This is a genomic window from Anaeromassilibacillus sp. An200 (assembly GCF_002160025.1).
GTDB lineage: Bacteria > Bacillota > Clostridia > Oscillospirales > Acutalibacteraceae > Caccousia > Caccousia stercoris.
This window is the reverse complement of the sequence record NZ_NFJU01000006.1, coordinates 57,672-115,342: the sequence shown is the minus strand read 5'-3', so window position 1 is coordinate 115,342 and position 57,671 is coordinate 57,672. Positions and strand designations below refer to the sequence as shown.

Below are 57,671 nucleotides of genomic sequence, written 5' to 3'. Positions count from 1 at the left end.
ACAGCCGGATGGTCTATTGCTATGACTTGGTTCTCGTCTGCAATTTTCTTTGTCAGCTTGTGGTGAAACTCCTTATTCCGATAATAGATACGTTCCCGCAGACGAACAAGTTCCCGCCAGGTCTTTTGTGCACGAATGGAACCCAGCTTCTTTCGTCTCAGAGTGCGTGTCTTTCGGATCAACCGCTGATTCTCCTTTTTCGCCCCTTGCCGTACATATTGATTCCCGGCTGTATCCACAACAAATCCAGAATAGGAAAGCGCCAAACCAATCTCTCCGGATACAACAGAATTCGGCATGGACCGCGGCGCCTGCTCCGATACGAAAACAACGGACGCATAATATTTTCCTGCGGCCGTTTTTGAAATCTTTACCTCCACCGGATTTCCCGGCAGCACCGGGCGCTTTCGGCAGCGGACCCGCCCAATACACGGGATCTGCACATAAGATTCTGTCACATGGATCGATTTGGCCGTGGTGAAGTCCTGCCGGGGAGACTTCTTACTCCTGAACAAGGCATGTGGATCCCTCTGCTGCCGCTTTGCAAAACGACGAGCTGCGAACAGATTCGCTATGGCCTTTTGCAAAGCGGTAATACCAATCTCATCCAGCCAGAGAAACCATTCCTTTCGCATTTTTGTCAAAATTCGATTGCACTCATATGTGGAAAGCGCTTCCCCTCTCCGTTCCAGGGCCTTTTCTGTTCGTTCCAGAAAATAGTTCCACACGAAGCGCGTCCCGCCAAAGGTCTTTTCGATCTCTGCCTTCTGCTCGCTGGTGGGATACAAGCGGAATTTTTGCCCGCGATACGTTTTTTCCATCTTCTCTTCCCTCCTTTCCGAAGCTCTTCTTTCAGGATGTAAGATACTCTTCGATAGAAAGGGTTTGCTTCCTTTTTTCATTTTATGTACTTTAGGTTATGGTTATGAAGTTGCAGCAGAACAGAAAGCACGCACCACTTACGATAACATTCTCCGGTTCTGCGACGATCCCGACGTACGGGATCCCATCCGCTTCCTGCGTGCGCGCGAAGTCGTACACTACCAGCGTTTCGGCGAGGGCCTGCGCCTGACGACCGACAAGCTGGACTCCAAAAATTTCTATGCTTTCAACCCTGAGTTTGACCGGAAACGCTGAAAAGGAAGATTTTCCCTTGAGAAATCCGCCCAAATACGATATAATATAGATTAATAAAGATCATTTTCAGCTTCACGCAGAAAGGGTGGCGGATATGTTTGGAGTAAGTTCCGCAGGGGCCTATCGTGCTTATGCGTACTCCTCCTATGGCTCTCTCTACACGCAGGGTTCTTCCAATGGAACAGAGGCAATCAGCAGGGTGTCTCCTGCTCAGACCACGCCCGTTCCCCCCGTTTCCAAAACGGAACCGGTACAGCGCGGGGTTTCACAACCCGCGGCGCAGGATGACGGACCGCTTTCGTTTGTGCGGGAAGGCGCGGATTTTACTGCAATGGCAGTAAGAGGCCGCATCCAGTATGCCCAGGACGACACCGCGCAGGGCAATACACCCACGGAAAGCGCACCGGCGGAAGAAACGAAGTCCGCGCAGGAGGTCATGGAGGAAGGCGAATGCCAGACCTGCAAGGAACGGAAATATCAGGATGGCTCCAACGATCCCGGCGTTTCCTTCAAGACCCCTTCCAAAATTGCGCCTGAACAGGCCGCTGCCGTTGTGCGGGGACATGAACAGGAGCATGTTGTGCGCGAACAGGCACAGGCCAGACGGGAAAACCGTGAAGTTGTCAGCCAGTCGGTGACCTTGCACACCGCAATCTGCCCTGAGTGCGGAAAAACGTACGTCTCGGGCGGCACTACACGCACCACAACCCGCGCAGACTCCATCTCCAAACTGTTTGAACAGCAGCAGGAACAGCCCTCTTTCTTCCAATCCATTGCGTAATACGCCGCATGAACAGCCGATCCCAATGGGGTCGGCTGTTTTTTAATGCAGATATTCCATTTATTTCATAAAATGGAATAATATAAAAATCAAGTAGATGGAATTTTTTTATATAACAAAATTCAACCCAAAATTTTTACACTCTTTTGTACAGTTTTTCTTTTGAAATTATAGCCTTTTACGTTATTTTGTGCTATTATAATTTCCAACAGAAGGAAATTTATCTGAAATAATCAAATTTTTCTAATAGGCTCGATTTCCTCCTTTGGAGCCATACAGCATTTTTTCCAAACTCTGTGCAGCCCATATGAGACTGCTTTGAAACCTTTGATTGTTGATTTCTTTTGCTCAGGGATGAAACCGGGATTCCTTCTGGGAATGAGATATGGTGTAAACAAAAGGCATTTTGAAAAGAGAAAACAGAGGTGTCCCGCAGAGGAAAGAGTCCACAGGGAAAACACCGAAAGCTTAACCGCTTTCCGTGGTGAGCTCTGACCATACAGGGAAAAGTGCTGTTTTTCTTTTTGTGTGCCTTTTCAGATCTCATAGGAGGGAAAGCATATGCAAAAGAAAGAAAGCCCAAATGGTCCGCAAAATGGAAGAGTAAAGTTTGGCATACTTCCCAAACTGCTGCTCGGAATCCTGGTTCCCCTGTTTGTCGTGCTGGGAGTGATGGGAATTTTCCTGGGACTGCAGGGAGCCAGCACGGTTGACGAAATTATGAGCGCGGATCTTGATTCCGAAACAAAAGCGGCCGCCAATGAGGTCGAAAGCTTTTTTTCGCACTATTACGGCGTAACAGAAGCACTTGCGGAAACACAGCTGCTTCAGGATGTTGTGACTCAGCAGCAGGATGGCGGTCTCAAAGCCAGCCCGCTGTATACGGATCTGTTGGAAACGCTGCAGGCTGTTCAGCAGAAAAATCAGGAGGGCATTTCTTACATTTGGGTTTCCGATTTCCAATCCGGAGATCTTCTGCAAAGCGATAACCAGTTGTTCACGCAGGACGAGCTGGACTACACCACCCGGGCCTGGTACAAGCTTGTTATGGAGAAAAAAGACTCTGTTGCAACAGAAGCCTATGAAAGCGCAACCAGCGACGGATTGATCGTCACGCTCGCCTCCCCGATCATGGTCAACGGAGAGATCCGCGGCATCGTCGGCATGGACGTTGGAATGAGCAATCTGGAAAAGACGCTTGCCAGCATCAAAATCGGAGACACGGGCTACATCACCCTGTATGATTCCACCGGACAGATTCTGTACCATCCGGACAGCTCTCTGATCAACACAAACGCGGCGGATGCAAACTATTCATCCAATATCCTTGCGGCTATCCAGAACAAAGAAACCATGAGCGCCACACTGTATACCCGCAGCGGTATCAATTACTATGGCAGCACCAGAGGGATTCCCTCGATTGATTATTCCGTTTTGGGCATCATGCCTCAGGCGGAATATGATAACCATATATATGCTATTTTGAGGATTCTGATCATCGGCGTTCTCGTCTGCGGCATTCTGCTGGCATGTATCTGCACCTTTATCGCTCTTTCCATCACACGCCCGCTCAAGAAGCTTGACGTTGTGGTGGGTAAGCTTGCCGACGGCGAGCTGAATGTAGCGGTGGATACCCACAGCAGCGACGAGATCGGCAAGGTCGGCTTCAATGTGGAGCGAATTGTGGATCGCCTCAAAGAATATATCCTTTACATTGATGAACTGTCCGATGTTCTGCGGCAAATCGGAAACGGAAATCTCGTCTTTACCCTCAAGCATGCGTATGTCGGAGACTTTGCCAAGCTGAAGGATGCCCTGCTGCACATTCAGGGAACCTTGACAAATACCCTCGGAACCATCGCGCTCTCCGCCGACCAGGTCAACGCCGGCGCGGATCAAATCGCCAGCGGCGCGCAAGCGCTCGCACAGGGAGCCACACAGCAGGCCTCCTCCGTGGAGGAGCTGTCCTCCGCTGTGCAGGAGCTCTCCGGCCAGGCAACGGACGAAGCAAACAAAGCTGTCGATGCAGGCAAATTCCTCGAAAAGATCAAGGATGAAGTCGAAAAGAGCAACCAGCAGATGGCGATGATGCGCAAGGCAATGGATGACATCAGCACGCAATCCGGCGCCATCCGCAACATCATCAAGGCGATCGACGACATTGCATTCCAGACCAACATCCTCGCACTCAACGCGGCTGTGGAAGCGGCCCGTGCCGGAGTTGTCGGAAAGGGCTTCTCCGTTGTGGCAGAGGAAGTCCGCAACCTCGCCGGCAAGAGTGCCGATGCCGCCAAGGAAACCAATCAGCTCATTGAGAACTCCGTGCGCGCTGTGAAAAACGGAGAGGAAATCACACAGGCTACCGCGGAATCCCTGCATCTTGTGGAGGATGGAACAAAACAGATTGTGGAAACGATCAACGATATTGCAACCACCTATCACGCGCAGGCCGGCAAGCTCTCTGAAATCGCCCGAGGGGTGGATCAGATTTCCAGCGTAATTCAAACGAATTCTGCCACAGCTCAGGAGAGCGCCGCTGCCAGCGAGGAGCTTTCGGGACAGGCCAGTATGATGCGCGAGCAGCTTTCTCACTTCAAGGTCGCAGAAAGCCGGCAGGATTCCTACGACATCAGTTCCTCTTCGGAAGATGATCTCAGTGGTTTTGCGGAGCCTGGCTCTAAATATTGATCTTTCCCGGCACAGAAAGAACATCTGATACGTCCCCGGCCGTCCTTTGGACAGCCGGGGATTTTTTGCCGCATGCAAATTTTTAAAATATTCTTATCTGTAGAAATATGCGAACGGATGGAGTATAATAAGCACATCCACAGCCTTATCTGCAAGGCTGCCAAATCTGAGATGGAAGAGGATGCTTTGATGGAAATCAGACCTGCAGTCTATGAAGATATTCCTGCTCTGCTGCCGCTTTACCGCTGCCTGTTCTCTGAATCGGCTCAGCTTCAGCCCTATAACTTCCGCGCCGCTGATCAGGCAGAGGATTTTTTAAAAAAGACGATTGACGGCCCCGGCAGCACCATTTTGACCGCTGTGCGGGACGGTGAAATTGCGGGATTTGCCGTACTCTTTGAACAGCAAACGCCTTCCTACAACTGCCTGGTCCCGCACCGTTATGCGTATCTGATGGATCTGATTGTACAGCCGGAGCTGCGTGAAATCGGAATCGGCTCCGGCCTGATCGACGCCGCGAAAGACTGGGCACGTGAGCGAAAGCTGGATCATCTGGAGCTGAATGTGCTTCCGGAAAACAAAACGGCAGCCCATCTCTATGAGCGAAACGGCTTTGAGCCCTCTCTGTGCCGGATGCAGTATCGATTCTGACATGGCAGATCGGATCATTCTGCACTGCGACTGCAATGCTTTTTATGCTTCCGTGGAATGTCTGCTGCATCCGGAATACCGCGATGTTCCCATGGCGGTGTGTGGAGATCCCAACAGCCGTCACGGGGTTGTACTGGCCAAAAATGAAGCCGCCAAACGGTATGGGGTTCAGACAGCGGAAACCATCTGGCAGGCCAGACGGAAATGTCCGGGGCTTGTGCTCGCCCCTCCCCACCGCGAGGAATATGTACGCTATTCCCGTCTGGTGAATGAAATCTACCTGCGGTACACCGATCAGGTGGAGCCGTTCAGCATTGACGAAAGCTGGCTGGACGTCACGGGAAGCGGCCTTCTGTTTGGCTCCGGACCGGAGATTGCGGACGAGCTGCGCCGTGTGGTGGAAGAGGAGACAGGCCTGACCATCTCCGTAGGCGTATCGTTCAACAAAACCTTTGCCAAGCTGGGAAGCGACTACAAAAAGCCCAATGCCACCACAGTTCTGTCACGCGAAACCTGGCAGTCCCTGCTGTATCCCCTGCCTGTAGAGCGTTTTCTGTTTGTGGGGGAAAGCGCCGCTCAAAAGCTGCGGCAGACCGGGATCCACACCATCGGGGATCTGGCAAATGCCAGACGGGAACGGCTGGTATCCCTGTTCGGCAAAAACGGCGGGGAGCTCTGGGATATGGCAAACGGGCTTGACGAAGCCCCTGTACGGCACTTTGGAGAAGCACGCGAGGTCAAATCCGTCGGAAACGGGATGACCTTCCGCCGGGATCTTGCCGGAGCAGAGGATATCTCCCTGGCTGTCTCGGTACTCGCGGACTCCACCGCCGCACGGATGCGCCGCCACCATATCAAATGCACTACAGTGCAGGTGACAATCCGCAGCCCGAACTTTCACACCATCACGCGGCAAAAGCGCCTTCCTCTCCCCACCTTTCTTGCCGCCGACATCCGGGCAGCCGCTCTGGATTTAATCCGCGCGTCCTGGAACGAACGCGCCCCCATCCGGATGCTGACGGTAACCGGCTCCGGCATTGTGCCGGAGGATGCAACCGGCGAGCAGCTCAGCCTGTTTGAAACGGGGTCGGCTGCCAAACGCGAAAAACAGGAGCATTTGGAAGCCGCGCTCAACCAGATCCGGGACAAATTTGGACGGGATTCGCTCTCCATCGGTTCTGTCCTGCACAACGATCTGGGAATTGGAAAATACGGAAATCAAAAAAATGAGTAAATATAACAGGAGGTAATTAAAATGGTCAAACACATTGTATGCTGGAAACTGAACGAGGCGGGAAAAGCACATCAGGAGGCGCTGTACGCCGACCTCTCCGCCCGCTTTCATGCTCTGCTGGGCGTGGTGGACGGACTGACCGCGATTGAGGTCGGCCAGAACTATAACGGCGGGGAATTCGATCTCGTGCTGCTGTGTGAATTTACCACCCGTGAAGCGGAAAAGGCCTATCAGTCTCATCCGGCTCATCTGGCTATCAAAGAGATTGTCCATCAGAATGTCTGCGGCCGTGCGGCTGTGGACTATGAGCTGTGAAGGAGAAGCGGCGATGTCTGTTTTATTCTATCACTTTCAAAGCGAATATCTCAGAGGAAACGAGCAAATTACCGTAATCCTGCCGGACAAGCGGGAGGATATCAGCCCGGCTCAGTTTTATCAGAGCGGCAAGCGCTACAAGGTGCTCTGGCTGCTGCACGGCACCTTCAATGACGCGACGGACTGGATCCGCAGAACCAACATTGAACGATACGCCTGTGAAAAGGATCTTGTGGTCGTGATGCCCTCTGCGCTGAATTCCAATTACTCCAACTGGAACGGCTTTATGATGGGCTTCCAAATGTATGATTTTCTCACGGAGGAGCTGATGCCGCTCATCTACGGCTGGTTCCCCGTTTCCGATCGGCGGGAGGACAACTTTATTGCCGGGCTGAGCATGGGCGGGAGAGGCGCCATCAAATACGCTGTCAATCACCCGGACCGCTTTGCCGCGGCCGCTGTTCTTTCCGCCGCTCCGCTGGATTTTTCCGCCATCCGTCCCGGCCATCCCTGCCCTCTGCTCAACAGCGAGGAGCCCCGTCTGGCGGCTACCATCCGGAATGCGGGCGGTCTCGAGGCTTACCGGGCTTCCAACGAAAATGTATGGGAGATTCTCGATCGCCTGGCTCCTGCGGGAACGCTGCCGCGCCTGATGTTCGCCTGCGGTACGGAGGACGATCTGTTTTACGAACAGTTCCGCGTTTTCCGCGCACATGCGGAGGAAATTGGATTGAAAGCCCACTGGTTTGAGCGGGAAGGTTACTGTCATGAGTGGTCTTTCTGGGATCTGGCTATCCAGGAGGCGCTTTCCTTCTTTGAGCTGGATGAATAAAAGAGCAAGCCCGCTTGAAAAAGGCTTGACCGAAAACTTCATGGCAACGCCGCTGCTTTCATGCAGCGGCGTTGTTTTGATCCTGTGCTTTCTGTTCCGCAGGGGCAAAAACATACCCTTCCGCTTATTATAGGGTAGACCCACTGAACAACAACGCGGGGCTGCTTGTCCCGCTTTTCGGAAGGAGTTTTCGCCATGAACCAACCTGTTCCCCTGTCCTCCCTGGAGGAAGGCCAGGAAGCCCTTGTCGGGACGCTCTGCGCCGCCGGATCCATCCGAAGGCGGCTGCGGGATCTCGGCCTGACGGACGGCGCGCGCGTCGTCTGCCTGCAAAAAAGCCCCTGCGGAGATCCGACTGCCTACCTCATCCGCGGTGCTGTCATCGCCCTGCGCCGTCAGGACGCTTCCACGATTCTGATGAAAGGGGTGAAAGCCCATGGGGCTGACGATGCAATCCACAGGAACAGCCGCGCTTGACGCCGGTCTGCACATCGATCGCACCGACCCTGCCATGCGCGTCATCGCTGTGGGCGGTAACCCAAACGTCGGAAAAAGCACCGTGGTCAACGCGCTGACAGGACTGCGCCAGCACACCGGGAACTGGCCCGGCAAAACCGTTTCCACCGCACAGGGAAGCTGCTGTTTTGAAGGGAAGCCATATACTCTGGTGGATATTCCGGGGACATATTCCCTTTTCGCAAATTCCGCCGAGGAGGAGGCCGCCCGCGATTTCCTGTGTTTTGGCGGGGCGGATGCCGCTATCATCGTCTGTGACGCCACCTGTCTGGAACGAAACCTGAACCTTGTCTTGCAGGCGATCGAAATCCTGCCGCGTACCGCCGTATGCGTCAACCTGATGGATGAAGCGGAGCGCAAAGGGATCCGTGTTGACCTGCACCGTCTCCAGGAAGCTCTCGGCGTCCCTGTCACGGCGGCCAGCGCGCGCACACGACGCGGCCTGAAATCCCTGATGCGGGCTGTGAGCCGCGTTTCACGCGAAGAAGCCCCCACCCCTCCCACTGTCACCTACAGCCCTTCCATTGAGCGTGCGGCATCCCGTCTGCTCCCCCTTCTCTGTGATCTTCCCTCTCCCGGCCCCTCCGCACGCTGGCTGAGCCTGCGTCTGCTGGAGCCGGAGGAAAGCTGGAACACTGCCTTTTACAACTACTGCGCCGCCCTTCCCCAATGGGAAACCATACGCGCGGTAGCCGCGGAATGCCGTGACCAACTGACAAGCGAGGGAGTTTCCCCCTCCCTGCTTCAGGATCTCATCGCCTCACGCCTGATTGCACGGGCGGAACAGATTGCACAAAGCGCCGTTACCGCGCCGCCGGGAGGCGGTTTCGCCCGTGATCGCAAGCTGGATCGGCTTTTCACAAGCCGCTGGACGGGAATCCCTGTGATGCTTCTTTTGCTTGCCCTCATTTTCTGGATCACCATCACAGGAGCCAACGTTCCCTCCGAGCTGCTTTCCTCCCTCGGTACAGCCGCGGAGGATGGGCTGGCCCGCCTGTTTGAAACCTGCGGCGCTCCGGACTGGCTGACGGGAGCTGTCGTGCACGGCATGTTCCGTGTACTGTGCTGGGTCGTTTCCGTCATGCTGCCGCCGATGGCTATTTTCTTCCCGCTTTTCACTATTTTAGAGGATTTCGGGTATCTGCCGCGCGTCGCCTTCAACCTGGACCACGCCTTTCAGAAGGCTCATGCCTGCGGCAAACAGGCGCTCACCATGTGCATGGGCTTCGGATGCAACGCGGCGGGCGTTGTGGGCTGCCGGATCATTGACTCCCCGCGCGAACGCCTGATCGCCACCGTGACCAACAGCTTTGTGCCGTGCAACGGGAAATTCCCCACACTGATCACCATTCTGACCATCTTCTTTGCCGCCGGAAGCGCCGGAGGGCTTGTCCCCGCGCTCCTGCTTACAGGGATCATCCTGCTCGGCATCCTGATGACCTTTCTTGTGTCACGCCTGCTCTCTGCCACCATTCTGCGCGGCGTTCCCTCCTCTTTCACGCTGGAGCTTCCCCCCTACCGCCGCCCGCAGATTGGACAGATTCTGGTGCGCTCCGTCTTGGATCGGACGCTCTTTGTGCTGGCCCGTGCCGCCGCCGTGGCAGCTCCGGCAGGCCTGCTGCTGTGGATTCTCGCCAACGTGGACGCGGGCGGCATGAGCCTGCTGGCCCACTGTGCACAGGCTCTGGATCCGATCGGGAGGGTTCTTGGGCTGGATGGAGCCATTCTTCTGGCCTTCCTTCTGGGAATCCCGGCCAATGAGATTGTTGTGCCAATTCTCATCATGACCTACATGGCGGGAGGGAGCCTGACGGAACTTTCCCTGCCGCAGCTGCAAACGCTTCTGCTCGCCAACGGCTGGACCTGGCGCACCGCTGTCTGTATGGTGGTGTTTTCCCTGCTCCACTGGCCGTGCGCTACTACGCTCGCCACCATTTACCGCGAAACAAAAAGCTTGAAATGGACCGCCGCCTCCTTCCTCGTTCCCACTCTCTGCGGCGCGGCCCTCTGCGCTTTGATCGCGTTGATTCCGGTGTAAGCAAGTAGGCTTTTCTCTGCAAAACAGCACGCCGCAATCCATCACCTGGATCGCGGCGTGCTGTTTTGCCTTTCCCTTATTCTGCCTGTGTCCGGAACAGAAAATCGGGACGGCGTGCAAAATCAAATTGCACCGGCTCCGTTCGATGGAGCAGATGATGGAGATCCGCGCACTGAACGCGCTGATTTTCGTAGGTGGTCCAATAAACGCAGAGCGATTCGGCGCAATAGATCGCGGTGTAGATGGTATAGTCAAAGGGAAGAATGTCCGCGTCAAGGGCGGTCGGCTCCCCCGGCTCGCTGACGCGCACCGCGCCGAGCGGGAAAGCGGCGCTCTCGAACAGGTGCAGCATCCGGGTGACGGCTTCCTCCTCGCTCTTTGCCTGGACGGCGTGTTTCCGAAGGAAAGCAAGGCGCACAAAGCGGGAAGGAGAGCTCCAGTCGCCCGGCAGACCCTGCGCGCCGCTGCCGGAGAAGCACTGCTCCTGCCGGTCGCCCGCGTACTCCACCGTATCATAATCCAGATCCCGCAGGCCCGCATAGGCCAGCAGGTTGGTGCGGTGCCAGGAATAGCCGGGGCTGTTCGTCATCACACCGATGGTGTTACGGTAGAGATGCAGACCATCCGCGTCCGATTCAATCACGATGGTCTCCCCCGTCCGATCGCTGAACGACCAATGCAGCGGCGGCACCGCCCCTAATAGCGGGACGGAAACCAGTGTGCTCTCCTCCTGCACCAGCTTGACCACCTCTTCGACGCTCGCGCACTGGGCCAGACAATGGGACACCAGAAACGGCGGCTGAAGGGGCAGCGTGCCGGGACGGGGTTCAGCTTCGTAATGTGCGAAACCGCGGAAATAAAGCTGTCCGCCCATCAGGCCTTTCTCGTTTACGCCCTCGTAAAGGACAGGAACGGCGGGCGGGAACAGAAGGCCCGTTCCGATGGCGGCATAGCGGGCATCATGCTTGGTCTCCGGCCTTGCGCTGTGCTCCATCTCACAGCCGCAGGTATAATACGGCGTTCCGCGCGGTACAAAGGTAATCTGTGTCCCTTCCGCCAGACGGTTAAAGTCCATATTGCGGCCCCACAGATGCTTCCCGTCCTCCGATTCCCAACTCAGTGCGCTGCACCCTGCTTGGGCGGCCAGGGTCTCTCGCGCGCTGTCCATTGTTTGCAGCTTCATGGTGAAACTCCTCCCTGCGTCACCGCATAAATTTGAGTTACTTTTATAGTATCCCAAACACAAAAAGAAATAAATACTTTTCTGTGAAAAAAGCCCCTGTGCGGCATAAACCGCACAGGGGTCAGCAATTCTCTTAAATGGAAAATACCCGTTTCATCCTAGAAGAAGCGGAAAAAGAAGAGATAAAGCACCAGCAGAAAAACCGCAATGACAAGAAGAAGCGCCGGGATAAAAACAATCAGAGCCGCCAGAATCATCGCGGGACGATCCTTTTTTTCAAGCGGAAGCTTTTCCCGATCCTCCGCAAACCGTTTTTCCGCCTTTTCCACATCAATGATGCGCTTGATCTTCTTTCCGAAAAACATGGATGCTTATCCTTTCTTTCCGTGAAGCGGGAAATGGCAGGCAACATAGTGATTGTTGCCGACATCGATCCACTCCGGCACCTCGTCCTTGCACTTCTGCTGGCAGTAGCGGCAGCGAGTGTGGAATTTACAGCCGGACGGCGGGCTGACAGGGCTGGGAATATCGCCTTCCAGCAGAATGCGCTCCCGCTTGTCCTCCTCGTCCACCACGGGAATGGCAGAGAGCAGCGCTTCCGTGTACGGATGCATGGTGTTGTTAAAGAGCTCCTCTGTCGGAGCAAGCTCCACCATGTTGCCCAGGTACATTACGCCGATACGGTCGCTGATATACTTCACCACGCTCAGATCGTGCGTGATGAACAGGTAGGTCAGCTTCTGCTTCTCCTTCAGATCGGAGAGCAGGTTCAGAATCTGCGACTGGATGGACACGTCAAGCGCCGACACCGCCTCGTCGCAGACCACAAAGCGAGGCTTGAGCGCCAGGCTGCGGGCAATGCCGATTCTCTGACGCTGGCCGCCGGAAAACTGGTGGGGATAACGGCCGAACATGTAAGTCGCCAGGCCGCAGTCCTCCATCACCTTGAAGATATAGTCGCGCATGGCCGGATCGCCGCGCTTGTAGATCCCATGGGAGGTCAGGCCCTCGCCGATGATCTGGCCCACCGTCATACGGGGGTTCAGAGAGGAATAGGGATCCTGGAAAATCAGCTGCAAATCCTTGCGCAGGACGCGGATCTCCTCCTTGGACTGTGCCTTGAGATCGATCGTCTGGCCGTCCTTATGATAGAGCACCTCGCCGTGCGTCTGAGGATACAGCTGGAGCAGCGTGCGTCCGAAGGTCGACTTGCCGCAGCCGGACTCACCCACCAGGCCGAGCGTCTCACCCTCGTAAATGTCAATCGTGATGCCGTCGTTCGCGCGGACATAGCGCTGCTTTTCACGAAGCTTCGTCTTTTTTACGGGAAAGTACTGCTTGAGGTCGCGCACCTCCAACAGGACTTCGCGATTCTCATTTTGCATGTTCATTCCTCACCGCCTTCTCCGCATAGAAACACCGGACGAGATGATTGGGCGCAACCTCCTGCAGAGGAGGCTCGGCCTCTTTGCACTTCTGCGTGCAATATTTGCAGCGCGGGGCAAATTTGCAGCCCTGCGGCAGATACAGCGGGTTCGGCACCGCGCCGGGAATTGCTTCCAGGCGCTGGCCCTTCGGTGTGTTCAGGCGCGGGATCGAAATCATCAGGCCCTCGGTGTACGGGTGGGAATACACGCCGTTGTGGAAGATCGTCTTGGCGTCGGCCTTCTCCACAATCTGTCCGCAATACATCACAGCCACCTCATCCGCCATCTCATGGATAACACCGAGGTCATGGGTGATGAAGAGGATCGAGGTGCCGGTCTGCTGCTTGAGCTCATTCATCAGCTTGAGGATCTGCGCCTGGATCGTCACATCGAGAGCCGTGGTCGGCTCGTCCGCAATCAGAAGCTTCGGACGGCAGGCAAGCGCCATGGCGATCATGACGCGCTGCCGCATACCGCCGGAAAGCTGGAAGGGATATTGCTTCGCCACACGCTCCGGATTCGGGATCTTTACGTCGGAAAGCAGGCTCGCCACCTTGGCGCGCGCTTGTTTTTTGCTGAGCTTCTGGTGGATTTGCAAAACCTCGCCGATCTGGCGCTCCACGGTGAACACGGGGTTCAGGGAGGTCATCGGCTCCTGGAAAATGACGGAAATCTCATTGCCGCGGATATGATACATATCCTTGCTGGTAGCCTTGAGAATATCCCGGCCATTGAAGGTGATCTCGCCGCTCTCGATATAGCCGTTGCCATCGAGCAGCTTGATGATGCTCATGGCGGAAACGCTCTTGCCGGAGCCGGACTCGCCCACGATGCCGAGGGTCTTTCCCTCTTCCAGGCTGTACGTCACATCGTTGACCGCCTTGACGATACCCTTTTTGGTATTGAAATAGGTGTGCAGGTTTTTGACTTCAAGCAAACTCATGGCGCGGCTCACCTCTCTTTCGACTTCGGATCGATGGCGTCACGCAGGCCGTCGCCGATGCAGTTGATGCTGATGGTGCAGATGCCGAGCACGGAGGCCGGGAACACCCAGCGCCACCAGTAGTTTTCAATGACCTGTCCATTCTGCGCACCGGTCAGCATGTTGCCCCAGGTTGCGTTCGGCTCGTTGACGCCGAAGCCGATGAAGGACAGGGAGGACTCGGTAAGCATGCAGGTGGCGAAATCAAGCGTCGCGTTGACGATGATAACCGTGATGATGTTGGGAAGGATGTGGCGGAAAATGATGCCGAACTCCTTCACGCCCAGAGCGCGGGCCGCCGTGACGAACTCCTGCTCACGCTCTGCCAGAACGCTGCCGCGCACCAGACGGGCAATGCCCGGCCAGGACAGCAGACCCAGAATACACATGATTAGGATAATACGCTGCGTCTCACTGATACTGTTGCCCAGGATCGAGGAAAGGATGATACAGAAGGGCAGGAACGGGATGGAGGAGACAATTTCCGCCAGACGCATGAGCAGGTTGTCCACCTTGCCGCCCTTATAGCCGGAAATACCGCCGATGGTAATACCAATGATACTGGAGATGATAACGGCAATGGCGCCGACGGTCATCGTCATGCGGCCGCCGACCAGGAGACGGCGGAACACGTCGCGTCCAAAGGCGTCAGTACCCATGAGATAGCCCTTGAGGCCCCAGGCAACCACCTTGCCGCTCTCGGTGATGGCATAGTTGGCATAGTAGCCCGCGTCCACCTCAGAAATCGCTTCGCCGGCAGCCGGGGCACTGGACTGGCCGTGGGTATTGTCGCCCCAGCTCATTACCGTGCCATCCTTGAGGATCGCGGTGAAATGATAACGGCCGCCCGCAATGGAAGCCACCTGTCCCTGGATTTCCTCCGGGACATTCAAGGTTCCCTTAATGTTGTTGCCCCACACATACACCTGGCCGTCTTCGGTCACAGCAGCGGCACTTTCGTCCGTCAGGGCAATGTCCACAGCCTTCCCCTGCATCTCTTCGGGGACATTCGTATAAGCGGAGGTCTTGCTGGTCAGCGGAACTACCTCTCCGTCCTTCGTCAGAACCATAACAATGTTCGTGCTCGCTGCGAACTTGTCAATGTTTCCCTGGACGCCCTCGGGATAGGTAATGTTCAGCAGATAATCGCTGCCCCAGTTATACATCTCGCCCTCCTCTGTGAGTGCGAGGGAGATCTGGTAGCCCGCGAGAATCTGCTTGATGTTGTTGCCGCCGGTGCGCAGCTCCATCGGGATGGAGGCCAGACCCATACGGTCGTTGCCCCAGGTGAAGATCTGGCCGTCCTCGTTGGCAGCGACCACATGGTCAAGGCCGGCGGAGATCATCGTAAGCTTTCCGGTTTCGCTTGTGCTGGGAATATTTTTGAGCTTGTCCGTGGGGAAGGTGCCCCACTCGTACACGTTTCCGTCCCTGTCAAGACCGACGGAGAACGTGCTGCCGACAGAAAGCTGCTGAGCATTGCTGGAAAGCTTGGAAGGGACGCTGAGCATGCTGAAGCCGGGAGCGACGTTCGCCTGCGTTACGTCCTGATAATAGAGATCAATCGGGTAGAAGAAAGGAAAAATCACACAGCACAGAAAAATCACAACGAACAGGGTCAGGCCTGTCATCGCAATCTTGTCATGCAGGAAGGAGTGTAAGACCATCTGAAGGGGGCTCTGGAGAACCTCCTCTTCCTCCTGAGGAAGGCCGCCTATCACCATGCGCTGCGCGGCCTTGGAAGCCGTGGAGCGGCGCGGAGCTCTTTTCTCTTTTTTCGGCATACGTCTCCCCCCTTAATTTTCCAGGCGGACACGGGGGTCCACCAGTGTATAGGCAATATCCATGAGTACGTTTCCGGCAAGCGACAGGATAACGTAGAACATCTGCATCGTCAGCACGACGGAGAAATCGCGCTGCATCAGAGCGTCGATCAGCATCTTGCCGAGACCGGGAATCAGGAACACGGACTCAATAACAATCGATCCGCCGAACAGGCCGATGATCCACCAGGTTGTGATGGTCACAACCGGAATCAAAGCGTTGCGGAACGCATGGACATAAATGACCGTCTTTTCCCGCAGGCCCTTGGCGCGCGCCGTCCTGATGTAGTCCATCCGAAGCACATCAATCATGGAAGCGCGGACATAGCGCGTGATGCCGCCGATACCGGACACCGACATGACCATAACAGGCAGCACCATATGCCAGAGCTGATCCCCAAGCCCCGCGAGCCCCCCCGCGTCCATACCGGCTGTTCGCAGGCCGCTGATCGGGAAGATGGGGAACTTCACCGCAAACAGGAAAATCGAAAGCAGCGCGATGATAAAGCCCGGGATACTGTAGCCCACAATGGTCAGCACCTGGATCACCTTATCAAACACACCGTTTTTGCGCACGGCTGTGATGATACCGAGCGGAATCGAGATCAGGAACACCACGATCATCGCGCAGATGTTGAGCATGACGGTGTTCATCATCGGCGCGCTGATGATCTGGATGACTTCCTTTTTATACTGTGTGGAATAGCCGAAATTGCCGGTGAGCATGTTGCCCATCCAGGCAAAATACTGGATTGGCAGCGGCTGGTCCAGTCCCAAGCGCTGCCTGGTCTGTTCATACAGCGCTGCATAAGCATCCGGCTTCATGGTGGTTTTGCTGCTGCCCAGCATAATCTCCACCGCATCTCCGGGCATGGACTTATAAATTGCGAACATCAGGATCGATATGATAAAGAATACAAAAACGATATAGATGAATCGCTTGAGCAGATATCTTCCTTTTCCCATTCACCTTTCCCCCGTTTCAGATTTGCGGCAATGTGCCGGCTTTCGGAAAAAAAGACGGCGGAACCCGCAGTCGCGAGGTTCCGCCGGATACTGTTTATTCCTCTACCACCCAGGCATCAAGGACAGCTCTGGACCACTCCCAAACGGAGGAGGAGCTCCATCCCTTCAGTCTCGTCGAGTAGAAATCATAATATTCGTCGGAATACAGGGGGACGTCCGGCAGCTTTTCATTCCAGACCTTGATGAAATTCTGCCAGGCAGGCAGCCAGGCCTCATCATCGTCATAAGCGATCGGCTTGAGGGCATACGCGGCAGCCTCCAGATCCTTGTCGGCAATCCAGTTGCTGTTGTAGCCGCCCTGCATCCACACCGGATCGGTGGAATAGTAGTACCAGGGAGAGCTGGCCAGAGCGAAGCCGGTGGCCAGGTTATACATATTGTAAATCTTGTCGCCGGAATGGCTGATGCAGGCAGACAGCGTCGGGAAGTCCATGGTGGTGGCCTTCAGCTCCATGCCGGCCTCGGTCATGGCCTCGGGCAGCATGGTGGCGAGCAGCTCGGAAACCGGGTTGCCGTCGGTGTTGGCCCACTCGATGACCAGCGGCTTGAGCTCGCCGTCAACTTCCTTATAACGGGTGCCGGTGCCGGAGTAGTCGCTGCCGTCGGCGTTCTTGTTCCAGCCATCAGCATCGAGGAGCTCCTTGGCCTTGTCGATGTTCTTCTCATAGGTCTCGAGGTTCTCGTCGATCCATGTCTTGGACTCCTGATACTCCCACTGAGCCAGGCCATAGTAGCTGTGCACGACGGAAGCGTAGCCGCCGGAATACTGACGGGCAAACTCGCCGCGATCCAGGCAGTAGGCAATCGCCTGACGGACATTCTGAGAATCGGTCGGGAACTGGCTGCAATCGAACTGAATCTTGCCGTAGCCGTTACGGAAGAAGGTGTTCTTCTCGGCCTTGCCCTGATCCACCAGATCCAGGCCGCCGTTGATGGTGTCCGCGCCGCTGCACTGGAACAGCAGGTCGACGGAACCGGAAGCCAGCTCGTTGATCATGGTGTCGTTCTTAACAGTCTTGATGATGATCTTCTCGATCACAGGCTTCACACCGCGGTAATCGCCGGCATAGTTCGGGTTCACCACGATGGTGCCCTGACGGCTGGCCGTGTCGTAGGACTCAAACATGTAGGGGCCGCAGACAACGGACGGATTGTAACGATAGCCGGTATCGGGATCGTTGATCGTCTTGAGCAGCAGATCCGCGGTGAACTCGCCGCTGATGGAAGCGCCCTCAGCGGAATCCACAACATCGCAGTCGGGAGCGATGACATGCATCGGACGCGGCGCGGCGGAAGCATAGGTAATGTCATAGTGATAGGGCAGCTCCTCTGCCTTCACGGTGACGGAGTAGGTCATGTCGTCCACGAGGTGAACGCCTGCAAAGTTCTCCGTCTCACCGGCAAAGTAAGCGTCATAACCCACGAGGGAATAGCCGGCCTGGCTCGGATAGCCGTCGACCTGGTTCATCTCCGGGCTGCTCTCGAGCAGGAGCTGGAACACATAGTCCTTCGCGGTGATCGGCGTGCCGTCGCTCCACACGAGGCCGTCATTGATCGTAACGGTATAGGTCTTGGTGCCGTCCTCATTCTCCACTTCCTCGTGGCTCTTCACGACGGTCGGATCGTACACGAAAGCACCGTCGATGTCGGACACGACCGTGCCGTAGCCGTGCAGCAGGTTGTAGAGTTTGTAGTTGGTGGCCGTGTTGTTGAAGCTCGCGTCATAGAAGTCGCTTTCCAGGTCGGTGGTGGTACCGATGACCAGCTGGCCGGAAGGTTCCGTGGGACGGGCGCTTTCGTCGGAAGCGTCCGTTCCGGAGGACGCTGCGTCAGACGCAGCCGCGGAGCTGGCATCAGGGTTGTTCGTCACACTCTGATCCTGCGAGCAGGCTGCCACCGAGAACGCCATAGCGCCCGCGAGCAGCAGGGACAGCAGTTTCTTCAGTTTCATGCTATATTCTTCCTTTCCTCTTTCCCGGATCAAGCATACAAAAAGCGGGAAACCCCGCTATGCAGAATCACCGGAATGAATGCGCTCACAGGCTTTTTCTTTCCCTTGCCGCTCCCGACAAAGTGTTAGAAATGTAACCTGCTAACGTAATATCTACGTTATTTTATCAAAAACGGTCGCAAAGATCAATACAGTAATGTCAAAAATATTAACAGAGAATGAAAAAAAGCCCGGGAAAGCGCGAGCTTCCCGGGCTTCTCTGCCCTTATTTTAGGCGTTTTTACTGAATTATTCCGCGGTAAGTTCTTCCATTTCTCCGATCAACTGATCAAACATTTTGAGCGCGCTGCTGATCGGCGCGGGCGTGGAAATGTCCACCCCGGCCCCGCGCAGAAGCGACACCGGATCGGTGGAGCAGCCGCCGGAGAGGAAACGGATATAGTCGTCCACGGCAGGCTTGCCCTCGCGCAGAATGCGCTGGGAGAGCGCGATAGCGGAAGCAAAGCCCGTGGCATACTGGTAAACATAGAAATTATAATAAAAATGCGGGATGCGTGCCCACTCGAGAGCGATCTCCGGATCGGGCTCGATATCCTCGCCGTAATACTGGCGGTTGAGATCGGCGTATTTTGCGCACAGCGCCTCAGCGGTGAGAGCCTCTCCCTTGCGGATCTGCTCGCTGCACCACAGCTCAAACTCCGCGAACATCGTCTGGCGGTAGAGCGTTGTGCGGAACTGCTCCAGGAAGTGGTTGATGAGGTACGCACGGCGGCGCGGCTCCTTCGTCTGGCCCAGCAGATACTGCATCAGCAGCGCCTCGTTGCAGGTGGAAGCCACCTCCGCGACGAAGATCACATAGCCCGCATACGTCACACTCTGGGTGTGGTTGGAGAGATAGGAGTGCAGGGCGTGGCCCATCTCATGCACCAGGGTAAACACGTCGTCGAGCGTATCGGTGTAGTTGAGCAGGACAAAGGGATGCACGCCGTACACACCGGCGGAGTACGCGCCGGAACGCTTGCCCTTGTTCTCGTAGACGTCAAGCCAGCGGTTGTCAAAGCCCTCGTTGAGGATTTTCAGGTAATTCTCGCCCATCGGGGCCAGCGCCTTGCGGGCCAGCTCCTTGCCCTCCTCAAACGTCACCTTCATGTCCTCATCGGCAACGATGGGGGTGTACAGGTCATAATAGTGCAGCTTGTCCACGCCGAGCAGCTTTTTGCGCAGGCGCACATAGCGGTGCATGGCCGGGAAATTGTCGTGAACGGCCTGGATTAGGTTGTGGTAAATCTCCACCGGCACCTCGGTGTGATCGAGCGCGGCATGCAGCGCGGAGGGATAACGGCGGGCGTTCGCGAAGAACTGGAGCTGCTGCATCTGGGAGGTCAGCACCGCTGCGGAGGTGTTGCGGTACTGGCCGTACACGCCGTAGAGGGAGCGGAACGTGGACTCGCGCAGCGTGCGGTCAGGCGACATCATCAGGGGAATAAATGTGCCGTGCGTGACAGGATGCTTCTTTCCTTCGCTGTCCACCGCGTCCGGGTAGGTCATATCGGCGTCGTTGAGCATGGAGAAGATCTCGTCCGGAGCCTGGCTGAGCTGTCCGGCGGCGGCCAGAAGGGCCTCGCACTCGGCGGAAAGCGTGTGGTCTTTCTTGCGGCGCACACGGGTCAGGGCCAGACGGTAATGCTCCAGGCCCTCCTCCTCACGGAAGAAGTTCTCAAAGCGCTCGTCGCTGACGGCGAGCAGCTCCGGCGTGCTGAACGCGCTGGCCTTATCGAGATCGACCAGGAGGTTGCGCGACTGGGCGCTCAGCTCCTGATACACGGCGTTGCGCGTGTCCTCGTCGGACTTGCGGAAGGCATAGGAAATCAGGCGATCGCCGTCGCGCATCAGGTCGTCGTACAGGCGCAGATAGCCGAGAAGAGTCGCGGCGCTCTCGCACAGGCGGCCCTCATAGCTTTTGAGCTCGTCGAGCATTCCGCGCACGCGGGTCAGTTCGGCGCGCCACGCCTCGTCGCTCTCAAAAAGATCGGTTGTTGCCCAGGTAAAGCGCGGATCCGCTTCACTGCGGGCAGGAATGGTGTTCTGCATGGTATTCTCTCCTTTGCGTTAAAATAAAATCTGAGGCTCCTTTCCGACATCCCGCCGGTTTTCGCGCCGGGCCGGGAAGGAAAAAAGCCGGGAAAAGAATCAGCGTTTCAGGGAACGCAGAATTTGTTTCTGCTCCGGGGAAATGCGGCGGCTTTCAATCGCCTTCTGGATGGCTTTGTTGTGCGTCCACACGGGAAGGCGGTGATCCGTAAGATACGGGAACACATCGTCCCATCGCTTGGCAAGGGCAGTGGCAAAATACCACGCCGCCATCATGTTGACATAATATTCTTCGCTTTTCACCCCGGCGACCCAGTCCGCGTACCTGGGCCGGAACGCTTCGTCAAGATACAGGCTCATGAGCATCCCCATCGCAAAGCGAACCGTGTACGTCCCATCGCTTTGCAGCCAGCGGAACAGCTGATCCGGCAAAGCTTCCGGGCACTTGTCAAACGCGCGCGGATGCAGCAGATCGCACGTCGCCCAGTTGTCGACATGGGGAAGGAAGGATTCAAGCGCGGCCACTGTCTCGCCGTAATCCCGCAGGGAAGCGATCAGCAAACCGTGCAGGTTGTTTTCCTCATAGTAGTCATGCGGAAGCTGCCGCACAAAAGCGGCGGCCTGTTCCGTCCCCGCCAGTTCCCGGCTGAGTTTGCGCAGATCGGGGGTACGCACGCCAATCACGCACGCCGGATCCACGGTAGGCATCAGCCTGGATTGGAACAGACGGTATTCCGGATCCTGAAGCGCAAACAGCCTGTCCCGGATCTCCTGTACCGGCTCCATCATGGTTCCCTCCCTTGTATGGACGTTCCGTTCTCTATTATACACGCTCCGCGCGAAAAAACCACCCCTCTCCGGGCTTTTGCGCAAAAGCCCGGATCAGAGCGGAAGCCCCGCGAGCGCCATCCCCTGCTCCACCACAAAAACGGCAGCCGTCGCACCGAGGGCAACGATCAGCAGGCCCTTGTCCTTATACGCAAGTACAATCGCGACCAAAAGCCCGGCAGCGGCGCTCCACCCGCTGGAGGTGGACGACAGGATCGCCGGGAAGGTCATCGCGGACAGCACGGCATACGGGACATAAGCGAGAAAGGACTGGATAAACTGGTTCGTGATCTTTTTGCGGAACACGGCGAGCGGCAGCATGCGCACCACATAGGTGACGAGCGCCATAATCAGCACACCAGTCAAAACATAAGCATAGTTCATTTATGTCTGCGCCTCCTTTGCCACGGGGTAGCGCAGCGCCGCGAGCGCGGAGGCCGCGACGGCGCAGACGATGATCACCCAGCCGCTCGAAAGGCGGTTCAGGCCGGGCGTCCAGGTGAACAGGCACGAGAGCACTCCCGCGAAAATCACCACACGGCGGATCGGCTTTGACGTGCGCGACGGCGGGATAATGATCGCGAGGAACATCCCGTAAATCGCGATCCCCAGCGCGCTGCGCAGCGATTCCGGCAGAATTCCCGTGGCGGCCGCACCGAGGAAGGTGCCCAGCGCCCAGCCGAAATACGGCGTGAGGATCAGGCCCGAAAAATAGCGGGCATTGATCGATCCCTTCTGCTGCATGGCGACGGCGAAGATTTCATCCGTCACGCCGAAGGAGAGCACCCAGCGCTGCAAGGTGGTCATGGCCTCGTCCACCTTCTGGGAAAGCGAGAGCGACATGAGCATATAGCGGATGTTGATGACAAAGGTGGTGACGGCTATCTCCACATACAAGCCGCCGGAGAGGATCAGCGCCGTCCCGGCCACCTGCCCGGCGGAGGTGAGGTTCGTCATCGAGATGAGCAGCGCCACCCACACGGGCAGGCCGCCCTGCGTCGCCATCATGCCGAAGGCGAAGGAAACGCTGATGTAGCCGAGACAGATCGGCAGGCCGTCTTTCAGACCCTTGCGAAAGGTGAGTTGTTCCGACATGATTTTCATTCCCCGACAAAGCGAGCCCGGCGGCCCCTTGCGGCCCCCGGGCTTGCTGATATAGTTTGAGAAGCGTTTCTGCGTCTGCTTCGAACGGATTTGGCGCTTAGAGCGACTCGCAGACGAGCGCGCCCATCTCCGCGCAGGAGACCAGCTTCATGCCCTCGGTACAGATATCGGCGGTGCGGCCCTTTTCGAGCGCGCGGGAAACGGCGGCTTCGATCGCGTCCGCGGCCTCGGCTTCCCCGAGCGAATAGCGCAGCATCATCGCGGCGGAGAGGATCGTGGCGAGCGGGTTCGCCTTGCCGGTGCCCGCGATATCCGGGGCAGAGCCGTGGATCGGCTCATACAGGCCGGACTTGCCGCCGCTCAGGCTGGCGCTCGCAAGCATGCCGATGCTGCCGCTGATCATGGAGGCCTCGTCGGAGAGAATGTCGCCGAAGATGTTGGAGGTCACAATCACGTCAAACTGGCCGGGATTGCGCACCAGCTGCATGGCGCAGTTGTCCACATACATATGGGAAAGCTCCACATCCGGGAACTCCTCGTCACGGATGCGGGTGACGGTGGCGCGCCACAGGCGGGAGCTTTCCAGCACATTCGCCTTGTCGACGCTGCACACGCGGCTCTTTCTCTTTCTTGCCATCTCAAAGGCCACGCGGGCGATGCGCTCAATCTCCGGCACGGAATACTGTTCCGTGTCGTAGGCGGCTTCGGCCCCGTCGACCGTGCGGCGGCCACGCTCGCCGAAATAGATGCCGCCGGTCAGCTCGCGCACCACCAGGATATCCAGGCCCTCGCCGATGATCTCCGGGCGCAGCGGGGAAGCGCTGCGCAGCTGCGGGAAGATGACGGCCGGGCGCAGGTTCGCGAACAGGCCGAGCGCTCCGCGGATGCCGAGCAGGCCCTTCTCCGGGCGGCGATCGCCGGGGACGTTATCCCACTTCGGGCCGCCGACCGCGCCGAGCAGCGTGGAGTCCGCCGCCTTGCATGCGTCGATCGTCTCCTGCGGCAGCGGCACGCCCGTCTCGTCGATGGCGCAGCCGCCCAGCAGGGCATAGGTGTAGTTCATATGGAAGCCGAATTTCTCTCCGGCCTTGTCAAGAACGCGGATCGCTTCGTTTACGATCTCCGGGCCGATGCCGTCTCCCTTCAAGACAGCGATGTTATATTCTCTCATGCTGACGTCCTCCCGTTACTGCTTTTTCTGTTCGCCGGACGCGCGGTTGATCGCACAGATAATACCCTTGATGGAAGCAAGGCTGATGTTGCCGTCCATGCCCGCGCCGAACACGGTCTTTCCGTCCTTGTCACGAAGCTGGATGTAAGACAGAGCCTTCGAGTCCGCGCCCGCTCCCACGGCGTGCTCGCTGTAGGAAACGAACTGGTAATCGGTGATGCCGATCGTGCGCAGGGCGTTGAAGAACGCGTCGATCGGGCCGTTGCCGCGTCCGCTGATCTGGTGATCCTCGTGGCGGAAACGCAGGTTGCCCTCAAAGTGCACGACGGTGTTGTCGCTCTCGGCCTCGTTTTCCTCATACAGCTTATACTGCTTGAGGTTGTAGGGATACTTGATTTCGAGATACTCGCGGCGGAAGATGTCGAAGATCTCCTGCGGCTTGAGCTCGCGCCCGGCCTCGTCGCAGGCGTGCTTGACCATTGCGCCGAATTCCGGGTGCATGGCCTTGGGCAGCTCGTAGCCAAACGACTGCTGCATCACAAACGCCGCGCCGCCCTTGCCGGACTGGCTGTTGATGCGGATGATCGGCTCGTACTTGCGGCCCACGTCCGCCGGGTCGATCGGCAGGTACGGCACCTCCCAGTACGGGCTGTCGCTGTCCTGCATATACTTCACGCCCTTGCTGATCGCGTCCTGGTGCGAACCGGAGAAAGCCGTGAACACCAGATCGCCCGCGTACGGATAGCGCGGCGGAACGGTCATGCGGGTGCATTTCTCATAGATTTCACGGATGCGGCGCAGATCGGAGAAGTCAAGACCGGGATCCACGCCCTGCGAGAACATATTCATGGCGACGTTCATGATATCGGCGTTGCCGGTGCGCTCGCCGTTGCCGAACAGCGTACCCTCCACGCGCTCCGCGCCCGCGAGAATGCCGAGCTCGGTAGCGGCGGTGCCGGTGCCGCGATCGTTGTGCGGGTGCAGGCTGATGATGGCGCAGTCGCGGTGCTTGAGGTTGCGGCAGAAATATTCGATCTGATCCGCGTGGTGGTTCGGCGTGGACATCTCCACGGTGTTCGGCAGGTTCAGAATCACCTTGTTTTCCGGCGTCGCGCCGAGCGTCTCCAGCACCTTCTCACAGATCAAAACGGCGTTGTCGATCTCCGTGCCGGAGAAGCTTTCGGGGGAATACTCATAGCGGATGTTTGCGCCGGTGCGGGCGATCTCCTTCTCCGTCAGCTCACGGACCAGCTTCGCGCCCTCCACCGCGATGTCGATGACGCCCTGCATATCGGTCTTGAACACGACCTTGCGCTGAAGTGTCGAGGTGGAGTTATAGAAATGGACGATGACATTTTTCGCGCCGTCGATCGCTTCAAAGGTTTTCTGAATGAGGTGCGGGCGGCACTGCACGAGCACCTGGATGGTCACATCGTCCGGGATCAGGTTCCGCTCGATCAGCGCGCGGCAGATCTCATATTCCGTCTCCGAGGCGGAGGGGAAACCGATCTCAATCTCTTTGAAGCCAATCTCGACCAGCGTTTTGAAAAACAGCAGCTTCTCCTCGAGGTTCATCGGATCGATCAGCGCCTGGTTGCCGTCGCGCAGGTCGACGCTGCACCAAATCGGCGCTTTTGTGATCACCTTGTCGGGCCAGGTGCGGTCCGGCAGGGACACGGGAGAAAACGGAATGTACTTTTTACAGCCTTTGTTCAACATCGCAAATACCTCCTGTCTCGCTGAGAGACGGGAACAAAAAAGCCCCGAACTCTCGTGATGAAAGCTCGGGGCGAATGATTCCATCCGCGGTACCACCCAAATTCAGCGCGCTGGGCGCGCCCTCAGACCTCTCAGGAACTCCCCGAAGGCCTTGGCCTGTAACGCTGCCTCTGCGTCCGGCCCTACACGCCGCAGAGAGCGCGTCAGACCGGCAGCTCCGGGATGAGTTATACACGCTGATAAAACCACCGGCTCACACCGCCCGCCGGCTCTCTTGCGGTTTTCAAAAGCGTCTTTTTCCCTTCATCGCCTTTTTGTGGCTGTGAAATTGTATTGGAAAATATTATAGCGCCGCGCGGTGCGGATTGTCAAGAGGAATGCGCTCAGAAATTCGAGCCGTTCCAGCCCCATTGATTCGTCGCAAGATAGCGCACATAGACATGGTCGGGCTGGATCCCCAGCACAGACTGCGCCATCGAGCACAGGCGGGCGGTCAGCTGATCGCAGGCGGAGTCGGGCGCGCCGCCGTACAGATCCACGGCAATGAAAGCCATCGGTTCATTCGCCTCGCCGCGGAAAGCCATGCGGGTTTCCGGCTCAAAGGTCAGCATCAGCCAGCTTTTGCTCTTGCCGGGAAGCAGCGCGATTGCCTCCCCGAGAGCGGAGCGCAGGGATTCCTCCTGCGTGGGGGTGATAGCGAAATTCGTTTTCCATTGAATACAGGGCATGGTCAGCATCCTTTCCGTTTCAAAATAAGAATTTCTTTCAGTATAACACCGCCCGCGTCGTTTGTCACCGAAAAGAAAAAGAGAGCGCCTTCAGCGCTCCCCACAGTAGAAATATGTGGAATTATCGACGAGGCGGCACCAGTCGGCCTTGTCGAGGATTGCGGCCACATCCGCGCGGCGCAGCTTCTGCGGCGCGATCGCCTTGACGGCCTCCGAGACATGGATCAGGCGATCCGCGTTCTCCTGGAAGAATGTGCGCAGCTTTTCCTCGGCCTCCTCCAATCCCGTTTTCGGAGCGCGGGCAGCCGCCGCCACAGCCTTCTTTTTCTCCAGCAGGAACTCCTCCGGGTGCGCCTTCAGATATGCCAGATACGTCACCCGGATCCGGCTGACCAGCGCCGGGGTGATATCCGGCTCCTCCTTCAGCCTGGAAAAGGGGCAGCGCACCAGATCGTGCATTTCCTCATACCCGCAGCTCTCGCAATAGCAGAGAAACGGATAGTAAGCATCACTCGTATAGACGTCCCGAATTTTTGCCATATTTCTTCCTCCTGGATATTTGCTGATTTTGGATTACCATTAGGGCACGTTTTTTTATTATAGCAAGCGGAAAGCGGCGCGGCAAGGAAAATTTTTCTTTTTGTCACAATCTGTGGGTTGGGTCTGGTATAATAAAAAACAGAATAAGATCCGAGGATCCCGGCGGAGAAAGGAAGAACAAAAATGGCAGAGACAATGACGGCGAAAGAGCGGCGCGAGGCGATTCTTTGCGAGCTGGAGCGGGCGGAAGGCCCGGTGAGCGCTTCCGCGCTGGCAAAACAGTTTCATGTGAGCCGTCAGGCGGTGGTGGGCGATGTGGCGATGCTCCGGGCGCTCAATGCCCCCATCGCGGCCACGCCGCGCGGCTATGTGCTCACACGCAGCGAGGGACGCGGGAAAACCTTCACGATTGCGTGCCGCCATGGACGCGACCGCCTTGGAGAAGAGCTCTATGCCGTCGTTGACAACGGCGGGGCCCTGCTGGATGTGGTGGTGGAGCACGCTCTCTACGGCCAGCTCAGCGGCAAGCTGCACATTTTTTCCCGCTACGACGCGGACGAATTCCTGCGCAGGCTCTCCGAGCAGGAGGCTTCTCCCCTCTCCGCGCTCACGGGCGGCATCCATCTGCACACCCTTTCCTGCCCGGACGACGGCTGCTTTGCCCGCATCTGCGCCGTCCTGCGGGAAAAGGGGATTCTCATTGCACCCGGCGACGAATAACCCCGCCAAATCTTCCGATTTTTTGGCCGAAAGAGGAAAAAAGTCCGTGAAACCTTGCCATTGACACAGGTTCTTTTCATGAGTATGATAGGTGTCAAGACACCTGATAACACACTGTCATATTCATGAGGAGGAGCCAGCCATGAAAAAGAAGGACGCCGTTGTTTCGATGTGCATTTCGGCGCTTTTGTGCGCGCTTGGAATCATCATCCCGATGTTTATGCCGAAGATCTGGATCCCGCCGATGTCGTTTACTTTGGCCAGCCATGTGCCGATCTTCATCGCCATGTTTATTTCGCCCGCGTCCGCCATCATGGTTACGGTGGTGACAAGCATTGGCTTTGCCCTGTCGATGCCGCTTGTCGTGGCGCTGCGCGCAGCCTCCCATCTTGTCTTTGTGCTGGTGGGCGCGTTCCTGCTCAAAAAATCCGGCTCTATCCTGCAATCCATGCGCACTGCCACACCCTATGGCCTGCTGCTCGCCATCCTGCACGGCGCGTGCGAATCCGTCGTTGTCACGGCGTTCTATTTTACCGGAAACGGCTCGGAAAGCTGGTATGAGAGCGGCTACGTTGTTTCGGTTCTGCTGCTTGTCGGGCTTGGCACCGTGGTGCACAGCATGGTGGATTTCGGCATCGCGGTGGCTGTGTGGAAGCCGCTGTGCCCGATGCTTCACATTCCGGTGAGTGCCAAGATGCGCACATGGACAGCGTCATAATCACAATTCGGGGGCAGTTCAAAAAGCTGTCCCCTTTTTTGTCTTTACAAACGGCAAAAACTGTGCTATAAAGAAAACAAATCCAAAGAAAGGGAATAGCCCTGTTTCCGATCCGGCATGGCGGATGCCTGCCGCGAATTTGCTTTTGGAAACAGGCCGAAGGTGCCGAAAGAGGATGCGTAATATCTGAACGGTTAACTGCACACCTGATTTTTGAGTCGGGAGGGCGCGACAGGCGCTCTGTTTTGTGCTGCCGTTCGAGGCTTTGCGATCCTGCGTGCCGCCGTCCCTTTTTGGGGTACGGCTGCGCGCCGCTGCCCGCCGCACAAAACCCTCCCGCTGTGACGGAGGGATTTTTTATGCCCATTTTACTGGAAACCACCGCTTTGACACAATACGCGGGGGAACGGCTCCTCTTTTCCACGGAGCCGCTCGCCCTGTACGACGGCGACCGGATCGGCCTGGTCGGGCCGAACGGAAGCGGCAAATCCACGCTGCTCGCCATTTTGTCCGGCCGTCTGCGCCCCGACGAGGGAACCGTGCACGCGCGCTGCCCGATCGCGTTCTTTTCCCAGCTTGGCCCAGGGGAAGAAGCACCGGATCCGGAATCGCTCAGCCGCTTCGGCCTGCGCGGCACACATGCTCCTGTTGACCGCATGAGCGGCGGGGAGCAGTCCCGCCGCAAGCTGGCCGCGTCGCTGGGGAAAAAACCGCCGCTGCTGTTCGCGGACGAACCGACCTCCAACCTGGATTGGGAAGGGATCGAGCTGTTCTGCCGCCGGATGGAAGCACAGAACGCGTTCCTCCTTGTCAGCCACGACCGGGCCGTACTGGAGCGGCTCTGCACCCAAATCTGGGAGCTGCGCGAGGGAAAGCTTCTGCGCTATGAAGGCAGCTATGACGCCTTCGAGCGTCAAAAGGAACAGGAGCTGGAACGCCGCCGCTTTGAGGCGGAGGCTTACCGGAAGGAGAAGGCCCGGCTGGAACGCTCCATGCAATCCCTGCGGGAAAAGCAGTCCGCCGTGCGGCGCGCGCCCTCGCGTATGGGAAATTCCGAAACGCGGCTGCACAAGCGCAGTGAAACGGACACACAGAGCAAAATTGCCCAGGGAAGGAAGAGCATTGAGTCGCGGCTGGCGCGGCTGGAGAAAAAGGAAGCCCCGCGCGAGGCGGAGGCCGTCCACTTTGACTTTTCCCTGACCAATCCGCCCGAAAACAAAATTCTGCTGCGCGTTCCCTCGCTCACGCTCACGGCGGGTGAAAAGACGCTGCTCCGGGACGCATCCTTTGAGCTGCAAAAGGGATCCCATACCCTTCTGTATGGCCCGAACGGCTGCGGGAAAACGACGCTCATGGGATATCTGGCACGCGCGATCGAAACGGAAAGCCGGGAGATCTTCGCCGCGCCCAAGCTGCGCGCCGGCTATTTCCAGCAGTCGCTTGACAACCTCGACCCGGAAAAAACCGTGCTCGAAAACGCGATGCGCAGCGCGGTGCAGAACGAGCAGACGGTGCGTTCTCTGCTCGCGCGCCTGCTGTTCCGGCGGGAGGATGTGTACCGCCCCGTCTCCGTCCTCAGCGGCGGGGAGCGCGTGAAGCTTTCGTTCGCCTGCCTGCTCGTCTCTCCCGTCAATTTTCTGCTGCTCGACGAGCCGACAAACTATCTGGACATGGATTCCCTGCGCGCCTTGCAGGAGACGCTGGCGCAGTATGAGGGCGGCTTTTTGCTGGTGACCCATGACCGCCGCTTTGCCGACGCGCTGGCCCGGCAGACGCTTGCCTTTGAAAACGGCAGGCTGGTGCGGCATGAGGGCGGTCCGTCCGCCGTGGAGCGGGAAAAAGCCGCCCCAAAACCGGAAACGGAAAAAATGGACGGCAAGCTGCTTGAATTGCGCCTTGCGGAGGTGATCTCCCGCCTCTCGCTTCCCCGCTGCCCGGACAAGGAAGCGCTCGAACGCGAATTTCAGGAGCTGCTCCGCCAAAAACGTGAAGCTGCCGCCAGGGCAAAAGAATAATTGGTTTCTTGCCAACGCTTTCCGAAAGGAGTACAATAAAAAGAACACACAAAAAGGAGAACGCGAGCTTTTGAAAGGGGAAGCAAAAATCCATGGGTTCCCCGCTCCCCCGCGTTCGGAAAGCGGATCCCGGTTGGGGAAACGAATGGCCGGTTTTGTATGGAAAGGATGAACGGAGCATTGGCGGAAACGAAGAATGATTTTTCCAAGGGCAGTGTTGCGCGCTGCATCATGAGCCTGGCCGTGCCGATGACGGCGGCACAGCTGATCAACGTGCTGTACAGCGTGGTGGACCGGATGTATATCGGCCATCTGCCGGAAGCGTCCACACTGGCGCTGACGGGGATCGGCCTGACATTCCCGATCATCAGCATCATTTCGGCGTTCACCCAGCTGTTCGGCATGGGCGGCGCGCCGCTGTGCTCGATCGCACGCGGGGAAGGCAATCATGAACGCGCGGAAACGGTGATGAACAACTCATTTTCCCTGCTGCTGATTTCCGGCGTTGTCCTGACCGCCTTTTTTCTCGCTCTCAAAAAGCCGATTCTGTATCTCTTCGGTGCCAGCGACCAGACGTTTCCCTACGCGGACAGCTATCTGACCATCTATTTAATTGGTACGATCTTTGTCATGATCGGCCTGGGGATGAACAGCTTTATCAACTCACAGGGCTTCGGCCGCATGGGGATGATGACCGTGCTGCTCGGGGCCGTGGTGAATATCGTGCTGGATCCGATCTTTATCTTTTTGTTTCACATGGGGGTACAGGGCGCGGCGCTGGCCACGGTGATCTCCCAGTTCCTCTCCGCGGCATGGGTGCTGCGTTTTCTGACCGGTAAAAAAGCGATCTACCATCTCAGGCCCGCGCGGATGCGTCTCCAGAAAACGCTGGTGGGACAGATTTCCGCACTTGGCCTGTCGGGCTTCATGATGGCGGTGACAAACGGCGCGGTTCAGATTGTGTGCAACGCTACCTTGCAGCAATTCGGCGGCGATCTCTATGTCGGCATTATGACGGTCATCAACTCGATCCGCGAGGTGCTCACCATGCCTGTCAACGGCCTGACAAACGGCGCGCAGCCCGTCATGGGCTTCAACTACGGAGCAAAGCAATATTCGCGTGTGCGCTCCGGCATCCGCTTTACCAGCATCGTCTGTATCGCATACACCACCGTGGCCTGGATCATCCTGATGATCTTCCCGGAATTTTTCATCCATATTTTTAACAGCGAACCGGCGCTGATTGCGGACGGTGTTCCGGCGCTGAACCTCTATTTCTTCGGCTTCTTCATGATGTCCCTGCAATTTTCGGGGCAGTCCGTCTTTGTGGCGCTGGGAAGATCCAAGCAGGCTGTCTTTTTCTCCCTTCTGCGCAAGGCCATCATTGTGGTGCCGCTCACGCTCATCCTGCCGCACCTGTTCGGCCTTGGAGTCAACGGCGTATTTCTGGCGGAGCCGATCTCGAATTTTATCGGCGGTGCGGCATGCTTTTTCACTATGCTGGCCACCGTATGGCCGCAGCTCAAGGAGCCTGCTTCCAGCCCCCAGCGTGCGGGATAAAAGGCTTCCCCGCAAAAACGGCGCCCTTCCGGCTGGTTTTCAGCCAAAAGGGCGCCGTTTTTTCTTGTGTTCTCCTTACGGATTCTCCGGCTCCGCGGCAGCAAAAAAGCGCATTTCCAGCATGGCGCAGAGCGCATGATAAACCGGCAGATGCAGCTCCTGGATATCCGCCGTGACCGTCTCCGGAACACGGATGCAGACATCACAAATCTCCCGGAGCGTCCCGCCGCCCGCTCCTGTCAGCGCGAGCGTCGTCATCCCCTTTGCACGGGCGACGCGGGCCGCCTCACAGACGTTGCGCGCGTTCCCCGAGGTGCTGATCCCGAGGAAGCAGTCCCCGGTACGCCCATAGCCATACACCTGCTGGGCGTAGATCAGAAACGGATCCACATCGTTGAGAAACGCGGTGGAAAGGCCCGCGTGCTGGGTCAGGGCGATGGCGGGCAGAGCTCCCTGAAGCTTTTCTCCCACCGGCCCCAGCTTCTCCCGCTCCTGGACGGGAAGCGGACGTTTGAGGTAAAACCCCTTCATCAGTTCTCCCACAATATGATCCGCGTCCGCGGCCGAACCGCCGTTTCCGCACACCAGCAGCTTACCGCCGGAGGCAAAGGAAGCCTCCATGTTCTGATACGCCGTCCAGATGGTCTCCCGCAGCGGCTCCAGGGCCGGATGGCGGCGGATCAGGCGCTCCAGCTGCGCCTCAGGCGTTCTTTCCTGTTTCGGCATCCCACTCAAGCAAATCAACCTCCCGGAATGTAGTTGTCTTTTCCTCAAATTTTACGGTTTTCAATTCATACGGCCCGAACGACAAAGGCGTTTCCGTATCTCCCAGACGGAGCACGGCCCGGCAGGGCATCCCTTCTGTTTCCAGCATCCGGACAACAAAGCCGCCCCCGTCCTCCGCACGCTTTATCAAAGAAATTGTCACATTTTGCGCGTCGATTCCGTACAGCGAGCGTTCCATCTCCCGATGCGCACCGCTGTGCCAGCTGTCGGCCAGGTATTCGATCATGCCCTGCGTTTTGTCCGCCTGCACCCGCAGCTCCCGCACCGGGAGGGAGGCGGCATGGGGACGGAGTGTGAGCGTAAACCGGTGCTCGCCCAGGCTCACATACTGGTAGGTATCCTGCGGGTTCTCCCATTCCGGGCTGTTTCCCTGCGACCAGATCGGGCTGCGCACAGCGGTAAGATGGAACATCCCATCTGCACAGTGGAACGCATAGTGGCTGTCGTTCGCCACGCAAAGCCCCGCGCCGTCTTTTCCGCGCACATCGGCAAAGCGGTGCATGCAATACTCCGCTTCGTCCGCAATCTCCCGATCCATCAGGCCATAAGCCCCTTCTGCCCGCACAAAGGATGTGCCCCCCGCGCATGGGAAGGCCATCTTGAGCAGATGCCACGGCTCGTTCCAGACCAGATCGTTTTCCACTGTCAGGAAGCGATCGTGCGCACCAAGCCGCCAGAGCTGGGTCAGGCGCGAGGGGCCGTGCGTATACACCGCCCGCACCGTGCAGCGCAGGGGACCCTCCTCCACCCGCTCGATGGCTTCCAGGACAAACCGCTCGCCGGTGTCCTCATAGACACGCCCCTGCAATCCGCCCCAGGAATCCCGCTGGTCCGTCCAGACCTGCCACTGCGCCGCACCGCTCAGGCTCTCATAGCCCGTCTCCTTTTCCGTCAGCGAGCAGAGCAGGCCTGTGGATTCATCAAAGCGTGCGCGCACATACTCATTTTCCAGCACATACGGGCTCAGCCCCTCCGGAGAATGACGGCGGTCAATCTGCTCCGCCGGAGCTGTCTTGTGCATCCGGTAGACGGCATATCCGCCCGCCGGAACCTTTGCTTCAAACAGGAAGCGCCGCCGCCCCCCGAGTGTGGTATGCGTCACCTTGGCATGGGTATTGATCCGCTGGCAGGGGACCTCATTTCCCTTCGGATCCGTCAGGCACAGCTCATCCTGGCAGAACCACTCTGCTTCCACGTCAAGCAGGCCGTCAAACGCTTCGCTGTGCGGGTTGACCAGAAGCAGGGGATAGCCTTCTCCGCGCGTATCCAGGCTGTTTGCGATATCCTGCACGGACAGCGCGATCACCTTCCCGGCCCCCGCGGCCGCCGCGCCCACCTGACGGTGGCAGTCGTCACGGGCCTCCCGGATGCAGGTGCCGCCCATCGTGTCGTGAAACTCATTGAAGAGCAGGCCTTCCCAAAGGCTCTCCATCTCATCCGCCTCCGGAGCAAAGCGCCCGCGCAGAAGCGCTGCAAGGGAAAGGCAGGTATCCGCCGCGACAAGACGCTTTTCCGCAAGCCGGATCTGCTGCTTGAATTCCAGATCGTTGGAATAGCAGCCCGCGTTGACCTTTTCAAAGGATCCCGTTTTGACCTCCAGAGCCTCCGTATCAAGGCTGTCAAAGAAATCCCCGAAGGTTGAGAAACGGAGCTCTGTTTTGTCGTTGTAGTCCGCCAGCTCCTGGATTGTGCGGATGTTGTCGATTGTCGGGCCGCCGCCGTGATTTCCCACCCCGTAGCAGCAGGCCATCTGCGGCCATTCCTTTGTGCGGGCAAGCGTATTTTCGATATTCTCCACCGTCTTATCCCGGAACCAGGCGGTATACTCCCCCGGCAGGGAGAGGGCCGTCACCTCGCTGCCGTCGTTTCCGCGCCAGCGAAAGACCGGCGTTTCCAGGCGCGGGCGCATAAATACATAGCGATCCATGCCGCTTTTGCGCAGGATCTGCGGCAGCGTTCCGGAATGGCCAAAGCTGTCCACATTGGAGCCGATACGGCAGATTTTCCCAAAGGTTTTCTTTAAATACCGCTGGGAATACAGCGCCTGCCGCACAAAGGATTCCCCATGCGGCAGCAGGCAGTCGGGCTCCAGAAACCAGCCGCCCGTCAGCTCAAAGCGGCCCTCCGCCACCCGGCGGCGCAGCTCTTCAAAGCGGTCGGGAGCCGTGCGCTCCAGCCAGCGGAAAAAGAGGACCGACGTCCCCGTAAAGCGAAACTCGGGAAATTCCTCCATCCAATCCAGGGCGGAGCAAAGCGTGGCCTTGACCTCCTGCATGCCCTCTTCCCAATTCCAGAACCAAACCGGATCGATATGGGAATTTCCGATCATATGTAAAATTGTTTTTTGCATAAAATCCCCCAGACTTACGGAGAGCCCGCGCTCTTCCGCTCATACGGGGAACAACGGGCTCAGCTTTTTGACAGCACCTCGCTGACCAGCGTGGTGTAAAAATGGTTGGCGACAATCTCGCCCGCCCCGATCACACCGGCACGGCTGCCGAGCGCGGAGCGGACCAGCACATTTTCCCGGGTGCCCTGCACCCGCTTGTTCAGCGTGGTATCGCGCACAATCCGGAAATACTGCGGATACTCCATCGTGAGGATCCCGCCCAGAATGATGATCTGCGGATCCAGAATATTGATGAGATTCGACACGGCGGCCCCCATGTAGCATGCCGCACGGTTCAAAATGGAGATGGTGAGCGGATCGCTTTTGCATGCCGCCTCCATGAGATCTTCAATGGTGAGGCAGGAGCGCTTTTCATACAAGGGATGCTCGGCATGGGAAGACAGCTGGTTCTCCATCTCGCGCAGGATGGCCAGGCCGGAGCTGACAGCCTCCACACAGCCGTGCGCCCCACAGTTGCACAGAGGGCCGTTGGGATCGAGCGTGATATGCCCGAATTCCCCGGCGATATAGTTCGCGCCCTCATAGGTGGCGCCGTTGAGGATCAAACTGGAGCCGATTCCCATATCGGCATCGATGTACACCATATCCTCGCTGCCCGCGCCCGCACCGCGCCAATATTCGCCCATGGCGATGGCGTTTGTATCCTTCTGCACACTGACCGGAAGAGACAGACGCTCCTCCAAAATCTGCCGCAGGGGAAGGTAGCGCAGAAGCGGGAAATTCGGCGGGGACAACACAACGCCCTCACACGAATTGACAGGGCCGGGCGCACCGACTCCAAGCCCAAGCAGCTTTTCCCGCGGAACGCCGGATTCGGCGATCGCGCTCTCCACCAGGGCAACCATCTGATCAATCAGCTCCGCGGAGGAGGAAGCCCCATCCCGCCGCGTTTCAAAGCTCTGAATCGAGAGGATTTCCCCATGCAGATTCATCACAGCCGCGCTGGTGCGGAACACATTGATATGAAGGCCGAGCGTATAGCCGTAATTTTCGTTGACGGTATAGGTCACGGCGCGGCGGCCCACGCCGCCGTTCTCATAGGAATCCTCACGCACAAGGTTCAGCTTCAAAAGCTCCTCCATGATTTTTTTGATAGCCATGAAGGTCAGCCCTGTCACTGAAGCAAGGCGCGCTTTTGTGGTGTGCTTGTTTCTCCGGATATAATTCAGCAGGGAAATCCTGCTGTAATTTTTGAGTTGTATGGATTTTTCTGCTTGTTCACGCATAGCAAAATCCGCCCGCCGCCCTGTCATTTTGCTCCTTTTCAACGGCAGGCGCTTTCCCCCCTGTCTTTTCATTATATCGAATACAGGGAGAAAAATCCAGCTTGTTTCCGGAGTCCCGCGCACAATTCATGCGCCGTTTTCTGTGAAAACAATCTATAAATTTTATATATCTTCTTCCATTTCCCTGCACTTTATCCATCCTCTCCTGCCTGGACAGACGTATCGGGAAGAAAACCGTCCCCATCAATAGCGGAATTGCTCACACATCGGTTTGAACCAGGGATTGTAATAGACGGCAAACTGCCGTTTGGCTTCCCGGAGCCTTGCGTCCGCGTCGCTATACAAAACAGGACCGGTGTGTCCGAAGGTCATCAGATCGAAATGCATGCTGCACAGCTTATCCAGGCTTTCCTTCCATTTCTGTTCATCCGATCCGATTTTCTCACTGAATCCTCCCCAGATCGTATCGCCCGCGACAAGAACGCTCACGCCGTCCGTCTCCACACAAAAGCACACGCCGCCCATCGTATGTCCCGACGTATGGATCACATGGATTTTTCCGTTTGGATACGGGTCCCGGTCCTTGCGCTTATAGATGCGGTCCGCCTCCTCGCGGGAGGGCTCGCCGCCCCAGAAGCGCGTCCAGTTCAGGAACAGCTCACGATACGGGGAAGCATCTCGGTTCTTTTGATAATCGAGGAACTGCGGGGAACGGCGGCTGATATGATTGATCATAAAATCGCTCATCAGCCCATACTGCTCTCCCAGCCTCCGGATATCCGTCCAGTCCCCGAAAGCTTCCTCCACTTTACCATAGGTAATCGGGGCAAAGCCGCGGTCTCCCGAGGAGGGGAAGAAGGGCAGGATATGCACCAGCCCCACTTCACGGGAAAAGAAGCGGCTCAGGGCCTTTTCCAGCGTGTGAAGGTTTCCGCCAAGACTGTCCGGATAAGTGATCAGCATAATTTTATTTTCCATGGGATGTCTCCGTCCTTTTCTCTGATTTTCCTACTCCCTACAATACGCGATTTGGTATAAAAAATCAAGAGAAAATTAAAATAAGTTTAATAATATAATATTCTTTTTCTTTTTAGCTATAATCCGAATAATTCCCACTATACAAAACAAGTCAAAGGTAGATTAGAAAGTTTTCTGTTCCATCTGTTCAACCAAGTTTTAAAATACATAAAAATCAAACAGTTAAATCTATGCAAAAAATGATTGCAGAAAACAGATGTTTTTTATATAATTTATCTATCAAGCTATCTTTCGTCTTGCAGGCAGGAACACACAGGGATTCCGCAGACCTGTGACCGGTGCGGCAAAAGACGGAAATGGAGCCGATACAAAAATGAGGGGGATTAAAATGGAGAACAGGAAAAAGCAGATTCTCAGCCTACTGTGCAGTTTCATGCTGGTTCTGTCAACAGCTTTTCCGGCCATTGCGGCGGAAAAGCCGGAAAAGATAGCTGGCAGCACAGCCGGAGTACTTTCCGATGTACCTTTGGCAGATTCCGAGGAGCTTTTAAACGGGTATGTCAGCCGGCTTCTGGAGCCTCCCGGAGCGAAGATCTCCCTTCTTGGGAGCTGGGGCGAAGAGGGAGACGCCCTCAACGAGGATGAAAAAATAATCTATCAGTCCCTGAAAAGCCAGGTGGCTGAAACCGCCGCCAATGGCGGTTCCACAGAGTTTCTAATCTCCGATTTCAGCTTTACATGGACTTTGGACGGATATCCCAATACTTCTGAAATAGAGAAACAGGGAAAAGAGCTGTTCGTGCAGAAAGTGGATCTGCGCAAGGTTTTGGAATACCTGATGATCAACTGTCCCTATGAGCTGTACTGGTTTGACAAAACCCAAGGGTTTCAATACACCAGTTCTATTGGAAAAAAATACTCCCAAACAGCACAATTCTCAAATCTTCGCATTACCCTTCCGGTTGCCCAAAGCTACCGGGACGGCTCCTCCACACAGATGGACGCTGCAAAAGCACAAACTGCGGCGGCGGCTGTCGCTACCGCGCAGGATATTGTCGCAAAGTATGCCGGGAAATCCGACTATGAAAAGCTCAAGGGGTACAAAGAGGAAATCTGTGCCCTGACCAGCTATGACCATGCCGCGGCAAGCGGCGGAAAACCATATGGGGATCCCTGGCAGATTATCTATGTATTTGACGGTAATCCCGACACCAATGTGGTGTGCGAGGGATATGCCAAAGCCTTCACCTACCTTTGCGATCTTTCTCAGTTTGATGATGCGGCCGTTTACAGCATCACAGGAAAGATGAGCGGCGCGGGTCACATGTGGAACATCGTCCGGCTGGAAGGCAACAATTATATGGCGGATCTCACCAACTGCGATGAGGGTACGGTGGGATATCCCGACCAGCTGTTCCTGAAAGCTCCTGTATCCGGCAATGTAAGCTCCGGCTATACCTTTAAAACTTCCAAAAATTATAAATATACCTATGACGCAGGCGGTTCCGTACCAGATATCATTGGGATGTACGGAGAGGAAATTCTGACACTGCACAGCGAGGACTACCAGCCTCCCGTCCTGACGCTGAGCGGCACTGTACAAATCACCGGCAACGCTCAGGTTGGCTCCCTCCTGACCGCAGAAGTAAATGACGCTCCTGAAGAAGCAATTCTCCGTTACCAATGGTATCGGGGCGATCAGGCAATCCCGGACGCTGCCGGCAGCACCTATACACCGTCCGAGGACGATCTGGGACAAACGCTTTCCGTTGCGGTAACAGCGGACGGTTACGAAGGCACGCTCAACAGCCAGCCTACGGATCCGGTCGCGGAAGCCCCCGGCCCCATGGTTCTGACTGTCACCGAAGCACAGGCGGAAAACAAGGCTTATGACGGCAGCACAGCTGTCACAATCACCGGCATCACACTGGACGGTGTCCAGTCCGGCGACGATGTTTCCGTGGACACTTCCGGACTCAGCGGCACGGTCAGCGGTGCGGATGCGGGAACCTATTCCACCGTAACCTTACCTCAGCTGACCCTGACAGGCAGCGCGGCGGATCGGTATGTGCTGACGCAGCCTGACGCGGCACTCCCCCTCAACCCGGAGGTGGACATCACACAAGCAGCCGCACCGGCTTCCCATCCCGGAGAACTAACCGTTACCAATGGGCTGAAACACACCTATACGTTCGATCTGGACCAGCTTCTTCCCAATCTTCCGGAAGGGCAGGTTTTGGGTAATGTCACTTATACGCTGAACAGCGTGCGTTTGAACGAAGGCTACTATACAGAAGGAGCCTCCGTTTCCGGTCATACGCTTTCCCTTCCTATCCAAAAGGCAAACAGCAGCTCCGAAGAAAATATTGGTACCGTGGAAATCGGCATTTCCTGTACCAATTACACGGATTTTTCCGCCAGTATTGCGGTGTGGAGCACCAATAAGGAATCGCAGGAGCCTTTGTCAATACAAAATCCCGGCAGCAAAACCTATGGAGACGCACCCTTCCCGCTTTCCGTCACCGGGGGCAGCGGCGCAGGAGCGATAACCTTTGAAAGCTCCGATCCTTCCATTGTGCGTGTGGAAGGGAACATGGCTGTTATCTGCAAAGCGGGCAGTGTCACTCTCACCGCGACAAAGGCAGAGGACGAGACATATGCTGCCGCTTCCGATACGCTGAGGCTGACAATCGGCAAAGCTACCATTACCGTCACCGCACTGAATCAGACCATTTCCGCGGGCGACGCCGCGCCTGATCTCCGTTCTCCTTCCGAAAATACCCACTATACCGTCTCGGGACTGGTAAACGGGGATGCTTTAAGCGGCACTGTCATCATGAACTATCAGAGGGATGGGCAAAACATCCAGCCGGACACTACCGCGGCAGGTGTTTACACCATCGCCATTTCGGGTGTTTCCGCACCCAATGGCAGCTATGAAAGCAATATCACCTATGTCAATGGAATTCTTACCATTGAGCCCACATCCGGCACCGGCGGCAATACCGGCGACCCGGACGACGGTTCCGGCGGAGAGAGCTCCAGCGGCGGCAGCTCCAGCGGCGGCAGCTCCAGCGGCGGCAGCTCCAGCGGTTCGGGCAGCTCCGGCGGTTCGGGCAGCTCCAGCAGTTCGGGCAGCTCCGGCGGCAATCACTCCGGCACTTCCGGGGGAGGCATCATCCTTCCAATCAGCGGGGATCCTGAAACCACTCCCACTCCTTCAGACCCCACCGGCGGCACAACCTCTGTTCCTGGCGGTATACAAGCCCCAAACAGCCAGCCAAAGGGATGTGTGAGCGACACAGTGGGGAACTTCAAGATCTTCGGTTCTTATCAATATCAATTTACTCCTACAAACGGAGCGGCTCCCATTGTGACACTCAGCAATTCCAGCTTCCACGCGGTGTTAGCCTCGAAGGAAAACGGAAGCTATTTCTACAAAATTTATACAGTCGGTCAACCCGGCACGATGTGCGACGTCTATGTAAACGGCACAAAGGTTTCCACTGTCACAACCGCTGAGCCTTACGGCGGTGTTTGGAGCGACACGACCGCTCCCTTCCCTGTCGCCCCGGGCGGAAGCTACCAGTTTAAACTCACCGCGGAGAAACGTCCCAGCTTTTCCGCCGGTTCCTCCTCCTTCCGGGTGGAATATGCCGGAAATGAGGGCAGCGACTGGTTTTTCCGGGTGATTGCCATTGGAAAACCGGGCGACGGCTGCGGCTTCTATGTGAACGGCGCACCATTTGCCACAGCAGTGGCACACATTCAGTAACCATTTTCCCCGTAAACTCAACACTTGCCAAACAAACTGAAAATCGCAGCAAATCTTCCGCGCTTCTCTGTGGAACCAGCGCGGGACACAAAACAAGGCCCCTCTGCGATCTTGTGTCGCAGAGGGGCCTTGTTTGCAATCAATGCGGGAGCGGGGTGAGACTGTCCCGCGCCGCCGGGCTGCCGTTTTTCCACTGCGCCAACGCGCGGGCCGTTGCGTGCAGGCTAAGCCTGCTCAGCGGACGGGGCAGACACCGTTGACGCAGTCGGAGTCGCCAATATCAAGCTCAGATTCCTCGTGCTCGTACTTGGAGATCAGGGAGGGATTGAAGGGCTTCATCGCCTGCTTGCGGCGCAGATACTCTTCCTCCGAGATGGCTTCATAGGGAAGCAGCTCATAGAAGCTGTCGTCGTAGCTGAGGAAGGACAGGGCAACCACGCCGTCCCAGTTCTCCCAGACCCAGTTTTCCACCTCTCCCCATTCGTTATCCCGCACGTGGACGGTGATCGAGCAGTTGTGATCCACATAATGCTCCATGAACATCTTGTAGTTTTCCAGTTGTTCGACGGCGGACACGTCCGCCTTCACACGGCCCTCGGGAGCCTTGACGGGGAATTCCACCACCTTCGTCTTGCAGGTCTCCGGATCCTGGCCGACCTCGGGATACACCGGATAGCCAAGCTCCTCACAGACGCGGCAGAGCGGATCGGTGGCCGTGATGCGCACGCGGCGCACATAGTAGGGCGAGTGGGAATAGTGCACACCGCTCGAAACGGTGGGCAGAAGCGACAGCGTCCCCTCCGGCTTGACCGTGGTGACGAGCAGCGGCTCACGCTCCCCCAGCTGACGGGACAGCTTTCCGGCTGCCTCATGCGCCGCCGCACGCAGCTTTTCAAGCAGGCGGATCTGATCCTCGCGGCCCAGACCGGCGGCGTTCACCATATCCTGCCAGCCCGTGAGCGAGCAGCCCAGCAGGCGGTCGCGCTGCTGCACCGTGTTCCAGGCGTGCAGCTCCAGCTCCCGGCACGTCATGCGGTAGCCCGCACGGGCGGACAAGCGCTGCGCGGCCAGCAGGCCCTCCTCGTCAAGCACGCCATCCTTCACAAACGCCATCACGTTCACGGTCGTGAGGTTGCACATGCCATGGCTGTCGAGAAGAATCTCGCCGCAGGGGTTGCAGCCCTTGAAATTCGGGCGGCGCTTGAGCCCCGCTTCCTCGTTCACCCAGCCCGGCTCGCCGGAAAAGCGCATCTGCTCCAGATGCCAGTGCAGCTGCTCGCGGGTGGGTTTGCGTCGGTAGAAAATGGAATTGTTGCTCATCTGGCGGTGGGCGATGGACTTATCAATCTCCCAGCGGCCATTCACCTGGCGGTAAAGATTGCTCTTTGCCTTGATGCAGTCCTGATCGTCCTGATCAATCAGGCCAATCTCAGAGGTGCGCCGCACGCCGCCGGAGACCACATTCTCGCCGATGATGTTGGCGATATCGAGCAGATCAAGGGGAGCAAGACGGGTCAAACGCTCTCCGTGGCGCACACCCGCCATCATGATCACCTTATGGATCTTGTCGAGCATAGCCATCATGGACTCATAGCCGCTCGCTGTGCCGCCGAACACCTTCAGACGCTCCCCGCGGGGACGGATGCTGTCATACTCCACAATGATCGTGTCAAGCTTGCTGTACTCACTGTTCGTCAGGATCTGGAAATAGTGCTCCAGCGCCTGCGCCCAGCCCTCCTTGGAATCGCCGATCGCAATCATAACCGTACTGCCGCTGAAATCGAGGTTCGTGTATTCCAGGCGCTCCTTCACCCGACGCGGGGAATATGCCTTGTGGAGAATCTTCATGTCGGTGCGGATTTTCGGCAGCTTATCAGCGTCCTCGCGCAGGACGCGCACCCCCACACCGCTGCCCACCATGAGAAGATAGAATAGATCGTGGTAGGCGTGGAAATCGTCAATCACCTCAAACGCGCAGTTGTAGTTCGCCATCGGGTACGCATCCGCGACGGGTGTATTGCCCACCCAGAGCGTCCGCCCGGAGAGGAACTGGCGCAGGTGATAAACATTGTCATACAGCTGCTCGGCTTCCTCGCGCGACGTGGGAGCCAGCGAGCAGTTGTATTCCACGGCACGGCGCACCGTCTCCCACCAGAATTCACGGCGCCCGTACTTCGGCAGATAGCGCGAATAGGTGCGGGAATAGACAAAGGAACCAAGCTGTTCCATCGGGTTCGGCGCGTGCTTGTAGGGGCTGAGAAACTCACGCGAGAGAAGGCCCTCGCTCCAATCCTCGCGGGAGCGCTCTTTTTCCTTCTCGATACGATAGAGGATATACGCCTTCGCCGTGCGGAAGCGCTGCTGTTCAAACAGGCATTCCTCCACGGTGTCCTGGATCGTCTCAATCTCCACGACGTCCTTCGCCATCGCGCACAGCTTCTCCTCGATGGCCTTCGTTGTGCGCTCCACCGCCTCGTCGCTGTGCTCGCCCGCCGCAGCCGCCGCCAGACCAATCGCCCGGCTGATAAACTCCCGCTGGAAGGGCACGATGGAACCATTTCTTTTTTTTACATTCATTCTTTTTTCCCGCCTTTGCCGTTTCAAATCTTTACATTCTTTTCCACTATATGTGGTGGTTTCCCTCTAAAAAGGCTGAACATTTTGTATTATACCCGGATAAGCCGGAAAATGCAATGACTTTTCGTGTCATGAAGCGACATTTTTTCAGGGCAAAAAAGAAGGCCCCTCGCGGGGCCTTCCCAATCACTTCTTCACCATGACATCGAGCAGCTTCTGTTTGAGCTCGTTTTCGATGCGGCCCAGCTCGGCTTCCGCCTCACGGCGCTTCTGGCGTCCCTCGTCCTGAATGTGGATCACTTCGTCGAGGGTGGAGATCAGGGATTCGTTCGCGGTCTTGAGCGTTTCGATATCGACGATGCCTCGCTCGGACTCCTTGGCCGTCTCGATCGTTGCCATTTTCAGCGTCTGCGCGTTGCGGCGCAGCAGCTCGTTTGTCATATCCGTGACCTCGCGCTGGGCCTCAGCGGCCTGCTGCGAGTGGGTGATACCCATGGCCAGCACCATCTGGCTCTTCCAGAGGGGGATGGTGTTGACGAGCGTGGACTGGATTTTCTCCGACATCAAAGTGTCGTTGTTCTGCACCAGACGGATCTGCGGAGCCATCTGGATGGACACCATGCGGGTCAGCTCCAGATCGTGGATCTTCTTTTCAAAGCGGTTGCACATCGCGGAGAGATCGTTGGCGGCCTGCGCGTCCTCGGGCAGACCGGAGGCCTTGGCCTTCGCGGCCAGAGCGGGCAGATCCTCCTGCTGCACCTTTTGCAGCTTTTTCTTGCCTGCGAGGATATACATGGACAGCTCTTTGAAATAGACCTTGTTCAGCTCATACATCTTGTCGAGCAGGGCCACGTCCTTCATGAGCTGCACCTGATGGTTTTCCAGGCTCTCGCACACCTTATTGATATTCGCTTCCGCCTTCTCGTACTTGGCGCGCATATTGTTGAGTTTGTTGGAGGTCTTTTTGAAGAAGCTGAAAAAGCCCTTGTCTTCCTCCTCCACGTCGAAGTTGCGCAGCTCGCCCACAATCCCGCTGAGCATGTCGCCCACTTCGCCGAGATCCTTCGTGCGCACGTTGTCCAGAGCGGTGCCGGAGAAATCGGCCATCTTTTTCTGGGCGCCCGCGCCGTATTGCAGCACAAGGGAGGTATTGGTCAGATCGATTTTCTGCGCGAAATCGTCCACCATCTTCTTTTCCTCCGGCGTCAGATTGGAGTCGTCAAGGACGGGGGCTTCCTCCTCTTTTGGGGGAGCCGCCTGAAGCTCCTGCTTCGGCTCCTCCGTTTCCAGCGTCAGCGTGGGGGTGGGGTCCAGTTCCAGAGACACCTGGGGCATCTTGTCATCCATCTTGCAAATCCTCCTCCCGCGGCGCGGTGCGCCGCCACTCTACTACAATTTCAGTTCAATTTGGGGATCGTCCTGTTCCTGCGCGGCCGGCGCGTCCTTTTTCTTGAAATCCTTGCCGGTCAGGCCCTCGCGGGCAAACATCGCGCGCAAGACGGAAATATCGGCGGAAACATCCATTGCGTCCTTCTCATACAGGCTGTCGAGCAGGTTCCGGAACGCAAGCACGATAGTGTCGAGCGTTTCCTCGATCTCGCGCTTGGCGCTGGCCAGCGTCTCACCCTGTACAGGCTGGCGGTCAAACTCCCGGTAAGCGTCCAGCAGCTTGAGCGTTGTGGGCAGGTAATAATTCATAAAGCGGCGGATTTCGGGCAGCTTCTCCGGGTTATGCTCCACCACGGCGAAAATGTGGATGCCGATATCCTCCATCTCGTCCAGCCGGCGGGAAACCTCCTCGCCGGGGATCGCGTCGTTCGCCTCATGAATCCGGCGAATATAGGCGCGGCCCTCCTCGATGGCCTCGTCGAGCTCCTTGTTTCCGGTATCGACCGGGGCGCTCCGCGCGGCTTCCCGGTTTTCGCGCTCCATGCGCGACTGCTCCGCGCGCAGGTACTGGCGGTACGTCTCTTCATTCGCCATGAAGGTCGTTCCGGCGCGGTCAATATGGCAATGCGGGAACCAGCCCCGCGCAATCATCTTATTCAAATCACGCAGCGTTTTTTTCTGCGAGCGGCCCACCTGAGCGGCCAGCTGCTCCACCGTGCAGAAATCCGCACGGCCAAGGCATTCACAGTAAACGCGAAACCGCTTGTGGAAGCTGCATCCCACCCCGCCGCTGATGATCCCCACAGCGGACACCGCCGCCAGCACGCCGAAGAATCCGGCCGGGAACGCCATGGGCGAAGCCCCCAGCATCGCAACAAGCAGAAAGGCCACGCTCAAAAGGCTGAAAATGGAACCGAACACGATTCCCAGCACCAGAAACGTGATCGATTTTGCCCTGGAAGGCGCGGGGAAACGGGGCTTTTCCTTTTTGCGTTTGGGATTGAATTCCTTCCTCTGCGGAGCGGCGGGCTCCTGCCGGATAGGAGCAGCCTGAAACGGCGGCTCCACAGGGCCGGGGATCGGTCCGGATGCAGGTCCGGATGCAGGCCCGGAGCCGGGCTTCGGGGAATTCATTTTATCGATAGCGTCGTCCACGCCGCGGCGGATATCGTCCACGCTGCGCTTGATCTCGTCAAACGTCCGGGAATGGGTGAAGTCCTGAACGGCGTCGCGCACCGCCCGGCCCACATCTCTTCCCAGATCGGAAAAATCGGAATTGTTACTCATACGCTGCTGACCCTTTCTCTGTCAGACACCGGGACACTCCCGGCTGTTCACTGTTCTTTTTATTATATCGTATTCATGGGCAAAGCACAAGACCCGGACGCATCACGCGCGCTCTCTGCCCACGACCACCGTGCCGCTGTCCAGCCACCGGTTGGAGCGAAGCCGCCACAGGAACACAAGGCCCTTGAGAGACAGTTCACAGCACATCGCGATCCACATGCCCGTCAGGCCCAGTGAGCCGATGAGCAGCAGCGCGATCGGCAGACGCACGCCCCACATGGAGAGAAGGTTCGCGGCAAACGACCATTTTGTGTCTCCCGCACCGGAGAACGCGCCGGACGCCACAATCGACGCGGCAAAAAGCGGCTCCGCAAAGGCTTCGATCCGCAGAACGGATGCGCCGAGACGCATCACATCCACATCCGGGGTGAACATGCCGATCAGCGGCTCCGCAAACAGGAACATCAGAAGGCCCGTGCCGGTCATAATCGCCATGCCGAGCCATGTGCTCACGCGCGCGAAGCGCACCGCCATATCGCGCCGGCCCGCGCCGATCGCCTGCCCAACCAGCGTGGTGGCGGCGGTGGAAACGCCGTATCCCGGCTGGTAGCACAGCGCTTCCGCCGTGACGGCGAGCGAGTTGGCCGCGACGGCCTGCGTGCCGAGACCGGCGGCAATTACCGTGACGGCGATCTGCGCGCCGCAGGAGGCCGTGTGCGCCATCGCCTGCGGGATCGCAATGCGCACCATGGCCGAGAGACAGGACTTTGTAAACCGGAATTTGTCGCGCAGATGGATTTGCAGCGGAAATCCCCGGCGGAAAAAGCGCCGCAAAAATAAGAGAGCCACCAGCAGCGAGGCAAACGCTGACCCGAGCGCCGCTCCCGGCACGCCCAGCCCGGCCCCCGGCAGCCACAGCGTTGTTCCGAACAGACTGGCTTCCCGGGAAGGATAAATCAACAGGAAATTAAAGATCGTGTTGAGAATGTTGAGGGTAATATTATACAGCATCGGTGTGCGCGTATCCCCCATGCAGCGCAAAAGCGACGAGAGAAGATTGATCGCCATGAGAAACGGCATCGAACAGCCAACGATCCGGAAATACCAGGACGCGTCCGGCTGAATTGCCTCCTCCGCTCCCAGAAGCCCCGGCAGCGGAAACGACAGTCCCACGGCCAGCGCACCCATAAACAGGCCAAAGAGGACGTTGAACAGGAGCGATTCCCGCACCACGCCGCGAGCCTGCTCCGTCTCCCCGGCCCCGATGTGCTGGGCCACCTGCACGGCAAAACCGATCGCCGCCGCGCCCAAAAGGCCGTTGAAAAGCCAGACGGAGCTGGACACCACGCCGACCGAGGCCGTCGCGTTGGGGCCCAGCGATCCGACCATGGCGGTGTCGATATACTGAACCAATGTGAGCATGAGCTGCTGGACAATCGCGGGCCACGACAGCGCGAGGACGGCGGAAATTTCCTCCCGCCGCGTCGGTGTGCGGCCCTCCTGAAGCAGCGCGGAAAATGAAACCATCAAAACTCCTCCTGAATAATCAAAGGGGACTCCGCCCCCTTTGCAATCCCCCGGCAAGCCTTTTGAAAAAGGCTTGAGCGAAAACTTCACGCGGTTTCGCCGGGGACACCGCTATTATAGCAAAGCCGGGCGGCACGGTGCAAGGGAATCCACGCAAAAGAGCGCGGCCCGATATGACCGGAGCCGCACTCTTTCTGGTTCTTTTGCAATTTTTATGTCCCGGACGTAAAATACGCTGCCGACGTGACCGCGTCATAGGCCTCCTGCGGTGTCATACCTTTGCAGACATACTCCGCGGCAAAATCCCCGCACAGCACGCCGAAGCGCATGGTGCCTTCCTCCGGCTCCTGCCGCGCTTCCAGCACGGAAACGCTCAGCTCCTCGGCCATGAAAATGGGGTTTTCCACGCGGGACTGCCGATCCTCCGGAACGCTTTCCGCAAGCGGCAGGCCGCACAGGGTCAGATCATAGGTTTCCGGCTCGTCCACCGACACCAGACGTTCCTGCTGCTCTGCCGTCACAGCGGACACGCGCACCGATAATTCGCTGCTGGTCCCTGTGCAGAGAAGCATCAGAACCGTTCCGCTTTCCAAAGTCTCCTGGTATGCCGTTTCCTCGGGCAGCGCTTCCTGCGAAGCGGGAAGCAGCGCGCCCAGCTCCGCGACCGTGCGGGCCTCTTCTCCCGTCAGAGGGGAAGCGCTGCTGCGAACCGCGCCGGCATCGTTTTGCGCCTGCTCCGTGTCCGCGTAGGTTTCCGGCGCCATCGCGGCCAGGGCGGCATTGGGCTCCGCCTGCTTGGGGGAAACCGCGTCCACTCTGTCCGCAGTCTCCCCGCCGGATCCGGCGGCATCTTCCGCCTCCTGCTGCGCCCCGGCAGTAGCTGCCGCATAGGGTGCGGCAGCGTCCGCCGCTCCCTGCGTCTGCACCGTCTCCTCCGAAACAGCGGGCAGATCGGTGGTTTGCCCCTGCCAGGCAAACAGCGCCGCCGCGGCTGCCAGCGCGCAGCAGCAAAGAGCCACAGCGGGACGCAGATATTGGGGAGCGCGGCGCGGCGCTTTTTGTTTCGTGAGACGCTCCACCAGGGCGTCGCGCGTTTTCGTTTCCGGCGTCCAGGAGGATGCCGCGGCATGGTAACGCGCACGCAGCTTCTCGTCAAATTCCCGTTCGGTCATTATCCGTCCTCCTTTTCCATCATTTCCCTGAGCATCTGCCGCGCCCGCATCAGCTGCACGCGCACAGTCGTCTCGCGGCGGCGCAGAAGCCGTGCGATCTCCGCTGTGGGCAGATCCTCATAATAGAACAGGTGAATCACCGCGCGGTACTGCTCCGGCAGACGCCGGAGATACGACTCCATGGAGCCGTCCGAGGGATTGTCCTCCGTCGGCAGCGTCTCGTCAAGCGGGACGGTGCGGCGGCGGAAGGTCGAGCCCCAAAAGCTCTTCATGCAGTTGAGCGTCACGCGCAGGAACCACGCTTTGGCGTGGTCCGGGCTCTCAAATGCCGGCCTTGTGCGCAGATAACGCAGGAAAACCTCCTGATAAATGTCGTCCGCGTCCGACCGGCTGCCGGTCTTGGCATAGGCCAGACGGTATACGGTGTCGCCATATTGCCCGACTGCCTCCTCCGGCGTCGGGGCGCGGTATGCCGCAGGCTGATCCATCCTAACGGATGCCTCCTTCTCCGCGCCGCGCGATCCTGTTCTGATCGGAATACCGCGGCGCTCCCTCAAATGTTACATATAATCAAAAGAAAACGGACGGACGCCCTTTTGGCACTCCGCCCGCCCTGTCAAAGCTTGAAATCGTCCGGATCGTATTCCCGCAGCGGCGGCGGGGCAAACGGCTTGCGCTTGAGCGGGTCATACGAAAACTTCCGGCACGAGCCGTCCGGCTCCAGATCCAGGCCCACCTTGCACACGACGGCCCCGTCAAAATCCGAGCCAAACCGGCAATATGCGCAGTCCGTCTCGATCTTGTCCCCGAAATAATCCTTTTTCTTTCTGTGAAACAGCAAGGGGGCTCCCTCCTTTTCGTCTGTGCCGCGGCCTTTCCGCTTGTGTTCTATTCATTATAGCATCCCGCCGCCCGAAATGCCAGCCCTATTTGTGCCTTGTCCCCGGTCTTTCTCTGTGATACGATACCTTTGAAGCATTCCCCTTTTGAACCGGACACGGGCAGGCAGAACTAACGCGGGGAAGAACAGCGAGGAGGTCTTTTTCATGGAATATCCGCTCATCCGATCCCGCCGGAAAACGGTGGGCATCTATATCCGGCCGGACGGCTCGTTCGAGGTACGCGCTCCGCTCCGCCTGTCCAAAGCGCGGATCGATGAATTTGTACGCGCCAAGGAAAGCTGGATCCTGGAAAAATCCGCGCTGGTGCGCGAGCGGGCGGAAGAACGATGCCGGCAGGCGCAGGCCATGCCGCAGACGCTTCCGCTCCTCGGCACGGAATATCCCATCCTCCCCGGATCTCCCGCCCGTTTTGAGGACGGCTCCTTTGTTCTGCCCGGCCCCGGCCCGCTGGAGGTGCGTGCACAGGCCGCCGCTGTCTGCCGCGCGCTGGCAAAGGATACGCTTCCCGCACGTGTCTCGTATTGGGTAAAGCAAACCGGCCTTTCCCCTGCCTCGGTGCGCGTCGGCTCCGCCCGCACCAGCTGGGGCTGCTGCTCCGGCAAAAACGCGATCACCCTGTCCTGGCGGCTCATCACCGCTTCCCCCGCCTGCATCGACTATGTCATTGTCCACGAGCTGTGCCACATTGCCGAACACAACCACTCTCCGCGCTTCTGGGCGCGCGTCGCCTCTTTTCTCCCTGACTGGAAGGAGCGCCGCGCGGAGCTCGCCATCCTCGCGCAGGAGCTGACGCGGAGAAATTTCTGAAACCGCCGCCGGATGCCTTGACAAACCAGAAAAGTTCCTGTAATATGAAGGTAGCTTCACATGAAGTTTCCTTCATATTTTTTATGTGGAGAGGAGGGATGGAGTGAACAACCGGGTTCGCGAGCTGCGCAGGGAGAAGGGCCTGACGCAGCAGCAGCTGGCAGAGCGCGTCCACGTCTCGTCGCGCACCATTATATCCCTGGAACAGGGGCAGTACAACCCATCCCTTCTGCTGGCGTACCGGATCGCGCTGGAATTCGGCACGACCATTGAGGAGCTGTACTGCCTGCGGGAGAATTTGAAGCTGGAGGAGGAGAAGTATGAAACCATCTGAAGCACCGGCCTACACAAAAACCATCCGGCTGCGGATCTGGGGCTGCTGGATGGCAATCGTCCTGATGACAGCCTATATGATTGTTCTGGTCGAGCTGGGCGGAGGAGATTCCCGCATGATGACGCGCACAGCGGATTTTGTCACGGATCTGCTCTACTTTGGCGGCGTGATCTTTCTCGGGGTACGGATCCACGCGAATAAAAAGCTTCTCAAAAACCGCCTGCTCCTGCGGGAACAGCAGGAAGCGGAGCGCGACGAGCGGACGCATTTTCTGCACGACAAGAGCGGCGGATTCCCCATGGACGCACTGCTCCTTGTGACCGCGATCGTTGTGTTCGGCACGGGACTGTTCAACATGGCCGCCTTTTACACGGCATTCGGCCTGCTGTGCGCGGCGATTGTCCTCAAGGCCGGGACCTACCTTTACTACGATCGAAAATACTGACGCCGGTTTTCGGCAGGAGCGGGAAAGCCCCCGACGGGCTTTCCCGTTTCTTTGTGCAACAATACAATCCTTCGGGAAATCCGTCCCTTGTGTGGAATTTAAGGGTAAAATATTGTATAATGAAAAATTGCGAATCGGGTCTGAAAACCGGATCCGGGAGCGGCCCCAAAACCGGCCCGCTCCATACGGAATTCAGCTCACACAGGGAGGCTTTGCTTTGGCAGATATCAGAAACGAAATTGAGAAACGGCGCACCTTTGCGATCATCTCGCACCCCGACGCCGGCAAGACGACGCTCACGGAAAAGCTTCTGCTCTACGGCGGAGCCATCGCGCTGGCGGGATCGGTAAAGGGCAAAAAGACGGCGCGCCATGCCGTCTCGGACTGGATGGAGATCGAAAAGCAGAGAGGAATCTCCGTGACCTCCTCCGTCATGCAGTTCCGCTATGATGGGTACTGCATCAACATCCTCGACACCCCCGGCCACCAGGATTTCTCCGAGGACACCTACCGCACGCTCATGGCGGCGGATTCGGCCGTGATGGTGATCGACGCGGCCAAGGGCGTGGAGCCGCAGACACGCAAGCTGTTCAAGGTCTGCCTGCTGCGCGATATCCCGATCTTTACCTTCATCAATAAGATGGACCGCGACGCGCGCAGCCCTTACGATCTGCTTGATGAAATCGAGTATGAGCTGGGGATCAAAACGTACCCGATGAACTGGCCGATCGGCTCCGGCAAGGAGTTTCAGGGCGTGTACGACCGCGAAAAGCGCGAAATTCTCGCCTTCCGCGCGGTGGACGAGCTGGCAAACGGTCAGCACGAGGTTCCCGTCATCGAGGCCGACCTGTCCGATCCCGGCCTTTCCGATCTGATTGGACACAACCATTACGAGACGCTGTGCGACGACGTGGAGCTGCTCGACGGCGCGGGCTATGAGTTCAACATGGACGCGGTGCGCCATGGCCGCCTTTCCCCCGTGTTCTTCGGCTCCGCACTCACCAATTTCGGCGTCGAACCCTTCCTCAAGGAGTTTCTGCGCCTGACGCCCCCGCCGCTGCCGCGGGAAGCGGATGTGGGAGCCGTCGATCCCTTCCGCCCAGATTTCTCCGCCTTCGTCTTTAAGATCCAGGCGAACATGAACCGCGCGCACCGCGACCGCATCGCGTTCATGCGCATCTGCTCCGGCCGCTTTGAAAAGGGCATGGAGGTTTACCATGTGCAGGGCGGAAAGAAGATCAAGCTCGCCCAGCCCCAACAGCTTATGGCACAGGAGCGCGAGATCATTGATGAAGCGTATGCGGGCGACATCATCGGCGTGTTCGATCCCGGTATTTTCTCGATCGGGGACACCATCTGCACCGGCGCGGAAAAATTCCAGTTCGGCGGCATCCCGACCTTTGCCCCCGAACATTTCAACCGTGTCTATCAGGTGGATACGATGAAGCGCAAGCAGTTCGTGAAGGGCATGAGCCAGATCGCCCAGGAAGGCGCGATCCAGATCTTCCAGGAGCTTGGCGGCGGCATGGAGGAGGTCATCGTCGGTGTGGTCGGCACGCTGCAATTTGACGTGCTCGAGTACCGTCTGAAAAACGAATATAATGTAGACATCCGCATGGAGGGTCTGCCCTATGAATATATCCGCTGGATCGAGAACAAGGAAGAAAACTTCGATCCGAAGAAGCTGAACCTCACGTCCGACACGCGCCGGATCCAGGATCTCAAGGGCAATTACCTTCTGATCTTCGCGAACGAGTGGAGCATCCGCTGGGCCGAGGAGCATAACCCCGATCTCAAGCTGGCCGAATTCGGCAGATGGTAAACCCTTTCCCCTACTCGCTTGACAACAAGCGGTATCACACGCTGTACTATCACCTTCGCACCCGCTTCCCGCACCGCGTGGGCAAGGCCGCCGTCGACGCGGGCTTTTCCTGCCCGAATCTCGACGGCACGCGCGGGCGCGGCGGCTGCACCTACTGCCGTTCCGGCGGGACGGAGTTCACGGAAAGCGCCTCGCTCCCCGTGCGGGAACAGCTCGAGCGCGAACTTTCCCGCATCCGCCGCAAATGGCCGGACGCCGGGGCAATCGCGTATTTCCAGTCCCACACCAACACCCACGCGCCCGTTTCCCGTCTGCGCACTCTTTTCACCGAAGCGCTTGCCGTTCCCGGAATCTGTGGTCTGAGCGTCGCCACGCGCGCCGACTGTCTGCCGCCGGACGTGCTGGATCTGCTTGCGGAGCTCAACGGGAAAACGGATCTCACCGTGGAACTGGGGCTGCAAACAATCCATGAGGAAACGGCAAACCGGATCCACCGCTGCCACAGCTATGCGGAATTTCTCACCGCGTACCGCGCGCTGACGGAGCGCGGGATCCGCGTGTGCGTCCATCTGATCAACGGCCTGCCCGGCGAAACGGAGGACATGATGCTGGAAACCGCTTCCGCCGTCGGCCTGCTGCGGCCCGGCGGGGTAAAAATCCACCTCCTGCACATTCTCAGCGGCACACGCCTCGCCCGCGAATGGGAAAGCGGTACCGTGCCCATGCTCACGCGGGAGGAATACATCCGCATTGTGTGCCGCCAGCTTCTCCGCCTGCCGCCTGAGACGGTGGTGGAGCGGCTGACGGGAGATGGCGCAAAGGAGTTTCTGCTGGCCCCGCTTTGGAGCCGGGACAAAATCGCGGTGCTCGGCGGGATCGACCGTTTTCTCGCGGAGCACAATCTTTGGCAAGGGTGTTTGTTTTAAGGTGGACAAAAACTTCCAGTTTGCACTTTTTTAGCTTTGTGGCGGCGTTCACGGAACGCCCGTTATGGGAGGAGAAAACACATGACAACCTATCGCAACGCAAAACCCGAAGAATTTCTGGACTGCATCGATCTGGGAAACACGGTATTCAGCCAGTCCAGCCGCCCCCACAATTTCAGCCGGATGATCCCAAAAGTATACGCAGAGGATAAAAATAACGCTTTTATCCATAAAGTAGCCGTTTCGGAGGACGGAAGGCTGCGTGCGCAGATTGCGTGCCTGCCCCAAACGCTTTCGATCTGCGGCTATCCCCTGCGGGCGGGCTTCATCGGGACGGTATCGGTACATCCCCGCGCACGCGGCGAAGGCCATATGAAAGCGCTGATGAACGCCTGGCTCGAAGAAATGCGCGAGACCTGCGATCTCTCGGTGCTTGGCGGCCAGCGCCAGCGCTATGAATATTTCGGCTACACGCACGGCGGACAGCAGATGGTCTATACGGTGAACAGCGCCAACATCCGTCATGCCCTGCGGGATGCGGACGCGTCCCCCTTCTCGTTCTCTCCGCTCGAGGAAACGCCGGGAGCGATGGATCTGGCCCTTTCCCTGCATAACGCACGGATCGCCCGTGTGGACCGCTCCGCCGATCTGTTCGCGGACATCCTGCACACCTTCGGGGAGCAGCCGCTGTCTGTGTGCAAAAACGGGAAGCCCGTGGGCTATCTGCTGCTTTCCGAGGACGGCAGAGCCATTCTGGAGCTTGCCCTCTCCCAGTGGGAGGATTTTGAACCGATGCTCAAAGCGTACATGCAAAGCACCGGCACACAGGAGCTGACCATTCCCACGCCTGTCTGGGACACCGAGCTGAACCGCCGCCTGGGCGCGTTTGCGGAAAGCTGCCGCCTGGAACAGAACGAGATGTTCCGTATTTTCCAATTCGCAAACGTTCTCGAAGCGTATCTGACGCTCAAACTGCGCACCGAAGGTCTCATCCCCGGCGTATTCTCCGCCGTACTGAACGGCCAGCCCGTCACGGTGCGTGTGGATGAAACGGGGCTTTCCGTGGAACGCTCCGCCCTGCCCGGCGCGCCGGAGCTGACGCTGCGCGAAGCCCAGGAGCTTCTTCTCACCCCGCATGGCCGCTGGCTGCCGGTTCAGGCTCCCACCGGCTGGTTCCCGCTCCCGATCTTCTGGTACGCTGCCGATAATTTTTAAAAAGAAAATACAACCTACTCTGTGCGCGAAATCACACCTTGGTACAAAACATTCAGAAAAAATCGCTTTGCTCTTTTTCCTGGCTTTTGTGCGGCTTCGCACGCATTTTGAAGGGGGTTCCACCCCCTTCACCCCTGCAAGCCTTTTGAAAAAGGCTTGTGCGAAAACTTCATGTTTGCACTTTGGCAGCTCACCATCTACGCTGTTCCCACAAAATCTTGTGTACCCCGCTGGTATTGAAAAAATCAATATGCTATAATAAACAGATACCGGGCGCAAACGACAATTTGTGTCCTGCCTTCCGCGATACCGGAAAAAGAAATCAGCAGGTGGATTTGCCGCCTTTGGAAAGAGGGACGAGTTTGATGGAAGAACAATGGAAGGAATTACAAGGATATCTGGATAAAGCCGCGTCGTATCAGGCCGCGCTGGCTCTGTTCGGCTGGGACGCGGAAACGCTGGCCCCGCCGGAGAGCCACGAGCTGACCGCCCGCGTGGTGGGCGTGCTCGCGGAGGAATACTTTGCCCTGATGACCGGAAAGCGCGTGCGTGAGCTGGCCGCCTCCATCGACGGGGAAGCCCTCGGCACAAAGGAACGCGCAATCCTGCGCCGTCTGCGCCGCGAGCTGGACAGCCTGGAAAAGCTTCCGCAGAAGGAGTACGGCGCTTATCAGGAGCTGCTGGCACGCAGCCCCTCCGAATGGAAAAAGGCCAAGGAGAAGAACGATTTCGCTTCCTTCCTGCCGGTGCTCGATGAGGTTATCTCAACGGCCCGCCGCTTTGCCTCCCTGCGCGCCAAGGAGGGACAGGCTCCCTATGACGTGGTGCTGGACGATTACGAGGAAGGCTTCGGCATGGCACAGCTCGATCCCTTCTTTGCCCAGGTGCGGGAACGGGTGGTTCCCCTTCTGCGCCGCCGTGTGGAAAAAGGCATTGAGCCGGCGAAAAAGCACGCCTGCCCGGAGGACAAGCAGCGCGAATTCTCCCGCTGGCTGGCGGGGTATGTCGGCTTTGATTTCTCCCGCGGCGTGATCGGAGAGACAGAGCACCCCTTTACCACCAATCTGCACAATCACGACGTGCGCATCACCACGCATTATTATGAAAACGACGCGGCGTCCGCCATTTTCTCCACCATCCACGAGACGGGCCACGCGATCTACGAACAGCAGATCGCGGACGACCATACCCTGACCATGATCGGCGGCGGTACCTCGATGGGGATGCACGAGTCGCAGTCCCGTTTCTTTGAGAACAATCTGGGCCGCAGCCGTGCGTTCTGGTCCGCCATCTATGAGAAATTGCAGAGGATGCTGCCGGAAGCTTACGCGGATGTTCCGCTGGATGACTTTCTCAGCGAGATCAATGCGGTGGAACCGAGCCTGATCCGCACCGAAGCCGATGAGCTGACCTACCCGCTGCATATTCTCATCCGCTATGAGCTGGAAAAGGATCTGTTCGCCGGAAAGCTCCAGACAAAGGATCTTCCCGCCGCATGGAACGCGAAATACCGCGAGCTGCTGGGCGTGGAACCGCAGACAGATTCCGAGGGCGTGCTTCAGGACACCCACTGGGCGAGCGGCCTTCTGGGCTATTTCCCGTCCTACGCGGTCGGCAGCGCCATCGCCGCACAGATCGAAGCATATCTGCGCCGCACCATGGATCTCGACGGCGCGCTCCGTTCCGGCAGCCTTGGCTCCATTCGTGAGTTCCTGCGGGAACGCATTCACCAGTATGGCGGCGAGCGCACCACGCAGGAGCTGCTCACCGCGATGACCGGCGAGGGCTTTGAGCCGCACTATTATTTCGATTACCTCGAGCAGAAATACGGCGTATGAGTCGCGAACATACCGAAAGACCCGCCGAGCGAATCCTTCACCCGCTGGAACCCGTCTTTGACAGCCGTTCCCGCGTGCTGATCCTCGGCACCATGCCCTCCCCGAAATCACGGGAGACGGGCTTTTACTACGGCCACCCCCAGAATCGTTTCTGGCGTGTGATGGCTGAACTTCTGAACGAGCCGTTTCCCGCCTCGCGCGGGGAGCGGCTCGCTCTGGCCCTGCGGCATGGCTTCGCACTCTGGGACGTGCTGGCCTCCTGCACCATCCGTGGAGCCGATGATGGCAGCATCCGCGATCCGCAGCCGAACGATCTCTCTGTGGTGCTTTCCGCCGCACCCATTCAGGCGATTTTCACCACCGGAACAAAGGCTTCCTCGCTTTACCGGCGTTTATGCCTGCCGAAAACCGGGATCGAAGCGATCCCGCTGCCCTCCACCAGCGCCGCCAACTGCCGCTTCTGTACCTACGACACAC

Annotated in this window: 48 protein-coding genes, 1 pseudogene and 1 other annotated feature (2 of these 50 cut by a window edge); of the genes and pseudogenes, 22 read left to right on the top strand and 27 right to left on the bottom strand. The window is 57.8% G+C overall.

Annotated features, from left to right (window positions below; translation table 11 throughout):
* Positions 1–821 carry the 5' portion of an RNA-guided endonuclease InsQ/TnpB family protein gene (locus B5F35_RS04825; protein ID WP_162611332.1) on the bottom strand. The gene continues 298 nt to the left of window position 1, outside the view, so the window shows 821 of its 1,119 coding nt (coding positions 1–821); the start codon lies at positions 819–821; the stop codon falls past the left edge of the window.
* A 106-nt stretch (positions 822–927) separates the two neighbouring features.
* Between B5F35_RS04825 and B5F35_RS18390 the strand changes: the two are divergent.
* The 9 genes and pseudogenes from B5F35_RS18390 to feoB form a co-directional block, all read left to right on the top strand.
* Positions 928–1,137 (top strand): annotated as a pseudogene (locus B5F35_RS18390) (manganese catalase family protein); the annotation flags it as partial.
* Positions 1,138–1,231: 94 nt separating this feature from the next.
* Complete coding sequence (locus tag B5F35_RS04815; protein WP_087238594.1) at positions 1,232–1,918, top strand: hypothetical protein; 687 nt, start codon at positions 1,232–1,234, stop codon at positions 1,916–1,918.
* 561 nt (positions 1,919–2,479) lie between these two features.
* Positions 2,480–4,606, top strand: a complete 2,127-nt coding sequence (locus B5F35_RS04810) for a methyl-accepting chemotaxis protein (protein WP_087238592.1) — start codon at positions 2,480–2,482, stop codon at positions 4,604–4,606.
* 189 nt (positions 4,607–4,795) lie between these two features.
* The gene (locus B5F35_RS04805) at positions 4,796–5,257 is read left to right on the top strand and encodes a GNAT family N-acetyltransferase (protein ID WP_162611331.1); all 462 of its coding nucleotides are present in this window, start codon (positions 4,796–4,798) and stop codon (positions 5,255–5,257) included.
* Positions 5,205–6,491 carry a DNA polymerase IV gene (gene dinB / locus B5F35_RS04800; protein ID WP_242969403.1) on the top strand — a complete coding sequence of 429 codons (1,287 nt, stop codon included), beginning with the start codon at positions 5,205–5,207 and terminating at the stop codon, positions 6,489–6,491. The genes B5F35_RS04805 and dinB overlap by 53 nt, the downstream gene beginning before the upstream one ends.
* 21 nt (positions 6,492–6,512) lie before the next feature.
* A complete protein-coding gene (locus B5F35_RS04795) occupies positions 6,513–6,806 on the top strand; it encodes a Dabb family protein (RefSeq protein ID WP_087238586.1) in 294 nt (97 codons plus the stop codon).
* Between the two features lie 13 nt (positions 6,807–6,819).
* Positions 6,820–7,638, top strand: coding sequence for an alpha/beta hydrolase (locus B5F35_RS04790; protein ID WP_087238584.1), 819 nt, complete (start codon positions 6,820–6,822; stop codon positions 7,636–7,638).
* 195 nt (positions 7,639–7,833) lie between these two features.
* Positions 7,834–8,115: a FeoA family protein gene (locus B5F35_RS04785; RefSeq protein WP_087238583.1), complete on the top strand. Its 282-nt coding sequence runs from the start codon at positions 7,834–7,836 to the stop codon at positions 8,113–8,115.
* Complete coding sequence (gene feoB / locus B5F35_RS04780) at positions 8,075–10,192, top strand: ferrous iron transport protein B (protein ID WP_087238581.1); 2,118 nt, start codon at positions 8,075–8,077, stop codon at positions 10,190–10,192. The genes B5F35_RS04785 and feoB overlap by 41 nt, the downstream gene beginning before the upstream one ends.
* Positions 10,193–10,268: 76 nt before the next feature.
* Here feoB and B5F35_RS04775 read toward each other — a convergent pair whose 3' ends face one another.
* From B5F35_RS04775 to B5F35_RS04705, 15 genes are all read right to left on the bottom strand, one after another.
* Positions 10,269–11,375, bottom strand: a complete 1,107-nt coding sequence (locus tag B5F35_RS04775; RefSeq protein WP_087238579.1) for a linear amide C-N hydrolase — start codon at positions 11,373–11,375, stop codon at positions 10,269–10,271.
* A gap of 158 nt (positions 11,376–11,533) precedes the next feature.
* Positions 11,534–11,740, bottom strand: coding sequence for a hypothetical protein (locus tag B5F35_RS04770; protein ID WP_087238577.1), 207 nt, complete (start codon positions 11,738–11,740; stop codon positions 11,534–11,536).
* Between the two features lie 6 nt (positions 11,741–11,746).
* The gene (locus tag B5F35_RS04765) at positions 11,747–12,760 is read right to left on the bottom strand and encodes an ABC transporter ATP-binding protein (RefSeq protein ID WP_087238644.1); all 1,014 of its coding nucleotides are present in this window, start codon (positions 12,758–12,760) and stop codon (positions 11,747–11,749) included.
* Positions 12,750–13,745: an ABC transporter ATP-binding protein gene (locus B5F35_RS04760; protein ID WP_087238575.1), complete on the bottom strand. Its 996-nt coding sequence runs from the start codon at positions 13,743–13,745 to the stop codon at positions 12,750–12,752. The genes B5F35_RS04765 and B5F35_RS04760 overlap by 11 nt, the downstream gene beginning before the upstream one ends.
* A gap of 8 nt (positions 13,746–13,753) precedes the next feature.
* Entirely contained in the window at positions 13,754–15,568 is a 1,815-nt protein-coding gene (locus B5F35_RS04755) for an ABC transporter permease subunit (RefSeq protein ID WP_242969402.1), read from the bottom strand.
* Between the two features lie 12 nt (positions 15,569–15,580).
* Positions 15,581–16,573, bottom strand: a complete 993-nt coding sequence (locus B5F35_RS04750) for an ABC transporter permease (protein ID WP_087238573.1) — start codon at positions 16,571–16,573, stop codon at positions 15,581–15,583.
* 94 nt (positions 16,574–16,667) lie between these two features.
* Positions 16,668–18,584: an ABC transporter substrate-binding protein gene (locus B5F35_RS04745; protein WP_087238571.1), complete on the bottom strand. Its 1,917-nt coding sequence runs from the start codon at positions 18,582–18,584 to the stop codon at positions 16,668–16,670.
* A gap of 288 nt (positions 18,585–18,872) precedes the next feature.
* A complete protein-coding gene (pepF, locus tag B5F35_RS04740; RefSeq protein ID WP_087238569.1) occupies positions 18,873–20,675 on the bottom strand; it encodes an oligoendopeptidase F in 1,803 nt (600 codons plus the stop codon).
* A 99-nt stretch (positions 20,676–20,774) separates the two neighbouring features.
* Entirely contained in the window at positions 20,775–21,464 is a 690-nt protein-coding gene (locus tag B5F35_RS04735; RefSeq protein ID WP_442856425.1) for a DNA alkylation repair protein, read from the bottom strand.
* Between the two features lie 93 nt (positions 21,465–21,557).
* On the bottom strand, positions 21,558–21,887 hold the full coding sequence (locus B5F35_RS04730) for a branched-chain amino acid transport AzlD family protein (RefSeq protein ID WP_087238565.1): 330 nt from the start codon (positions 21,885–21,887) through the stop codon (positions 21,558–21,560).
* Entirely contained in the window at positions 21,888–22,607 is a 720-nt protein-coding gene (locus B5F35_RS04725; protein WP_087238563.1) for an AzlC family ABC transporter permease, read from the bottom strand.
* A 97-nt stretch (positions 22,608–22,704) separates the two neighbouring features.
* On the bottom strand, positions 22,705–23,778 hold the full coding sequence (gene leuB, locus B5F35_RS04720) for a 3-isopropylmalate dehydrogenase (RefSeq protein WP_087238562.1): 1,074 nt from the start codon (positions 23,776–23,778) through the stop codon (positions 22,705–22,707).
* 15 nt (positions 23,779–23,793) lie between these two features.
* On the bottom strand, positions 23,794–25,497 hold the full coding sequence (gene leuA, locus B5F35_RS04715) for a 2-isopropylmalate synthase (RefSeq protein ID WP_164488511.1): 1,704 nt from the start codon (positions 25,495–25,497) through the stop codon (positions 23,794–23,796).
* Positions 25,498–25,560: 63 nt separating this feature from the next.
* Positions 25,561–25,813, bottom strand: a binding site (T-box leader).
* A 67-nt stretch (positions 25,814–25,880) separates the two neighbouring features.
* Positions 25,881–26,225, bottom strand: a complete 345-nt coding sequence (locus B5F35_RS04710; RefSeq protein ID WP_162611330.1) for a phenylpyruvate tautomerase MIF-related protein — start codon at positions 26,223–26,225, stop codon at positions 25,881–25,883.
* A 90-nt stretch (positions 26,226–26,315) separates the two neighbouring features.
* Positions 26,316–26,765 (bottom strand): hypothetical protein, encoded by a 450-nt coding sequence (locus B5F35_RS04705; protein WP_087238558.1) that lies wholly within the window; start codon positions 26,763–26,765, stop codon positions 26,316–26,318.
* A 183-nt stretch (positions 26,766–26,948) separates the two neighbouring features.
* Between B5F35_RS04705 and B5F35_RS04700 the strand changes: the two genes are divergently transcribed.
* The 4 genes from B5F35_RS04700 to B5F35_RS04675 all read left to right on the top strand — a co-directional run bounded on the left by B5F35_RS04700 (position 26,949) and on the right by B5F35_RS04675 (position 31,778).
* Positions 26,949–27,485 (top strand): transcription repressor NadR, encoded by a 537-nt coding sequence (locus B5F35_RS04700; RefSeq protein WP_242969400.1) that lies wholly within the window; start codon positions 26,949–26,951, stop codon positions 27,483–27,485.
* Positions 27,486–27,627: 142 nt separating this feature from the next.
* On the top strand, positions 27,628–28,203 hold the full coding sequence (locus tag B5F35_RS04690; protein ID WP_162611329.1) for a hypothetical protein: 576 nt from the start codon (positions 27,628–27,630) through the stop codon (positions 28,201–28,203).
* A gap of 359 nt (positions 28,204–28,562) precedes the next feature.
* Positions 28,563–30,218 carry a ribosomal protection-like ABC-F family protein gene (gene abc-f / locus B5F35_RS04680; RefSeq protein ID WP_087238552.1) on the top strand — a complete coding sequence of 552 codons (1,656 nt, stop codon included), beginning with the start codon at positions 28,563–28,565 and terminating at the stop codon, positions 30,216–30,218.
* 231 nt (positions 30,219–30,449) lie between these two features.
* Positions 30,450–31,778: an MATE family efflux transporter gene (locus B5F35_RS04675; protein WP_442856426.1), complete on the top strand. Its 1,329-nt coding sequence runs from the start codon at positions 30,450–30,452 to the stop codon at positions 31,776–31,778.
* A 75-nt stretch (positions 31,779–31,853) separates the two neighbouring features.
* Here the strand turns inward: B5F35_RS04675 and B5F35_RS04670 are convergent, their stop codons facing one another.
* The 4 genes from B5F35_RS04670 to B5F35_RS04655 form a co-directional block, all read right to left on the bottom strand.
* Entirely contained in the window at positions 31,854–32,504 is a 651-nt protein-coding gene (locus tag B5F35_RS04670; RefSeq protein ID WP_087238550.1) for a D-sedoheptulose-7-phosphate isomerase, read from the bottom strand.
* Complete coding sequence (locus B5F35_RS04665; RefSeq protein ID WP_087238548.1) at positions 32,479–34,914, bottom strand: alpha-mannosidase; 2,436 nt, start codon at positions 34,912–34,914, stop codon at positions 32,479–32,481. The genes B5F35_RS04670 and B5F35_RS04665 overlap by 26 nt, the downstream gene beginning before the upstream one ends.
* 59 nt (positions 34,915–34,973) lie before the next feature.
* Positions 34,974–36,200, bottom strand: coding sequence for an ROK family protein (locus B5F35_RS04660; protein ID WP_087238546.1), 1,227 nt, complete (start codon positions 36,198–36,200; stop codon positions 34,974–34,976).
* 243 nt (positions 36,201–36,443) lie between these two features.
* On the bottom strand, positions 36,444–37,178 hold the full coding sequence (locus tag B5F35_RS04655; RefSeq protein WP_087238544.1) for a hypothetical protein: 735 nt from the start codon (positions 37,176–37,178) through the stop codon (positions 36,444–36,446).
* A gap of 388 nt (positions 37,179–37,566) precedes the next feature.
* Between B5F35_RS04655 and B5F35_RS18665 the strand changes: the two genes are divergently transcribed.
* Positions 37,567–40,953, top strand: a complete 3,387-nt coding sequence (locus B5F35_RS18665; protein WP_087238542.1) for a YDG domain-containing protein — start codon at positions 37,567–37,569, stop codon at positions 40,951–40,953.
* Positions 40,954–41,187: 234 nt separating this feature from the next.
* Here the strand turns inward: B5F35_RS18665 and nrdJ are convergent, their stop codons facing one another.
* The 7 genes from nrdJ to B5F35_RS04615 form a co-directional block, all read right to left on the bottom strand.
* Entirely contained in the window at positions 41,188–43,530 is a 2,343-nt protein-coding gene (gene nrdJ, locus B5F35_RS04645) for a ribonucleoside-triphosphate reductase, adenosylcobalamin-dependent (protein WP_087238540.1), read from the bottom strand.
* Positions 43,531–43,716: 186 nt separating this feature from the next.
* Positions 43,717–44,877, bottom strand: a complete 1,161-nt coding sequence (locus B5F35_RS04640; RefSeq protein ID WP_087238538.1) for a toxic anion resistance protein — start codon at positions 44,875–44,877, stop codon at positions 43,717–43,719.
* A 42-nt stretch (positions 44,878–44,919) separates the two neighbouring features.
* A complete protein-coding gene (locus B5F35_RS04635) occupies positions 44,920–46,206 on the bottom strand; it encodes a 5-bromo-4-chloroindolyl phosphate hydrolysis family protein (RefSeq protein WP_087238536.1) in 1,287 nt (428 codons plus the stop codon).
* A 102-nt stretch (positions 46,207–46,308) separates the two neighbouring features.
* Positions 46,309–47,733, bottom strand: a complete 1,425-nt coding sequence (locus B5F35_RS04630; protein WP_087238534.1) for an MATE family efflux transporter — start codon at positions 47,731–47,733, stop codon at positions 46,309–46,311.
* Between the two features lie 212 nt (positions 47,734–47,945).
* Complete coding sequence (locus B5F35_RS04625; protein WP_087238531.1) at positions 47,946–48,905, bottom strand: hypothetical protein; 960 nt, start codon at positions 48,903–48,905, stop codon at positions 47,946–47,948.
* Positions 48,905–49,393, bottom strand: coding sequence for an RNA polymerase sigma factor (locus B5F35_RS04620; protein ID WP_087238528.1), 489 nt, complete (start codon positions 49,391–49,393; stop codon positions 48,905–48,907). The genes B5F35_RS04625 and B5F35_RS04620 overlap by 1 nt, the downstream gene beginning before the upstream one ends.
* 128 nt (positions 49,394–49,521) lie before the next feature.
* Positions 49,522–49,746: a hypothetical protein gene (locus tag B5F35_RS04615; protein ID WP_242969398.1), complete on the bottom strand. Its 225-nt coding sequence runs from the start codon at positions 49,744–49,746 to the stop codon at positions 49,522–49,524.
* Between the two features lie 205 nt (positions 49,747–49,951).
* Between B5F35_RS04615 and B5F35_RS04610 the strand changes: the two genes are divergently transcribed.
* The 8 genes from B5F35_RS04610 to B5F35_RS04575 all read left to right on the top strand — a co-directional run.
* Complete coding sequence (locus B5F35_RS04610; RefSeq protein ID WP_087238526.1) at positions 49,952–50,614, top strand: M48 family metallopeptidase; 663 nt, start codon at positions 49,952–49,954, stop codon at positions 50,612–50,614.
* A 103-nt stretch (positions 50,615–50,717) separates the two neighbouring features.
* A complete protein-coding gene (relB, locus tag B5F35_RS04605) occupies positions 50,718–50,948 on the top strand; it encodes a type II toxin-antitoxin system RelB family anti-toxin (protein ID WP_087238524.1) in 231 nt (76 codons plus the stop codon).
* Positions 50,935–51,393: a hypothetical protein gene (locus B5F35_RS04600; protein WP_087238522.1), complete on the top strand. Its 459-nt coding sequence runs from the start codon at positions 50,935–50,937 to the stop codon at positions 51,391–51,393. Before relB ends, B5F35_RS04600 begins: the two co-directional genes overlap by 14 nt.
* Before the next feature lie 217 nt (positions 51,394–51,610).
* Positions 51,611–53,215: a peptide chain release factor 3 gene (locus tag B5F35_RS04595; protein ID WP_087238520.1), complete on the top strand. Its 1,605-nt coding sequence runs from the start codon at positions 51,611–51,613 to the stop codon at positions 53,213–53,215.
* Positions 53,209–54,141 carry a tRNA modification radical SAM protein MnmL/YtqA gene (mnmL, locus tag B5F35_RS04590; RefSeq protein WP_087238518.1) on the top strand — a complete coding sequence of 311 codons (933 nt, stop codon included), beginning with the start codon at positions 53,209–53,211 and terminating at the stop codon, positions 54,139–54,141. The genes B5F35_RS04595 and mnmL overlap by 7 nt, the downstream gene beginning before the upstream one ends.
* An 81-nt stretch (positions 54,142–54,222) precedes the next feature.
* The gene (locus B5F35_RS04585; RefSeq protein WP_087238516.1) at positions 54,223–55,356 is read left to right on the top strand and encodes a GNAT family N-acetyltransferase; all 1,134 of its coding nucleotides are present in this window, start codon (positions 54,223–54,225) and stop codon (positions 55,354–55,356) included.
* 365 nt (positions 55,357–55,721) lie between these two features.
* A complete protein-coding gene (locus tag B5F35_RS04580; protein ID WP_087238514.1) occupies positions 55,722–57,194 on the top strand; it encodes a carboxypeptidase M32 in 1,473 nt (490 codons plus the stop codon).
* A protein-coding gene (locus B5F35_RS04575) for a DNA-deoxyinosine glycosylase (RefSeq protein WP_087238512.1) crosses the window boundary here: on the top strand, positions 57,191–57,671 show its 5' portion. 50 nt of this gene lie beyond the right edge of the window; the window shows 481 of its 531 coding nt (coding positions 1–481); it begins with the start codon at positions 57,191–57,193; the stop codon falls past the right edge of the window. Before B5F35_RS04580 ends, B5F35_RS04575 begins: the two co-directional genes overlap by 4 nt.

Excerpts from the sequence above, each read along its gene's own strand:
- B5F35_RS04815 (WP_087238594.1), top strand. The coding sequence starts at position 1,232 with ATGTTTGGAGTAAGTTCCGCAGGGGCCTATCGTGCTTATGCGTACTCC.
- B5F35_RS04810 (WP_087238592.1), top strand. The coding sequence starts at position 2,480 with ATGCAAAAGAAAGAAAGCCCAAATGGTCCGCAAAATGGAAGAGTAAAG.
- B5F35_RS04805 (WP_162611331.1), top strand. The coding sequence starts at position 4,796 with ATGGAAATCAGACCTGCAGTCTATGAAGATATTCCTGCTCTGCTGCCG.
- dinB (WP_242969403.1), top strand. The coding sequence starts at position 5,205 with ATGAGCGAAACGGCTTTGAGCCCTCTCTGTGCCGGATGCAGTATCGAT.
- B5F35_RS04795 (WP_087238586.1), top strand. The coding sequence starts at position 6,513 with ATGGTCAAACACATTGTATGCTGGAAACTGAACGAGGCGGGAAAAGCA.
- B5F35_RS04790 (WP_087238584.1), top strand. The coding sequence starts at position 6,820 with ATGTCTGTTTTATTCTATCACTTTCAAAGCGAATATCTCAGAGGAAAC.
- B5F35_RS04785 (WP_087238583.1), top strand. The coding sequence starts at position 7,834 with ATGAACCAACCTGTTCCCCTGTCCTCCCTGGAGGAAGGCCAGGAAGCC.
- feoB (WP_087238581.1), top strand. The coding sequence starts at position 8,075 with ATGGGGCTGACGATGCAATCCACAGGAACAGCCGCGCTTGACGCCGGT.
- B5F35_RS04775 (WP_087238579.1), bottom strand. The coding sequence starts at position 11,375 with ATGAAGCTGCAAACAATGGACAGCGCGCGAGAGACCCTGGCCGCCCAA.
- B5F35_RS04770 (WP_087238577.1), bottom strand. The coding sequence starts at position 11,740 with ATGTTTTTCGGAAAGAAGATCAAGCGCATCATTGATGTGGAAAAGGCG.
- B5F35_RS04765 (WP_087238644.1), bottom strand. The coding sequence starts at position 12,760 with ATGCAAAATGAGAATCGCGAAGTCCTGTTGGAGGTGCGCGACCTCAAG.
- B5F35_RS04760 (WP_087238575.1), bottom strand. The coding sequence starts at position 13,745 with ATGAGTTTGCTTGAAGTCAAAAACCTGCACACCTATTTCAATACCAAA.
- B5F35_RS04755 (WP_242969402.1), bottom strand. The coding sequence starts at position 15,568 with ATGCCGAAAAAAGAGAAAAGAGCTCCGCGCCGCTCCACGGCTTCCAAG.
- B5F35_RS04750 (WP_087238573.1), bottom strand. The coding sequence starts at position 16,573 with ATGGGAAAAGGAAGATATCTGCTCAAGCGATTCATCTATATCGTTTTT.
- B5F35_RS04745 (WP_087238571.1), bottom strand. The coding sequence starts at position 18,584 with ATGAAACTGAAGAAACTGCTGTCCCTGCTGCTCGCGGGCGCTATGGCG.
- pepF (WP_087238569.1), bottom strand. The coding sequence starts at position 20,675 with ATGCAGAACACCATTCCTGCCCGCAGTGAAGCGGATCCGCGCTTTACC.
- B5F35_RS04735 (WP_442856425.1), bottom strand. The coding sequence starts at position 21,464 with ATGATGGAGCCGGTACAGGAGATCCGGGACAGGCTGTTTGCGCTTCAG.
- B5F35_RS04730 (WP_087238565.1), bottom strand. The coding sequence starts at position 21,887 with ATGAACTATGCTTATGTTTTGACTGGTGTGCTGATTATGGCGCTCGTC.
- B5F35_RS04725 (WP_087238563.1), bottom strand. The coding sequence starts at position 22,607 with ATGAAAATCATGTCGGAACAACTCACCTTTCGCAAGGGTCTGAAAGAC.
- leuB (WP_087238562.1), bottom strand. The coding sequence starts at position 23,778 with ATGAGAGAATATAACATCGCTGTCTTGAAGGGAGACGGCATCGGCCCG.
- leuA (WP_164488511.1), bottom strand. The coding sequence starts at position 25,497 with ATGTTGAACAAAGGCTGTAAAAAGTACATTCCGTTTTCTCCCGTGTCC.
- B5F35_RS04710 (WP_162611330.1), bottom strand. The coding sequence starts at position 26,225 with ATGCCCTGTATTCAATGGAAAACGAATTTCGCTATCACCCCCACGCAG.
- B5F35_RS04705 (WP_087238558.1), bottom strand. The coding sequence starts at position 26,765 with ATGGCAAAAATTCGGGACGTCTATACGAGTGATGCTTACTATCCGTTT.
- B5F35_RS04700 (WP_242969400.1), top strand. The coding sequence starts at position 26,949 with ATGGCAGAGACAATGACGGCGAAAGAGCGGCGCGAGGCGATTCTTTGC.
- B5F35_RS04690 (WP_162611329.1), top strand. The coding sequence starts at position 27,628 with ATGAAAAAGAAGGACGCCGTTGTTTCGATGTGCATTTCGGCGCTTTTG.
- abc-f (WP_087238552.1), top strand. The coding sequence starts at position 28,563 with ATGCCCATTTTACTGGAAACCACCGCTTTGACACAATACGCGGGGGAA.
- B5F35_RS04675 (WP_442856426.1), top strand. The coding sequence starts at position 30,450 with ATGAGCCTGGCCGTGCCGATGACGGCGGCACAGCTGATCAACGTGCTG.
- B5F35_RS04670 (WP_087238550.1), bottom strand. The coding sequence starts at position 32,504 with ATGCCGAAACAGGAAAGAACGCCTGAGGCGCAGCTGGAGCGCCTGATC.
- B5F35_RS04665 (WP_087238548.1), bottom strand. The coding sequence starts at position 34,914 with ATGCAAAAAACAATTTTACATATGATCGGAAATTCCCATATCGATCCG.
- B5F35_RS04660 (WP_087238546.1), bottom strand. The coding sequence starts at position 36,200 with ATGCGTGAACAAGCAGAAAAATCCATACAACTCAAAAATTACAGCAGG.
- B5F35_RS04655 (WP_087238544.1), bottom strand. The coding sequence starts at position 37,178 with ATGGAAAATAAAATTATGCTGATCACTTATCCGGACAGTCTTGGCGGA.
- B5F35_RS18665 (WP_087238542.1), top strand. The coding sequence starts at position 37,567 with ATGGAGAACAGGAAAAAGCAGATTCTCAGCCTACTGTGCAGTTTCATG.
- nrdJ (WP_087238540.1), bottom strand. The coding sequence starts at position 43,530 with ATGAATGTAAAAAAAAGAAATGGTTCCATCGTGCCCTTCCAGCGGGAG.
- B5F35_RS04640 (WP_087238538.1), bottom strand. The coding sequence starts at position 44,877 with ATGGATGACAAGATGCCCCAGGTGTCTCTGGAACTGGACCCCACCCCC.
- B5F35_RS04635 (WP_087238536.1), bottom strand. The coding sequence starts at position 46,206 with ATGAGTAACAATTCCGATTTTTCCGATCTGGGAAGAGATGTGGGCCGG.
- B5F35_RS04630 (WP_087238534.1), bottom strand. The coding sequence starts at position 47,733 with ATGGTTTCATTTTCCGCGCTGCTTCAGGAGGGCCGCACACCGACGCGG.
- B5F35_RS04625 (WP_087238531.1), bottom strand. The coding sequence starts at position 48,905 with ATGACCGAACGGGAATTTGACGAGAAGCTGCGTGCGCGTTACCATGCC.
- B5F35_RS04620 (WP_087238528.1), bottom strand. The coding sequence starts at position 49,393 with ATGGATCAGCCTGCGGCATACCGCGCCCCGACGCCGGAGGAGGCAGTC.
- B5F35_RS04610 (WP_087238526.1), top strand. The coding sequence starts at position 49,952 with ATGGAATATCCGCTCATCCGATCCCGCCGGAAAACGGTGGGCATCTAT.
- B5F35_RS04600 (WP_087238522.1), top strand. The coding sequence starts at position 50,935 with ATGAAACCATCTGAAGCACCGGCCTACACAAAAACCATCCGGCTGCGG.
- mnmL (WP_087238518.1), top strand. The coding sequence starts at position 53,209 with ATGGTAAACCCTTTCCCCTACTCGCTTGACAACAAGCGGTATCACACG.
- B5F35_RS04585 (WP_087238516.1), top strand. The coding sequence starts at position 54,223 with ATGACAACCTATCGCAACGCAAAACCCGAAGAATTTCTGGACTGCATC.
- B5F35_RS04580 (WP_087238514.1), top strand. The coding sequence starts at position 55,722 with ATGGAAGAACAATGGAAGGAATTACAAGGATATCTGGATAAAGCCGCG.